50 protein-coding genes, 4 tRNA genes, 3 rRNA genes and 1 riboswitch (1 of these 58 only partly in view) are annotated in these 55,986 nt (G+C 45.5%); of the genes, 9 read left to right on the plus strand and 48 right to left on the minus strand.

What is annotated here, in order from left to right:
* The 4 genes from betA to choV form a co-directional block, all read left to right on the plus strand.
* Window positions 1-59 carry the 3' portion of a choline dehydrogenase gene (betA, locus tag MKS89_RS15375; RefSeq protein WP_072959264.1) on the plus strand. 1,645 nt of this gene lie to the left of the window's left edge, so the window shows 59 of its 1,704 coding nt (coding positions 1,646-1,704); its start codon lies beyond the left edge, outside the window; it ends in the stop codon at window positions 57-59.
* A gap of 24 nt (window positions 60-83) precedes the next feature.
* Window positions 84-1,037, plus strand: coding sequence for a choline ABC transporter substrate-binding protein (locus tag MKS89_RS15380; RefSeq protein ID WP_072959262.1), 954 nt, complete (start codon window positions 84-86; stop codon window positions 1,035-1,037).
* A 114-nt stretch (window positions 1,038-1,151) separates the two neighbouring features.
* Window positions 1,152-1,952, plus strand: coding sequence for a choline ABC transporter permease subunit (choW, locus tag MKS89_RS15385; protein ID WP_373636456.1), 801 nt, complete (start codon window positions 1,152-1,154; stop codon window positions 1,950-1,952).
* A gap of 4 nt (window positions 1,953-1,956) precedes the next feature.
* Window positions 1,957-3,171, plus strand: coding sequence for a choline ABC transporter ATP-binding protein (gene choV, locus MKS89_RS15390; RefSeq protein ID WP_072959257.1), 1,215 nt, complete (start codon window positions 1,957-1,959; stop codon window positions 3,169-3,171).
* A 303-nt stretch (window positions 3,172-3,474) separates the two neighbouring features.
* Here the strand turns inward: choV and thiH are convergent, their stop codons facing one another.
* The 9 genes from thiH to MKS89_RS15435 form a co-directional block, all read right to left on the minus strand.
* Window positions 3,475-4,587 (minus strand): 2-iminoacetate synthase ThiH, encoded by a 1,113-nt coding sequence (thiH, locus tag MKS89_RS15395; RefSeq protein WP_072959254.1) that lies wholly within the window; start codon window positions 4,585-4,587, stop codon window positions 3,475-3,477.
* 1 nt (window position 4,588) lies between these two features.
* Window positions 4,589-5,365: a thiazole synthase gene (locus MKS89_RS15400; protein WP_072959561.1), complete on the minus strand. Its 777-nt coding sequence runs from the start codon at window positions 5,363-5,365 to the stop codon at window positions 4,589-4,591.
* 46 nt (window positions 5,366-5,411) lie between these two features.
* Window positions 5,412-5,618, minus strand: coding sequence for a sulfur carrier protein ThiS (gene thiS, locus MKS89_RS15405; RefSeq protein WP_021021261.1), 207 nt, complete (start codon window positions 5,616-5,618; stop codon window positions 5,412-5,414).
* Window position 5,619: 1 nt separating this feature from the next.
* Entirely contained in the window at window positions 5,620-6,429 is an 810-nt protein-coding gene (locus MKS89_RS15410; protein ID WP_072959251.1) for a HesA/MoeB/ThiF family protein, read from the minus strand.
* On the minus strand, window positions 6,413-7,969 hold the full coding sequence (thiE, locus tag MKS89_RS15415; protein ID WP_072959249.1) for a thiamine phosphate synthase: 1,557 nt from the start codon (window positions 7,967-7,969) through the stop codon (window positions 6,413-6,415). The genes MKS89_RS15410 and thiE overlap by 17 nt, the downstream gene beginning before the upstream one ends.
* Before the next feature lies 1 nt (window position 7,970).
* Window positions 7,971-9,947 (minus strand): phosphomethylpyrimidine synthase ThiC, encoded by a 1,977-nt coding sequence (gene thiC / locus MKS89_RS15420; RefSeq protein WP_072959247.1) that lies wholly within the window; start codon window positions 9,945-9,947, stop codon window positions 7,971-7,973.
* A gap of 158 nt (window positions 9,948-10,105) precedes the next feature.
* Window positions 10,106-10,204: riboswitch (TPP riboswitch) on the minus strand.
* 44 nt (window positions 10,205-10,248) lie between these two features.
* Window positions 10,249-10,632, minus strand: a complete 384-nt coding sequence (gene crcB / locus MKS89_RS15425; RefSeq protein ID WP_021021265.1) for a fluoride efflux transporter CrcB — start codon at window positions 10,630-10,632, stop codon at window positions 10,249-10,251.
* 463 nt (window positions 10,633-11,095) lie between these two features.
* Window positions 11,096-12,037, minus strand: coding sequence for a glycoside hydrolase family 43 protein (locus tag MKS89_RS15430; RefSeq protein ID WP_072959244.1), 942 nt, complete (start codon window positions 12,035-12,037; stop codon window positions 11,096-11,098).
* A gap of 9 nt (window positions 12,038-12,046) precedes the next feature.
* Window positions 12,047-13,447 (minus strand): MFS transporter, encoded by a 1,401-nt coding sequence (locus MKS89_RS15435; protein WP_072959241.1) that lies wholly within the window; start codon window positions 13,445-13,447, stop codon window positions 12,047-12,049.
* A 494-nt stretch (window positions 13,448-13,941) separates the two neighbouring features.
* On the opposite strand from MKS89_RS15435, the gene MKS89_RS15440 reads away from it, so the two are divergent.
* Window positions 13,942-14,968 (plus strand): IS630 family transposase gene (locus tag MKS89_RS15440; RefSeq protein WP_252518332.1). Its coding sequence is split into 2 segments (ribosomal slippage): window positions 13,942-14,391 and window positions 14,393-14,968, totalling 1,026 coding nucleotides; the frame shifts between segments, so codons are not numbered across the junction.
* Between the two features lie 216 nt (window positions 14,969-15,184).
* On the opposite strand, the gene MKS89_RS15445 is transcribed toward MKS89_RS15440, so the two are convergent.
* From MKS89_RS15445 to MKS89_RS15490, 10 genes are all read right to left on the minus strand, one after another.
* A tRNA-Asp gene (locus MKS89_RS15445) sits at window positions 15,185-15,261 on the minus strand.
* Between the two features lie 163 nt (window positions 15,262-15,424).
* Window positions 15,425-15,540 (minus strand): 5S ribosomal RNA (gene rrf / locus MKS89_RS15450).
* A gap of 80 nt (window positions 15,541-15,620) precedes the next feature.
* Window positions 15,621-18,510 (minus strand): 23S ribosomal RNA (locus MKS89_RS15455).
* A gap of 358 nt (window positions 18,511-18,868) precedes the next feature.
* A tRNA-Val gene (locus MKS89_RS15460) sits at window positions 18,869-18,944 on the minus strand.
* Between the two features lie 32 nt (window positions 18,945-18,976).
* A tRNA-Lys gene (locus MKS89_RS15465) sits at window positions 18,977-19,052 on the minus strand.
* A 17-nt stretch (window positions 19,053-19,069) separates the two neighbouring features.
* Window positions 19,070-19,145 (minus strand) — tRNA-Glu (locus MKS89_RS15470).
* A 182-nt stretch (window positions 19,146-19,327) separates the two neighbouring features.
* Window positions 19,328-20,869 (minus strand): 16S ribosomal RNA (locus MKS89_RS15475).
* The 16S, 23S and 5S rRNA genes sit together here with 4 tRNA genes alongside, the layout of an rRNA operon.
* A 493-nt stretch (window positions 20,870-21,362) precedes the next feature.
* A complete protein-coding gene (gene hemG, locus MKS89_RS15480; RefSeq protein WP_072963147.1) occupies window positions 21,363-21,890 on the minus strand; it encodes a menaquinone-dependent protoporphyrinogen IX dehydrogenase in 528 nt (175 codons plus the stop codon).
* An 11-nt stretch (window positions 21,891-21,901) separates the two neighbouring features.
* Complete coding sequence (locus MKS89_RS15485; protein ID WP_072963145.1) at window positions 21,902-23,359, minus strand: TrkH family potassium uptake protein; 1,458 nt, start codon at window positions 23,357-23,359, stop codon at window positions 21,902-21,904.
* Between the two features lie 22 nt (window positions 23,360-23,381).
* Window positions 23,382-24,011 carry a YigZ family protein gene (locus MKS89_RS15490; protein WP_072963142.1) on the minus strand — a complete coding sequence of 210 codons (630 nt, stop codon included), beginning with the start codon at window positions 24,009-24,011 and terminating at the stop codon, window positions 23,382-23,384.
* 197 nt (window positions 24,012-24,208) lie between these two features.
* Here MKS89_RS15490 and fadB point away from each other — a divergent pair, with 197 nt between their 5' ends.
* The gene (gene fadB, locus MKS89_RS15495) at window positions 24,209-26,392 is read left to right on the plus strand and encodes a fatty acid oxidation complex subunit alpha FadB (protein ID WP_072963140.1); all 2,184 of its coding nucleotides are present in this window, start codon (window positions 24,209-24,211) and stop codon (window positions 26,390-26,392) included.
* Window positions 26,393-26,396: 4 nt separating this feature from the next.
* Window positions 26,397-27,566, plus strand: coding sequence for an acetyl-CoA C-acyltransferase FadA (gene fadA, locus MKS89_RS15500; protein ID WP_072963152.1), 1,170 nt, complete (start codon window positions 26,397-26,399; stop codon window positions 27,564-27,566).
* Between the two features lie 130 nt (window positions 27,567-27,696).
* On the opposite strand, the gene glmU is transcribed toward fadA, so the two are convergent.
* From glmU to MKS89_RS15595, 19 genes are all read right to left on the minus strand, one after another.
* Window positions 27,697-29,061: a bifunctional UDP-N-acetylglucosamine diphosphorylase/glucosamine-1-phosphate N-acetyltransferase GlmU gene (gene glmU, locus MKS89_RS15505; protein WP_072963138.1), complete on the minus strand. Its 1,365-nt coding sequence runs from the start codon at window positions 29,059-29,061 to the stop codon at window positions 27,697-27,699.
* A gap of 138 nt (window positions 29,062-29,199) precedes the next feature.
* A complete protein-coding gene (locus tag MKS89_RS15510) occupies window positions 29,200-29,622 on the minus strand; it encodes a F0F1 ATP synthase subunit epsilon (RefSeq protein ID WP_072963137.1) in 423 nt (140 codons plus the stop codon).
* An 18-nt stretch (window positions 29,623-29,640) separates the two neighbouring features.
* Entirely contained in the window at window positions 29,641-31,044 is a 1,404-nt protein-coding gene (gene atpD, locus MKS89_RS15515) for a F0F1 ATP synthase subunit beta (RefSeq protein ID WP_072963135.1), read from the minus strand.
* A 34-nt stretch (window positions 31,045-31,078) separates the two neighbouring features.
* Window positions 31,079-31,945 (minus strand): F0F1 ATP synthase subunit gamma, encoded by an 867-nt coding sequence (gene atpG, locus MKS89_RS15520; protein WP_072963132.1) that lies wholly within the window; start codon window positions 31,943-31,945, stop codon window positions 31,079-31,081.
* 44 nt (window positions 31,946-31,989) lie between these two features.
* Window positions 31,990-33,531: a F0F1 ATP synthase subunit alpha gene (gene atpA, locus MKS89_RS15525; protein ID WP_072963130.1), complete on the minus strand. Its 1,542-nt coding sequence runs from the start codon at window positions 33,529-33,531 to the stop codon at window positions 31,990-31,992.
* A gap of 13 nt (window positions 33,532-33,544) precedes the next feature.
* Window positions 33,545-34,078, minus strand: a complete 534-nt coding sequence (gene atpH / locus MKS89_RS15530) for a F0F1 ATP synthase subunit delta (protein WP_072963127.1) — start codon at window positions 34,076-34,078, stop codon at window positions 33,545-33,547.
* 14 nt (window positions 34,079-34,092) lie between these two features.
* Window positions 34,093-34,563: a F0F1 ATP synthase subunit B gene (atpF, locus tag MKS89_RS15535; RefSeq protein ID WP_021021405.1), complete on the minus strand. Its 471-nt coding sequence runs from the start codon at window positions 34,561-34,563 to the stop codon at window positions 34,093-34,095.
* 74 nt (window positions 34,564-34,637) lie between these two features.
* Window positions 34,638-34,880 (minus strand): F0F1 ATP synthase subunit C, encoded by a 243-nt coding sequence (gene atpE, locus MKS89_RS15540; protein ID WP_038180493.1) that lies wholly within the window; start codon window positions 34,878-34,880, stop codon window positions 34,638-34,640.
* 50 nt (window positions 34,881-34,930) lie between these two features.
* Window positions 34,931-35,713 (minus strand): F0F1 ATP synthase subunit A, encoded by a 783-nt coding sequence (atpB, locus tag MKS89_RS15545; RefSeq protein ID WP_072963124.1) that lies wholly within the window; start codon window positions 35,711-35,713, stop codon window positions 34,931-34,933.
* A 12-nt stretch (window positions 35,714-35,725) separates the two neighbouring features.
* The gene (locus tag MKS89_RS15550; RefSeq protein ID WP_072963122.1) at window positions 35,726-36,094 is read right to left on the minus strand and encodes an ATP synthase subunit I; all 369 of its coding nucleotides are present in this window, start codon (window positions 36,092-36,094) and stop codon (window positions 35,726-35,728) included.
* Window positions 36,095-36,242: 148 nt separating this feature from the next.
* Window positions 36,243-37,136, minus strand: a complete 894-nt coding sequence (locus MKS89_RS15555; RefSeq protein WP_072963120.1) for a ParB/RepB/Spo0J family partition protein — start codon at window positions 37,134-37,136, stop codon at window positions 36,243-36,245.
* Between the two features lie 20 nt (window positions 37,137-37,156).
* Entirely contained in the window at window positions 37,157-37,930 is a 774-nt protein-coding gene (locus MKS89_RS15560) for a ParA family protein (RefSeq protein ID WP_072963117.1), read from the minus strand.
* Between the two features lie 15 nt (window positions 37,931-37,945).
* Window positions 37,946-38,578 (minus strand): 16S rRNA (guanine(527)-N(7))-methyltransferase RsmG, encoded by a 633-nt coding sequence (gene rsmG, locus MKS89_RS15565; protein ID WP_072963114.1) that lies wholly within the window; start codon window positions 38,576-38,578, stop codon window positions 37,946-37,948.
* Between the two features lies 1 nt (window position 38,579).
* Window positions 38,580-40,475: a tRNA uridine-5-carboxymethylaminomethyl(34) synthesis enzyme MnmG gene (gene mnmG / locus MKS89_RS15570; RefSeq protein WP_072963112.1), complete on the minus strand. Its 1,896-nt coding sequence runs from the start codon at window positions 40,473-40,475 to the stop codon at window positions 38,580-38,582.
* Window positions 40,476-41,240: 765 nt separating this feature from the next.
* Window positions 41,241-41,681: an FMN-binding protein MioC gene (gene mioC, locus MKS89_RS15575; RefSeq protein WP_072963109.1), complete on the minus strand. Its 441-nt coding sequence runs from the start codon at window positions 41,679-41,681 to the stop codon at window positions 41,241-41,243.
* Between the two features lie 48 nt (window positions 41,682-41,729).
* The gene (gene rhuM / locus MKS89_RS15580; protein ID WP_235862530.1) at window positions 41,730-42,341 is read right to left on the minus strand and encodes a RhuM family protein; all 612 of its coding nucleotides are present in this window, start codon (window positions 42,339-42,341) and stop codon (window positions 41,730-41,732) included.
* A 57-nt stretch (window positions 42,342-42,398) separates the two neighbouring features.
* A complete protein-coding gene (locus MKS89_RS15585) occupies window positions 42,399-43,649 on the minus strand; it encodes a restriction endonuclease subunit S (protein ID WP_072963106.1) in 1,251 nt (416 codons plus the stop codon).
* Window positions 43,639-45,204: a type I restriction-modification system subunit M gene (locus MKS89_RS15590; protein ID WP_072963103.1), complete on the minus strand. Its 1,566-nt coding sequence runs from the start codon at window positions 45,202-45,204 to the stop codon at window positions 43,639-43,641. Before MKS89_RS15590 ends, MKS89_RS15585 begins: the two co-directional genes overlap by 11 nt.
* A 1-nt stretch (window position 45,205) precedes the next feature.
* The gene (locus MKS89_RS15595) at window positions 45,206-45,550 is read right to left on the minus strand and encodes a restriction endonuclease subunit S (protein WP_072963102.1); all 345 of its coding nucleotides are present in this window, start codon (window positions 45,548-45,550) and stop codon (window positions 45,206-45,208) included.
* A gap of 570 nt (window positions 45,551-46,120) precedes the next feature.
* On the opposite strand from MKS89_RS15595, the gene MKS89_RS15600 reads away from it, so the two are divergent.
* Window positions 46,121-46,297: a hypothetical protein gene (locus MKS89_RS15600; RefSeq protein ID WP_159439558.1), complete on the plus strand. Its 177-nt coding sequence runs from the start codon at window positions 46,121-46,123 to the stop codon at window positions 46,295-46,297.
* A 111-nt stretch (window positions 46,298-46,408) separates the two neighbouring features.
* Here the strand turns inward: MKS89_RS15600 and MKS89_RS15605 are convergent, their stop codons facing one another.
* Window positions 46,409-47,326 carry a LysR family transcriptional regulator gene (locus MKS89_RS15605; RefSeq protein WP_072963100.1) on the minus strand — a complete coding sequence of 306 codons (918 nt, stop codon included), beginning with the start codon at window positions 47,324-47,326 and terminating at the stop codon, window positions 46,409-46,411.
* Window positions 47,327-47,419: 93 nt separating this feature from the next.
* Between MKS89_RS15605 and MKS89_RS15610 the strand changes: the two genes are divergently transcribed.
* Window positions 47,420-47,695, plus strand: a complete 276-nt coding sequence (locus MKS89_RS15610) for a DUF1330 domain-containing protein (protein WP_072963097.1) — start codon at window positions 47,420-47,422, stop codon at window positions 47,693-47,695.
* A gap of 261 nt (window positions 47,696-47,956) precedes the next feature.
* Here MKS89_RS15610 and MKS89_RS15615 read toward each other — a convergent pair whose 3' ends face one another.
* From MKS89_RS15615 to MKS89_RS15655, 9 genes are all read right to left on the minus strand, one after another.
* Window positions 47,957-48,991, minus strand: a complete 1,035-nt coding sequence (locus tag MKS89_RS15615; protein WP_072963091.1) for a virulence RhuM family protein — start codon at window positions 48,989-48,991, stop codon at window positions 47,957-47,959.
* A 118-nt stretch (window positions 48,992-49,109) separates the two neighbouring features.
* Window positions 49,110-50,471, minus strand: a complete 1,362-nt coding sequence (gene mnmE, locus MKS89_RS15620) for a tRNA uridine-5-carboxymethylaminomethyl(34) synthesis GTPase MnmE (protein WP_072963088.1) — start codon at window positions 50,469-50,471, stop codon at window positions 49,110-49,112.
* A 135-nt stretch (window positions 50,472-50,606) separates the two neighbouring features.
* Window positions 50,607-52,241 (minus strand): membrane protein insertase YidC, encoded by a 1,635-nt coding sequence (gene yidC / locus MKS89_RS15625; protein ID WP_072963085.1) that lies wholly within the window; start codon window positions 52,239-52,241, stop codon window positions 50,607-50,609.
* 2 nt (window positions 52,242-52,243) lie between these two features.
* Window positions 52,244-52,501 (minus strand): membrane protein insertion efficiency factor YidD, encoded by a 258-nt coding sequence (gene yidD / locus MKS89_RS15630; protein WP_072963083.1) that lies wholly within the window; start codon window positions 52,499-52,501, stop codon window positions 52,244-52,246.
* On the minus strand, window positions 52,468-52,824 hold the full coding sequence (gene rnpA / locus MKS89_RS15635; RefSeq protein ID WP_072963080.1) for a ribonuclease P protein component: 357 nt from the start codon (window positions 52,822-52,824) through the stop codon (window positions 52,468-52,470). Before rnpA ends, yidD begins: the two co-directional genes overlap by 34 nt.
* Window positions 52,825-52,837: 13 nt before the next feature.
* Window positions 52,838-52,972: a 50S ribosomal protein L34 gene (rpmH, locus tag MKS89_RS15640; protein WP_005378825.1), complete on the minus strand. Its 135-nt coding sequence runs from the start codon at window positions 52,970-52,972 to the stop codon at window positions 52,838-52,840.
* 297 nt (window positions 52,973-53,269) lie between these two features.
* Entirely contained in the window at window positions 53,270-54,007 is a 738-nt protein-coding gene (locus MKS89_RS15645; protein ID WP_072963077.1) for an amino acid ABC transporter ATP-binding protein, read from the minus strand.
* Entirely contained in the window at window positions 54,004-54,675 is a 672-nt protein-coding gene (locus MKS89_RS15650) for an amino acid ABC transporter permease (RefSeq protein ID WP_072963075.1), read from the minus strand. The genes MKS89_RS15645 and MKS89_RS15650 overlap by 4 nt, the downstream gene beginning before the upstream one ends.
* A gap of 167 nt (window positions 54,676-54,842) precedes the next feature.
* The gene (locus tag MKS89_RS15655; RefSeq protein WP_072963072.1) at window positions 54,843-55,592 is read right to left on the minus strand and encodes an amino acid ABC transporter substrate-binding protein; all 750 of its coding nucleotides are present in this window, start codon (window positions 55,590-55,592) and stop codon (window positions 54,843-54,845) included.
* Window positions 55,593-55,986: the final 394 nt, after the last annotated feature.

Genomic DNA, 55,986 nt, shown 5'->3' on the forward strand with positions numbered 1-55,986 from the left:
GGCAGACAGAACAACGGACGACTCAGCCTCAACTCACTTCTGTATCCGTACAGAAATGAAATGATGAATAGGAAGGAAAGACTATGAATTTCAGAAAATGGCCTCTTATTACGAAAATTGCAGCTTTCAGCCTCAGTCTATGCTGCGCTGCGCAAAGCTATGCTGCGGACAGTTGCGAAATGGTCCATTTTTCCGATGTGGGATGGACAGATATCACATCAACAACCGCAGTCACAACGGAGATATTGCACGGCCTGGGTTATCAAACCAAGACCGATTTGCTTTCGGTTCCTGTGACGTATTCCTCAATGGCCAATGGCGACGTCGATGTCTTTCTGGGGAACTGGATGCCAACAATGGAAGGTGATATCAAAAAATATCTTGATAGCGGCCGTGTCGAGCAGGTTCGGGCAAACTTAACCGGCGCGAAATATACCCTTGCTATCCCTCAGTATATCTATGATGCTGGCGTGCATAACTTTGCCGATTTAGCGAAATTTTCCAGTAAATTTCACAATCGAATCTACGGTATTGAGCCCGGAAATGATGGGAATCGACTGATTCAAAAGATGATCGATACCAATGCGTTTCAGTTGAAAGATTTTAATCTGATTGAATCGAGTGAAGCCGGCATGGTGTCACAAGTTGCCCGCGCCATTCGTCGTCATCAGTGGATTGTTTTTCTCGGCTGGGCGCCTCATCCCATGAATAACAATTTTAAAATCGCTTACCTTGCTGGCGGAGATGACTATTTTGGCCCGAACTATGGCGGTGCAACAGTTTATACCAACGTTCGTAAGGGCTATACCTCACAATGTCCGAATGTGGGTCAATTGCTTAAAAATCTGCAGTTCAGCCTCACAATGGAGAACCAGATCATGGACGATATCCTCAACAAAAAAATGCCCCCGCAACATGCTGCAAAAGCTTGGTTAAAATCCAATTTAAACATTTTAGAACAATGGCTTGATGGTGTTACAACACTGGATGGCAAGCCTGGCAAAGCCGCATTACTTCAATATTTACACGCCAGTTAATCATATATCTATTGAATACCATCATTAACAACCGGTGTAGTTCAATCGGCACCGGTGAGGGACCTTATTGTGAATAACTTCATTACAGAGTATAAAATTCCGCTCGGTCAGTGGATGGCGTCATTCGTCGATTGGTTAACCATCCATGCGGCTGTTTTTTTTGACACAATTTCATACACCCTTGAGACAGTGATTATGTTTCTGGTTGGTATTTTCCAATCGATGCCGCCTGCAATTCCGATTTTGATCACTGCCGCATTAGCTTGGTGGCTTCACCGTCGGATATCTTTAGTCATCTTTATCGTGGCCTCTCTATTGCTGATTCTTAACCTCGGCTACTGGCAAGAAATGCTGGAAACTTTCGTGCTGGTATTCTCTGCAACAACCATTTCAGTATTGATCGGCGTCCCCATTGGCATCATGGCAGCTCATCGGCCCTGGTTGTATACCGCGATTCGGCCAATTTTGGATCTGATGCAAACCGTACCGACTTTCGTTTACTTAATCCCGACGCTGGTGTTATTCGGTCTTGGTGTCGTACCCGGATTAATTTCGACAATTATCTTTGCTATTGCATCACCCATTCGTCTCACTTATCTGGGGATTGTTCGTGTGCCGGAAGAATTAATCGAAGCAGGGAAAGCATTTGGTGCCAGCCATATGAAGCTGTTATTTAAAGTCGAACTTCCGGCAGCAATGCCCAGCATTATGGCGGGTGTAACGCAGTGCATTATGTTGTCTCTGTCGATGGTTGTAATTGCAGCATTGGTCGGAGCCGACGGTTTAGGTAAACCTGTAGTTCGAGCATTGAATACCGTTAATATTTCACAAGGATTTGAAGCCGGGCTCGCCATTGTATTGGTTGCCATCATCCTTGATCGACTGTGTAAAACACCAAATCAGACCAAGGAGTAATCAGATGAATCAACATGTAAATCATGCCGCAGCGGACGCCATTACGATTGAAAATCTGGATGTTGTTTTTGGTCGACATGCAGAAAAAGCGACAGTACTGCTCGATCAAGGTAAAACTCGCCAAGAGATTATTGATGAAACAGGATTAGTGGTTGGAGTAAACAATGTCAGTCTGACCGTGAAAGAAGGTGAAATCTGTGTTCTGATGGGATTATCGGGCTCTGGTAAATCAAGTCTGCTCCGTGCCGTCAATGGACTCAACCCTATCACCCGAGGCTCGCTAAAAGTCAAACACGGCCAAGATTCCGTTGATGTTGCAAACTGTAGTGCAGAGACATTACGCACGCTCAGAACGCAACGCGTGTCGATGGTGTTTCAAACGTTTGCGCTCATGCCTTGGTTATCGGTCCTCGACAATGTGGCTTTTGGCCTTGAAATGCAAGGAATGGCCAAGAAAGAGCGACGGCAACATGCTCACAGTCAGCTCGAAATGGTCGGCTTGGCCGACTGGGAAAATAAATATCCGCATGAACTTTCCGGAGGAATGCAGCAGCGCGTGGGGCTCGCACGAGCTTTTGCCATGGACAGTGATATTTTATTAATGGATGAGCCCTTCTCTGCCCTTGACCCACTCATTCGAGCCCAACTGCAAGATGAACTACTCGCCTTACAGAAAAAATTAAACAAAACGATTTTATTTGTTAGCCATGATTTAGATGAAGCTTTAAAGATTGGTAATCGCATCGCCATTATGGAGTCAGGTCGCCTGATCCAACATAGCCGACCTGAAGAGATCGTTCTGCAACCCAAAACTGACTATGTCCGAGAATTCGTTGCTCATACCAACCCCCTGAATGTACTCAAGGGGCGTTCACTGATGAAACCGATTGATGAACTGCCCCGTCAGGAAGGACGCTGGCAAGTTTCTCAATATCATGATTTATGGTTAGAAAATCAAAATGGCGAGTTAGTGATTCAAGGCGCGGAGTCACTCAGAACCGTTGACTGGGATCAGCATTATGACATCACAACCCTGGACAGGCATTGCATTATTCTGGCGTCACCAGACATAGAAATGCGTGATGCGATTGAAATTCGCTATCTGACAGGACACCCGGTGGTATTAGTTGAGGATAGCCAGTTTGTTGGCATTCTCAGTGATGATAATTTCTATCATGCACTGCTTGGTAAATATAATCAGACCGCCAAAGTGGCATAGCCATGTCGAGTTCTGACGAAAGACCACGTGCTGATCGAAGGTCGTGTGCTGACTGGAAAAATAGCGCATGATAGATCAGAGAAAGATAAGGGAAATAAAGGGAGAAGGCTTCCATCTGTTTATGTTCACAACCACCTGAACACGATAACAAGCCTTCTCTTCTGCTTACCTCATACTTACTTCACTCTTGATCCTTCTAACTTGCTGACAAATATTCAAACGAGCCGGTATTCACAACAGATGAGAACTTGGCTTCATGTTTCACGTGAAACATTGAAAGAACCAAGTCCACCGCTCTTAATCTTAGCCTGAAAATACAGCGTGCCAGTCATGCCATACCGGCTCCAGTCCTTGATGGATAATCGCTTGCACCACCTCTTCGACGGAACGATCATCACCAACACTAAACTGCTCTAATGCTGAGGATTGATCGGCATATCCTCCCGGCTGGGTTTTAGAGCCGGCAGAAATAGCAGTAATACCAAGAGGAACAACATTATCTCTGAAACTTGGAGATTCCCGGGTTGAGATCGACAGTTCAACTTCTGGATCAAATAAGCGAAATGCACAGATCGTTTGTACCAGCTGTCTATCCGTCATGATAGAAACAGGTTCAACACCACCAGCACACGGCCGCAAACGTGGAAAAGAGATCGAATAGCGAGACTTCCAGTAGGTTTTTTCCAAATAGGCCAGATGTAAAGCAACATGAAAAATATCAGTTCGCCAGTCATCTAACCCGATCAATGCGCCCAAGCCAATTTTATCAATGCCCGCTTTGCCAAGTCGATCGGGCGTGAGTAAACGATATTCAAAATCGGTCTTGTTACCACGCAAGTGATGCTGAGCATAAGTCGCAGGATGATATGTTTCCTGATAAACCATCACCCCATCCAAACCTAATGTTTTCAGCTGAATATATGCCTCGGTATCAAGCGGCTGAACTTCCATCGCCAGATAGTTAAAATGCTGTTTAACCTGAGGAACAACTTGCTCGAAATACGATAAGCCAACTTTCGTTTCATGCTCACCCGTCACCAGTAAAACGCTATCATATTTCATCTGTTTAATCGCCGCGATTTCAGCGTCGATATCCTGATGACTCAATATTTTGCGTTTCAGCCGATTCTCCATTGAAAAACCGCAATAGGTACATGAGTTGGAACACAGGTTAGAGAGGTATAGCGGGATATAAAATCCCACCGTGTTACCAAATCGTTTCCTGGTCAGAGCCATTGATTGTTGGGCCATTTGCTCAAGAAAAGGCTCAGCAGCCGGCGAAATGAGCGCTTTAAAATCTTCTAACGATCGTTTAGTTTTACTCAAGGCACGCTCCACATCCGCAGATGTTTTGCTATAGAGTGAAAGTCGCACATCATCCCAGTTAAATTGATGGAAAACGTCGAGAAAACTCATCTCACACCTCCCCTAAAAACTGAGTCAGCGGACTCGTCGCCACAGCATAAGAAGATGCAGCACCGATACCAGACTCATAAGCCATTCGTCCGGATTCGACCGCCAGTCTGAAGGCTCTCGCCATCATCAATGGATCGGCTGCACTGGCAATCGCAGTGTTGATCAACACCGCATCCGCGCCCATTTCCATCGCCTGAGCCGCATGAGATGGCAGACCAATACCGGCATCAACCACAACCGGTACATTGGCCTGCTCGATAATGATTTCCAGAAAAGCTTTGGTCGCTAATCCCTGATTGGAACCAATCGGAGCCCCAAGCGGCATCACAGCGGCACACCCCACATCTTCAAGTCGTTTGCATAATACCGGATCTGCATGGCAGTAAGGCAGAACGACAAAACCATCATTGACCAACTGTTCCGCGGCACGAAGCGTCTCAATGGGGTCTGGCAGCAGATACTTGGGATCCGGATGAATTTCGAGTTTTATCCAGTTTGTTTGCAGTGCTTCTCGTGTTAAGTGTGCAGCAAAGATTGCCTCTTTGGCTGTTTTCGCACCTGATGTATTGGGGAGAAAATGCAGGTTCAACGTTTTCAAGGGCGCCAGAATATTATCATTTGAATGTTGTAGATCGAGCCGTTTCAAAGCCATGGTTGTCATTTCTGACCCTGATGCTTGAATCGCTTCAACCATTATTTCAGCACTGGCAAATTTGCCGGTTCCGGTAAATAGACGCGAACCAAATGTCCGGTCTGCAATATTGAGCGGTGTATTCATGTCGAGCGATGCTCCGTGATTGAACTGTGTTTTGCTTGTCATTGACTTAACCTCCGGCGATGACCTGAAAGAGCGAAATCTGATCACCATCATTGAGCATCACCTGTGACCATCGACTTTTGGTCATCACTTGCTCATTCAGTGCAAAAACGCATCCCTGTTCAGGTAAATGAAGTTGGCTGATCACTTGTGCTAATGTGATACCAGCAGGAAATGTATAAACTGCCTCATTAAGCATTATCTGTATGTTCATCTCATCTTCCCTTGTCATCGCGATCATCATGACCACAGACGGGACAAGCGATATCTTTTCCATAGCGCAAAGATTTCAGCTGCATTCGTCGTCCATCAAAATGAATGAATTCTGACAGTTCGTTGCTTGCTTTATCTGGTGTGAAAGGCGAGTTCTGATGAATATCCTGCAATAGTTGTTGAATCACCTGAATTGCCTGAAGCGCAGCAATCGCCCCGACAACCGGGCCTAACACACCAGACTCATGGCATCGTTTCGGAGAATAATTCGCGGTGTCACCAACTAAGCAGCGATAACAGGGTGTATTACTTAAGAAACGGTGAACGGATAACTGCCCGTCCCAGCCAATCGCAGATGCGGAGACAAGGGTTGTCTTTTGTTGATAACAGATACGATTGATTTGATGACGCGTCGGAAAGTTGTCACTGCAATCGATCACAACATCGGCCAACATCACCTCAAGCTGAAGCTGTTCATCATCCAGTTTTTTATCGATAGTCCGAATCCGGCATCCATGATTGAGACTTCGCAATTGACCGGCAAGCGCACTCACTTTTCTGGCGCCGATATCACTTTCCCGGTAAGCAATTTGTCGATGCAAATTACTGAGCTCAACTGCATCATGATCCACTAAAACCATCGAACCGATGCCGGCACCGACAAGATACAATGAAACATGGGCTCCGAGTCCACCGCATCCAATCATCAAAACATGCTTTTTGTTCAGCTCACATTGGCCGGTTTCGCCAATTTCCGGCAAAGCAATTTGTCTCTGATAGCGAAGAAATGCATGATCATCGAGTAATGCCATTGTCTCTCCTCCCTGACTGAAATGGTGCTCTCCTCAACAGCCCCCCTTCCGGCGACAAAAATAACCGCTGAAAGGCATCCACAACACTCACGGTATTTGCCGCCTGTGTGACGGCACGAACGACAGCTAAACTGGAAACGCCCTGTGCTAAAACTGTTGCGGCGTTCTCTAAATCGATCCCGCCAATTGCAACGGTTGGAATCGCCCGATGATGAGCCTCGGCAATCGAATCGACGAGCTGTTGATAAAGCCGTAACCGGGCAAGACCTTGAGGCTGAGACGGCATCTGTTTCGTCGTGGTCGGGAAAATATGCCCGAGTGCGATATAACTTGGTCGCAGTTGTTGTGCCTTGAGAATTTCCCAGTAGCCATGCGTTGAAATTCCTAATCGAATCCCTGCATGGCGCAGCGCCTGAATATCTGCGGTGGGTAAATCGCCTTGTCCCAGATGCACACCAAATGCCTGATATTGAATCGCCAATTGCCAGTAGTCATTAATGAAAACTTGTGCTTGATATGTTTTCCCCAGCAAAACGGCCTGTTTAATCTGCTGCTCAAGGTCGGTTTGATGCGGATTTTTAATCCGTAGTTGGATAGTCTTCACGCCTAAGCGGAGTAATTTCTCCACCCAAATCACGTCATCAACGACAGGATACAATGACAAGTCGGCAGCATTGACCGCGTTAAAGTAGTGCCAATTGTCATTTGTATCGGAAATCGCTGTCTCTGAAATGGGTAACTCGACGACAGTTGATGACTTTTCTCCGGATGTATTTTCTATATCGCCATCTATATCTAAATTTTCATCTGTAACTGCGGCAATCACAGGGAAATCATGCGCACTTCGTGGCCATGTTTCACGTGAAACATTCAGTGATGCCCGAGCAATGATTAAAGCATCTTCAAGTGGAAAATCTAAAATCAATCCCCCGATAAACCAAGCTAAATGCTTTGAGACAAATGAATGTTGTGAGAATGTGTATTGCAATATAGAGATGAGGTTTGATGCATCAGCCTGGGCAACTGGAGAAAGTGAACACACTTCATCCCCCACCAGCCATCGTTCAGAGAGCGGCGCATCCGGCTGTGGTGAACTCGCGATCATCACATGATTAGCAGCAAGATTGACAACACCGCCATCCTCCGGATTTATCTTGGAAAGCGGTTTGGTTTTCCACACCCTTGGCTGATCATTCCGTCCATCCGTCAGCAGTTGATCCTTGATTTGCTCACAGTAGGTCACATGATAGTGCTGCTGAATATTTTGTTGCGGCAGCTCCTCTGCGGTCAGCATGACGCTTTGTTTACCCACCACGACACCATGATATTTGTCCGGCTTTCTCAGATCGATTGACCCGAGACAGATGAACCAACCATCATCGCTATTCTCATCAACGTTATTCTCATCAAAAAAGAGACTCGTATCCGCTGCTGCTAACCCTTCTGTTTGTGCAACCGTCAAGAAATGGTGAAGCTCTTCCTTCAGCAAGACACTCATTTCCGCTGTCAGAAGCGCTTTAGAAATGCGTAGCCCAATCATTCTACGCCTCCTGATCAGTATCCTGAGCTAAACGATATAATGCCGAACCTTGCGCTTTAAACTCTTGAGATTTTTGCTTCATGCCTGCCAGCCGCTCATGATCTGAACGCTCATCATCTGAAGAAGTGTCTAGCATTTGGATTTTCACGGCATGATCATGTTCTGAATGACTATCCAGCTGTGCTTTCGCGTACTCACGAACTTCCTGAGAGATCTTCATTGAACAGAATTTAGGGCCACACATAGAACAAAAGTGAGCGACTTTTCCCGACTCTTGAGGCAGGGTTTGATCATGGTAGGCGCGAGCGGTAACCGGATCTAAAGACAGATTAAATTGGTCTTCCCAGCGGAATTCAAACCGCGCTTTTGATAAAGCATTATCTCTGACTTGCGCACCGGGGTGCCCTTTTGCTAAATCCGCAGCATGGGCTGCAAGCTTGTAGGTGATTAATCCTGTTTTCACATCGTCTTTATTTGGCAGCCCAAGATGCTCTTTGGGTGTGACATAACAGAGCATCGCACAGCCGTACCAACCAATCATGGCCGCACCAATTCCAGACGTAATGTGATCATATCCGGGGGCAATATCAGTCGTCAGTGGGCCTAATGTATAGAACGGTGCTTCCGAACAATGGCGCAGCTGTTCTTCCATATTCGCTTTGACGAGATGCATTGGCACATGTCCGGGCCCTTCAATCATGACCTGAACATCATATTCCCATGCAATTTTGGTCAGTTCTCCAAGTGTTCTGAGTTCAGAAAACTGGGCTTCATCATTTGCATCAGCGACAGAACCGGGCCGGAGTCCATCGCCCAGAGAGAGTGAGACATCATATTGTGCACAGATTTCACAGATATCTCGGAAGCGGGTATAAAGAAAGTTTTCTTCATGATGGGCCAGACACCACTTCGCGATGATAGAACCGCCCCGGGAAACTATCCCTGTAACTCGCTTTGCAGTCATCGGAACATACCGCAACAATACGCCGGCATGAATCGTGAAGTAATCGACGCCTTGCTCCGCTTGCTCAATCAATGTGTCGCGCATCACTTCCCAAGTCAGGTTTTCGGCAACACCATTTACTTTTTCCAAAGCTTGATACATCGGAACCGTCCCGATAGGCACAGGACTATTGCGTAAAATCCACTCTCTCGTCTCATGTATATTGCGCCCAGTGGAGAGATCCATCACCGTATCAGCGCCCCAGCGCGTTGACCAGACGAGCTTCTCAACTTCCTCTTCGATCGAGGATGTGACTGATGAATTGCCAATATTGGCATTCACTTTGACCAGAAAGTTACGCCCGATAATCATGGGTTCGGATTCAGGATGGTTGATATTTGCCGGAATGATCGCTCGCCCTTCCGCCACTTCACGGCGGACAAATTCAGCGGTGATCGCTTCCGGTATATGCGCACCGAAACTTTCTCCCCGATGCTGTAAGTTCAATTGCTCATCGCGATACTGCTGACGCTGCATGTTCTCACGAATCGCAATAAACTCCATTTCAGGGGTGATAATCCCCCGCCGGGCATAATGGAGTTGGGTGACACAATGACCGGGCAGCGCTTTGCGGATAAGCGGCAAATGACTGTATCGCAAATCATCTAGTGTGCTATCAGCAAGGCGCTCTTGCGCATAATCAGAGGTCATTTGGTCGAGCCTTTCCGTATCAGAGCGCCCTTCTATCCATGCTTGTCTCAAAGCCGGTAAGCCTCGATAAACATCGATTGTATATTGCGGATCGGTATACACCCCTGAAGTGTCGTAGACACAAATCGATTCGTTCGGCTCGTAGATAGGAGCATCCTTCGCATGACCGACTAAACTATCGGCAAGTTGAATGGATCGCATCGGTACCCGGATATCTTCCCGAGACCCTTGCACATAAATTTTGGTTGAATTGGGATAAGGTGTTGACTGGATATTCTCGATAAACTGCTTTGCTTCCAGTCTGGATTGTTTACGGCTCGACATGCATTTTTCTCCAGTAAATGGTTAAGAAATAAATGCTTGACGGAAGGACGTATAGACAAGAGGTAAAAATCAATTATCGCATTGTAAGGAAAACAATATAACGATATACGGACAGATTTTCGGACAATAGAGAGGCTGTGATGAAATGTAATATAGCCTGAATATTCTCTCTTGTTCCCTTCGCAGGTATTAACCTGATCAGGTTCAACGGATCCCGAATGAACGGTCTCAGCCTTTTGGCACTCCGACAAGTAGAAACATTATAGAGAACGGGTGTGATTAAACAAAGTAAAAAAATAGTTTAGCTTTTGGTAATCAGTTGAAAACCAACCCACGCAGCAGAAATACTCAAAATAACATTCAACAAAATATTCAGACCAAACTTGATGAATGCCCCTTGCTGCATCAGTAAAACATTATCCATGGAGAACGTAGAAAAAGTCGTCAAAGCGCCTAAGAAGCCCAATCCGATGACTTGACGCCATGGCTCAACGGAAATCAGTTCCCCTTGAAGCGCAGCAATTAACAGCCCCATCATAAATGAGCCTAAAATATTCACGGTCAAGGTTCCATAAGGAAAACCTTTACCGAATAAGAAGACACAAAGTTCCGAAATCAAATATCGAGAGCAAGCACCAAATGCTCCCCCAAAGGCAATGAAGCCAAGAACAGAGAACTGATTCATCATCATTTCCTCAAAAAATTCCCAAGTACAACCTTTTTTCGTCATGAAAAATACGTGTAATCAAGGTCATAAAAATTCACAGAATAAAAAAGTTACAGGAGTCACTTTATATCGTAATCCTTCACTTACCCAACGCTTAATTATTCACCAAGTATCATATTATGAATTGATACCGAATATCGGCACTAAATTCATATAGGTATTGATGTGCCATTGTGAAATATATCATTCACCACAATATCGATGATTCAAAGGAATATCGATTGTTCAAAGGAGATGAATAAGATTGATGGTACTGTGTGACATGAAGAAGATCAAAAATATAAATTTTTTCTCACGTCTCAAAATGCAACATGGGTGGGCAATCAGTTTGCTGTGCACAGCTAACGCAGCACATTTGATTCCTCACCCATAGCGGTAGGTTAGCGTTGATGTTCTTTCTCAGGGCTGAACTTCAGACATGTTATTCAGCCTGTCCAAGCACTAGTTGCTCACCATCCCAGAGAACCTGTTTCATTCGGGTATGGCGGTTAGGGTCCCATAACGGATCCCCTTCAATCTCTGTATAATCACGAGCGTGATACACCAAAATATCATTACCCTGCTCATCTTGGGTAAAGCAGCTGTGTCCGGGACCAAAAACATGGTCGCTGACATTGGTCACGAAAACCGGATGTGGCGATTTGTACCAATTTTCAGGGTTAAGTAAATCCGCATCCTCATCCGCTTGTAAGAGCCCCATACAGTAACGTTCGTCGGTCGCACTGGCAGAATATGTCAGCCAGACTTTTCCGTGACGAATCAGGACATACGGGCCTTCATTCACCATGAAACCTTGTGTTTCCCAGTCAAACTCAGGTATCGATAACCGAGTGCCTGGTAGTTTTAATGTTGTCGGTGACAGCATTTCTGCAATGTATAAATTGGAATTACCGGCTATCTCTTGCTCTTTCTGTGCCCAGACATAATACCGGGTTCCCCGATGCTCAAATGTCGTGGCATCGAGACAGAATGCATCGATCCCAGAATCGACCTGCCCACAAAATGTCCACGGTTCCGCCAGCGGGTTCTCTCCATCGCAACGAATGACATACATCCGATGCTGAAACAGACCATCCTTAATTTCTCGACTTGGCGCGGCCGCAAAGTAGATATACCAGCTCCCGTCAATGGCGTGGATCTCCGGCGCCCAGATTAAATCAGAATAAGGACCATGATCCGGCTTGTGCCAAACCGTCACAATTTCATCGGTTGCGGCCAATCCAGCAAGTGTTTTTGCCCTTCTGAGTTCAATGCGATCATATTCAGGAACCGATGCAGTGAAATAATAATACCCATCATGATGAAGATAGACATGTGGGTCCGCTCGCTGCTCAATGACTGGATTTTTTATTTTAAATACCATGGAATAACCTCATTTTACTGGGACAGATAACGGTGTCTTATTATTTATATCATCGATACCATCACTCATATCTTGACTGGTGCTTCCCTGATGAATCATTTCGTTATAATAGCTGTCTGTCACTTTATATCTGAACATCAAAAGCCCCATGAGCAGATGGAATATACCGGGAATCAGGGTGAGCATTAAAGCAATCCCTGTGAGTGTAAAACTGGACTGTGCCTGATTTGGCGCATAATCAAAAAAGGTCAGTAACCACCCGACAATCGCACCGGCAATCCCCATTCCAAATTTTTGACAGAATGAAATACCGCCAAACGATAAGCCAGAGACTCGCTGACCTAATTTAAATTCACCATAATCGACGGCTTCTGCAATTGCAGACCAGAATATCGGAGCGTGCAAATCAACAATAAAGGACAGCAGAAAATAGAGAATAAAAGCGAGAGCAAAGTCAGATGGCCCGACAGAAAAATAGAGAATAGCACTCAAGATCATCACAGCGATCTGACTGTAGCGGAATAGTTTAACCTTACAGTAATATTTGGTTATCCAAGTGGATGCCACCATCGCCAGAATCGCAGCGACAACCCCTGTCGCGAGGAATGCCGATATCGTCACGGCATCCCCCCCTAAATAATATTTGGCATAATACGCGGCAACAGAGCCTCGTACGGTGTAGCCGACCGTACCGGTGACACAAACCATACATAAGATGACCCACTGATCATTGCTGATAAGGGATTTCAGTTGTTGGGTAAATGGTTTGCTTTCTATGACATAGTCGATACGTTCTGTGGTCGTAAAGTAGCAAAATAAGAACAGTAGTGTCCCCATCAAAGCCATCAATCCCATAGCATACTGATAACCCAATTGAATATTTTCACTACCCCACTTTTCAGAGAGTAAGGGAACGATAATGGTCACCAGAAATGCAGCAATCTTGGCAAAGAATAGCCGATATCCGTTAGCCGATAGTTTTTCTTTCGGATCATCGGTAAGCACACTAATTAAAGAAATATATGGAATCGTGACGGCGGTAAACATCACCGTCACAAAAATATAGGTCGCATAGGCATATGCTAATTTTCCGTTGTAATCCAAATCTGGCGTACTAAAGGTTAAGAACACCGAAATACCAAAGGGAATCGATAAAAACAGCATATAAGGGCGATAGCGCCCCCAACGGGTATTCACTTTATCTGTAATCATCCCCATGATTGGGTCAGTCACAGCATCAATCAAACGAACGACAATGAATAACATCGCCAGATCACTGGCTTTTATGCCAAAGATATCGGTATAAAAAAATGTGATGATAAGCATCATTGATGATATCACCACATTAACAGCCATATCTCCTGAGCCAAATCCAACTTTCTCAAGAACTGAGAGTTTGAACTTATACATAGTAATAGACCTCGTTCAGATAGAAATAAAAATCAGGTATCTTCGTAATTTCGACCTGAATTATTATCTGAACAATGAATACCATCAGTTGCATAATATGCAAATTATATAAATCAGCTAATATGTCCATCGATATAGCTATTCTTACTAAAACGATTGTTTTTATATCATTATTGTTATTGAGACCTTGTTCACACCCGCAATAATAACGGCCCTTTAACGCAAACCAGCTACCTTTTTAATCGTCAACTAGAACGATTAAACTCTTCTTTCTCAACGTAAAAAGCCCCAGTCTTCCGACTGAGGCTCAATATTGGGGCATCACAATATGATCTTGAAAACCAACCGACCAAAACTCGTCACTCAGTCGTTGGGAAAACAATAGGAATGGGTCTTTACATCAAACAAAAAAAACCTGACATGGCTATCAGGGTTTCAAATAATACCAATCGCACTAATTTTATGATCTAATGTCAACTTCAATAGGAGCTGATATGATGACCTCTGACTTCCCAAAACTTATTCGTGAAACATCTGATGCTAGGATGCGTACGAGACTTCTTGCTATATCTCATTTCGTGGATGGAAAAAGCCGCACTCAGATCGCCAAATATTTAAAAGTCAGTCGTACCAGTGTCAATAACTGGGTGGTGACTTATTTGAAGAACGGTGTTGAAGGCTTAGTAGAAAAGCAGCATACAGGCCGTCCTCCACGACTGACTGAAGACCAGCTATCTCAGTTAAAGCTGTACATAACTTCCAATGCGATTAAGCCTGAAGGTGGAAGACTACAGGGAACAGATATTATTGAATTCATACATGAGGAATTTGGCCTATCGTACAGCTTATCAGGTATCTATAAAATATTGAGAAAGCTTGATTTAGTTTGGATAACAACGCGTTCAAAGCACCCAAAGCAATCTGTAGAAGCGCAAGAAGCTTTTAAAAAAATTCCAAATCGAAACGATCCTTAAGATCCCAGGACATGTGGCTTTAAAAGATGTTCAAATCTGGTTTCAAGATGAAGCCAGATTTGGCCAGCGCAACACAACCACCCGAATATGGGCAGAAAAAGGGACTCGCCCCAGAGCGGTACAACAACAGCAATTTGAGTATGCGTACCTCTTTGGAGCGGTGTGCGTTAATACCGGAGAAACTGAAGCTATTGTTGTGCCGATGAGCAACATGGAAGCAATGAAAGAGCAACTCAGGCTCATTTCTCAATCAACACCCACGGACAAACATGCTGTCGTCATCATGGATCAAGCCAGTTGGCATCAAAGTTATCTTGCCGATTCATTCAAGAACGTGACTATCATTCATATACCGTCCTATTCACCGGAACTGAATCCAATAGAGCAGGTATGGAGTTGGTTACGTCAGAACGAAATAGCCAATAGGTGTTTTGAATGTTATGACGATATTGTCGACAAGCTGTGTAGTGCTTGGAATCGTTTTTGTGCAGACAAAAGCAGGGTCATTTCACTCTGCTTTAGAGATTGGACCATGTTGACCAATTAATTAGTGCGATTGGTATAAGTGGCCTTCTCTTTACGGATAAGCGGACAGGACTCGAACCCGCGATTGCCTCACGGCAGCGTGACAGGCCACTGTTTTTAAAAAGAAGGCTAACCCACTGAACGACCGCACTACTCGGACTATCGATGAAACAATAGGAATCGGTCTTTACGCCAAATACAAAAAAACCTTGGTATCACTACCAAGGTTTCAAATAAGTGGCGGAGCGGACGGGACTCGAACCCGCGACCCCCGGCGTGACAGGCCGGTATTCTAACCAACTGAACTACCGCTCCACAAATAACTGCCTCTCAATAAAGTCTTACAATCTCATTGCTTTATTGAGACGCTTGTCGCTGTGCGCTGAGGATTTTGAAGTGAGACGCGCAGTGTGCAAGTGCACATGAGCATCGCAGCTATCAAAAGCATCAAGCTTCAGTAGACAAACGATAAATTAAAGCCTGGCGATGTCCTACTCTCACATGGGGAGACCCCACACTACCATCGGCGCTGTTTCGTTTCACGACTGAGTTCGGCATGGAGTCAGGTGGGTCCAAAACGCTATCGTCGCCAAGCAAATTCTTTCAATTCGAAAAGCTGATTCTCTCTACACAATCAAGTCTCTTACTGAGCCCTAAAACCCCTTCGGTGTTGTATGGTTAAGTCTCACGGGCAATTAGTACAGGTTAGCTCAACGCCTCACAGCGCTTACACACCCTGCCTATCAACGTTCTAGTCTCGAACAACCCTTCAGGACGCTTTAAGCGCCAGGGAGAACTCATCTCAAGGCTCGCTTCCCGCTTAGATGCTTTCAGCGGTTATCGATTCCGAACTTAGCTACCGGGCAATGCGATTGGCATCACAACCCGAACACCAGAGGTTCGTCCACTCCGGTCCTCTCGTACTAGGAGCAGCCCCTTTCAATTCTCCAACGCCCACGGCAGATAGGGACCGAACTGTCTCACGACGTTCTAAACCCAGCTCGCGTACCACTTTAAATGGCGAACAGCCATACCCTTGGGACCGACTTCAGCCCCAGGATGTGATGAGCCGACATCGAGGTGCCAAACACCGCCGTCGATATGAACTCTTGGGCGGTATCAGCCTGTTATCCCCGGAGTACCTTTTATCCGTTGAGCGATGGCCCTTCCATTCAGAACCACCGGATCACTATGACCTGCTTTCGCACCTGCTCGAGCCGTCACTCTCGCAGTTAAGCGGGCTTATGCCATTGCACTAACCTCACGATGTCCAACCGTGATTAGCCCACCTTCGTGCTCCTCCGTTACTCTTTGGGAGGAGACCGCCCCAGTCAAACTACCCACCAGGCACTGTCCTCACCCCAGATAATGGGGCCAAGTTAGAACATCAAACATACAAGGGTGGTATTTCAAGGTCGGCTCCACAATCACTAGCGTGACTGCTTCAAAGCCTCCCACCTATCCTACACATGTAGGCTCAATGTTCAGTGCCAAGCTGTAGTAAAGGTTCACGGGGTCTTTCCGTCTAGCCGCGGGTACACTGCATCTTCACAGCGATTTCAATTTCACTGAGTCTCGGGTGGAGACAGCGTGGCCATCATTACGCCATTCGTGCAGGTCGGAACTTACCCGACAAGGAATTTCGCTACCTTAGGACCGTTATAGTTACGGCCGCCGTTTACCGGGGCTTCGATCAAGAGCTTCGACCGTAGTCTAACCCCATCAATTAACCTTCCGGCACCGGGCAGGCGTCACACCGTATACGTCATCTTACGATTTTGCACAGTGCTGTGTTTTTAATAAACAGTTGCAGCCACCTGGTATCTGCGACTCTCATCAGCTCCATCCGCAAGGGACTTCACCGTCAAGAGCGTACCTTCTCCCGAAGTTACGGTACCATTTTGCCTAGTTCCTTCACCCGAGTTCTCTCAAGCGCCTTGGTATTCTCTACCCGACCACCTGTGTCGGTTTGGGGTACGATTTCTTGTGAACTGAAGCTTAGAGGCTTTTCCCGGAAGCATGGCATCAATGACTTCACATCCGTAGATGCTCGACATCGTGTCTCAGCCTATTGTAGAGCCGGATTTGCCTAACTCTACAGCCTACGCACTTGAACCTGGACGACCGTCGCCAGGCCCACCTAGCCTTCTCCGTCCCCCCATCGCATTCACAACAAGTACGGGAATATTAACCCGTTTCCCATCGACTACGCTTTTCAGCCTCGCCTTAGGGGTCGACTTACCCTGCCCCGATTAACGTTGGACAGGAACCCTTGGTCTTCCGGCGGGGAGGTTTTTCACCCCCCTTGTCGTTACTCATGTCAGCATTCGCACTTCTGATACCTCCAGCATGCTTTACAACACACCTTCAACGGCTTACAGAACGCTCCCCTACCCAATGCGATAAATCGCATTGCCGCAGCTTCGGTTTACAGCTTAGCCCCGTTACATCTTCCGCGCAGGCCGACTCGACTAGTGAGCTATTACGCTTTCTTTAAATGATGGCTGCTTCTAAGCCAACATCCTAGCTGTCTGAGCCTTCCCACATCGTTTCCCACTTAGCTGTAATTTGGGACCTTAGCTGGCGGTCTGGGTTGTTTCCCTCTCCACGACGGACGTTAGCACCCGCCGTGTGTCTCCCGGATAGTACTTACTGGTATTCGGAGTTTGCAAAGGGTTGGTAAGTCGGGATGACCCCCTAGCCTTAACAGTGCTCTACCCCCAGTAGTATTCGTCCGAGGCGCTACCTAAATAGCTTTCGGGGAGAACCAGCTATCTCCGAGTTTGATTGGCCTTTCACCCCTAGCCACAAGTCATCCGCTAATTTTTCAACATTAGTCGGTTCGGTCCTCCAGTTGATGTTACTCAACCTTCAACCTGCCCATGGCTAGATCACTCGGTTTCGGGTCTATATCCAGAGACTAAACGCGCAGTTAACACTCGCTTTCGCTACGGCTCCCCTAATCGGTTAACCTTGCCACTGAATATAAGTCGCTGACCCATTATACAAAAGGTACGCAGTCACACCACGAAGGTGCTCCTACTGCTTGTACGTACACGGTTTCAGGTTCTATTTCACTCCCCTCACAGGGGTTCTTTTCGCCTTTCCCTCACGGTACTGGTTCACTATCGGTCAGTCAGGAGTATTTAGCCTTGGAGGATGGTCCCCCCATCTTCAGACAGGATATCACGTGTCCCGCCTTACTCGTTTTCACTTAAACAACGCCGTCGGTTACGGGGCTATCACCCTCTATCGCGTGCCTTTCCAGACACTTCACCTAACGCTGTAAAAGCTTAAGGGCTACTCCGATTTCGCTCGCCGCTACTGTCGGAATCTCGGTTGATTTCTTTTCCTCGGGGTACTTAGATGTTTCAGTTCTCCCGGTTCGCCTCATCAGGCTATGTATTCACCTGATGATACATGCTGCTGCATGTGGGTTTCCCCATTCGGAAATCGTAGATTCAAGTGGCTCTTACTGCCTCATCTACGCTTATCGCAAGTTAGTACGTCCTTCATCGCCTCTGACTGCCAAGGCATCCACCGTGTACGCTTAGTCACTTAACCATACAACCCGAAGAAGTTTCGAGCTGCATTATCAGTAACCTAGGTGTCTCTCATTATTTTACATGAGCGAGAGACTGGTTTTGCCGGACTCAATTGAATAGACACTAAATTGTGTCATTCCAAGAACACTTGATTGTGTTGGTCTTTCTCTTTCGAGAAAGTATTGAGAACTTTTACAAATAATCGTCTGTTTCCAAAGAAACACACATTATTTTGTCAGCTTTCCAAATTGTTAAAGAGCAAAGTGCAATACTTGTTACTTCAAGCAACACTTTCTAATGACTTTCAGCGCCACAAAATCGAACCACATCGGTTAAAACCGCTGGTTTGAGTCGTCGAGCCAAAAATAGTTAGAAAGTGGTGGGCGATACCGGGTTCGAACCAGTGACCCCCTGCTTGTAAGGCAGGTGCTCTCCCAACTGAGCTAATCGCCCACTTTCAGGCGTTTCCCCAAACAGAAGGAAAATGGTGGGTCGTACAGGATTCGAACCTGTGACCAATTGGTTAAAAGCCAACTGCTCTACCAGCTGAGCTAACGACCCAGACTTCACTAGGGAAGTGGTATCCCGTAGGGGAGTCGAACCCCTGTTACCGCCGTGAAAGGGCGGTGTCCTAGGCCTCTAGACGAACGGGACAATTTCTTGCTTCATGCTTTCTCTTATTTCCGTGTCAGACGGCTTATCCTCAGTCAGTTGTTTACAACAGTAAACGCCTTCCTTCGTCAATTGCCTTCCTCGAACTAAGAAAAATCATATTGCAATGCACTCTACATAAACCAAATCAATCTGTGTGGACACTCATCTCAAATATCTTTTCGTAAGGAGGTGATCCAGCGCCAGGTTCCCCTAGCGCTACCTTGTTACGACTTCACCCCAGTCATGAACCACAAAGTGGCAAGCGTCCTCCCGAAGGTTAAACTACCTGCTTCTTTTGCAGCCCACTCCCATGGTGTGACGGGCGGTGTGTACAAGGCCCGGGAACGTATTCACCGTGGCATTCTGATCCACGATTACTAGCGATTCCGACTTCATGGAGTCGAGTTGCAGACTCCAATCCGGACTACGACGTACTTTTTGGGATTCGCTCACTTTCGCAAGTTGGCAACCCTCTGTATACGCCATTGTAGCACGTGTGTAGCCCTACTCGTAAGGGCCATGATGACTTGACGTCGTCCCCACCTTCCTCCGGTTTATCACCGGCAGTCTCCCTGAAGTTCCCACCCGAAGTGCTGGCAATCAAGGATAAGGGTTGCGCTCGTTGCGGGACTTAACCCAACATTTCACAACACGAGCTGACGACAGCCATGCAGCACCTGTCTCTCAGTTCCCGAAGGCACAAGACTGTCTCCAGTCTCTTCTGAGGATGTCAAGAGTAGGTAAGGTTCTTCGCGTTGCATCGAATTAAACCACATGCTCCACCGCTTGTGCGGGCCCCCGTCAATTCATTTGAGTTTTAATCTTGCGACCGTACTCCCCAGGCGGTCTACTTAACGCGTTAGCTCCGAAAGCCACGGCTCAAGGCCACAACCTCCAAGTAGACATCGTTTACGGCGTGGACTACCAGGGTATCTAATCCTGTTTGCTCCCCACGCTTTCGCATCTGAGTGTCAGTATCTGTCCAGGGGGCCGCCTTCGCCACCGGTATTCCTTCAGATCTCTACGCATTTCACCGCTACACCTGAAATTCTACCCCCCTCTACAGTACTCTAGCCTCCCAGTTTCAAATGCAACTCCGGGGTTAAGCCCCGGGCTTTCACATCTGACTTAAAAAACCACCTGCATGCGCTTTACGCCCAGTAATTCCGATTAACGCTCGCACCCTCCGTATTACCGCGGCTGCTGGCACGGAGTTAGCCGGTGCTTCTTCTGCAGCTAACGTCAAAATATAACTCTATTAAAGCTATATCCTTCCTCACTGCTGAAAGTACTTTACAACCCGAAGGCCTTCTTCATACACGCGGCATGGCTGCATCAGGCTTGCGCCCATTGTGCAATATTCCCCACTGCTGCCTCCCGTAGGAGTCTGGACCGTGTCTCAGTTCCAGTGTGGCTGATCATCCTCTCAGACCAGCTAGAGATCGTCGCCTTGGTGAGCCTTTACCTCACCAACTAGCTAATCCCACCTGGGCATATCCCGACGCGAGAGGCCCGAAGGTCCCCCTCTTTGGTCCGTAGACGTTATGCGGTATTAGCCATCGTTTCCAATGGTTATCCCCCACATCAGGGCAATTTCCCAGGCTTTACTCACCCGTCCGCCGCTCGTCAGCAAAGAAGCAAGCTTCTTTCTGTTACCGCTCAACTTGCATGTGTTAGGCCTGCCGCCAGCGTTCAATCTGAGCCATGATCAAACTCTTCAATTAAAGTTTTTGTGACACCGAAGTGTCGGCTCAATGAATACTGCTTTTCGTCTCCGCTTTTAAAAAAACAGAAGCAAAAAGTGACATTACATAAGTAATGTTGAATTGACTGTGCTCTTGTCAGATAACAGTAAACTGCTTTCCAACTTGATATTGGTCACTCGATTCATTGATAAAATCTTATTGGATATTTATCGACGAGTGCCCACACAGATTGATTGGTCTATATTGTTAAAGAGCGATTCTTCAAAACGTTCTCCGTTCGAAGAGGCGGCCATTCTAACGAGATAAATCTTGGTGTCAAACACTTTTTTCAGATTTATTTTTCGGTGAAGACCGGGCTGACACAGATGGGGATTTCTCTCCGCTATCCCGTGTCAGCGAGGGGCATTATAGGCATCGCCTTTCGATTGGCAAGCCTTTTTTGCAAGTTTTTTTAAAACAACGATGAACACACCTGTTTGTGGGTATATTTCATTCAATCAGCTTGTTTTATCTACAAATTTTTAAATGCTTGTGCAAAAATTTCAACTTTATTCCAGTTTGTATATTCGACTTCTTTTGATGTATCGGTTTCACCACCAGTCATCTTCATAATGAATCGAATCATGAACCGATCAAAAAAACGATATCTTGGATAACGTAATGCCCCCGCAAAAACACCGATCATTTGAGGTTGCCAGAGAGATTTACGTAAAAAAGTCTGAATGTAAGCACTCCCTTCCGGTGTATCTTTTTTCTGTTCTTCTTTTCGCGCGGTCAAGTTGACACAAATAAAAGCAGCTTCTGATTCATCTAACTGTTGATGATGTTGATCGATAAATTGATAAAGTGCTTTGTTCAATCGACCATAGCGAATCGAAGCACCGACTAATACTTTATCGTAAAGCGCCAAATTGAGTTTTGGGTTCAGATGTAAATCAACATACTCACACTGATAGTTTTCAAGCTGCGCGATAATATGTTCAACAATTTTTTTGGTCTGTCCTTCTCGGGTTGAATACAGACAGAGAACTTTCTTCACAAGTATTCCTCTTAATTACGCCAAAATGCAGGAGTGAATAGAACAAGCAATGTAAAGATTTCTAATCGCCCAAATAACATCGAAATAATCAGAATCCACTTTGCTTTATCATTAATATCACCAAAGTGGACAGCAACTTCTCCCAGCCCCGGACCAAGGTTATTGAGTGTCGCTGCAACAGCCGAAAATGCACTTAACTCTTCCATCCCTGTCGCGATTAAAGCCAACATACATAAAACGAAAACCAGCGTATAGGTGGAAAAGAACCCCCATACGGCATCAATAACTCGTGGAGACAAAGCTTTATCTCCGAGCTTAATTGGATAAATGGCCCGAGGATGAACAAGACGTTTCATCTCTCGCCCACCTTGCAAGGTCAATAGCAGAATCCGAATCACTTTCAATCCACCGCCCGTAGACCCGGCACACCCGCCAATAAATGAAGAGAAGAGCAACAATACCGGTAAAAAAAGTGGCCAGTCAGAAAACCCCGTGGTCGTGAATCCGGCCGTGGTTGAAACGGAGACACTCTGAAATAGTGCTTTATCAAACACTTCAGCGACTGAACCGGATTGCTGATGAAGCAGTAAAACAGAAAAACAAGTGACAAACAGGATCGCCTGAATAAACAAAAACGTTCTGAATTCATAATCTTTCCAGTAAAGCTTGGGATGGATACCGCCGGAAGCAAAGGCCGCATAATGTAACGTAAAATTACAAGAAGAGATCAGCAGGAAAACAACCGTTATCAGGTTAATGGCCTGACTATTGAAATACCCCATACTGGCATCATGCGTAGAAAACCCACCGATCGCAATCGTAGAGAAACTATGGCATATCGCATCAAAGAAAGTCATCCCCGCAAGCCAATACAGAAAAGCACAGATGAGCGTGATTCCTAGATAGATATACCAAAGCGCTTTCGCGGTTTCTGCAATTCGTGGCGTGACTTTGGTATCTTTCACAGGACCGGGGATTTCAGCCCGATAGAGCTGCATCCCACCGATCCCAAGAACAGGAAGAATCGCAACGGCTAGGACAATAATCCCCATCCCACCGAACCACTGTAGAAACTGCCGATAGAACAAAATGGCTTTAGGAAGCTCATCTAAGCCGACGATAACGGTCGCTCCGGTGGTTGTCAGAGCTGAAAAAGATTCAAAAAAAGAATCCGTCAAAGAAATATTCGGATTATCCGAAATAAAAAATGGAATCGCCCCGGCACTCCCAATTACGGTCCAGAATAAAACGACAATCAAAAAACCATCACGAGATTTCAATTCATGTTTATGATTACGATTCGGAAACCAGATAACAGCACCGCAAAGGAGCAAAACGAAAAAAGTCGTCACAAACGAAACGCCGGCACCATCACGATAGATCAAAGCCACCAGCGCAGGCGCCAGCATAGAAACACTGAATAAGGCAAGGAGTAATCCGACGATACGGATAATAGAACGAAATTGCATGATGGTATGGCTGATTCTAACCTTAGTTGATTAGTTCATCATCTGAACTTACGAGAACTCTTGCACTACTTTTATTGGTTATCACTTGTATAAACTCATCAATATATCGAATTTCAATCTCAATCGTGATAACAACCCGCTGAAGGTACTGTGCTTCTAGCGCCTGAGCACCAAATTGCTGAATAACGGATTGAGCCAAAGGAATCAACCCATAGTCTAGCGCCAAGTTTAATCTCTTGGTGATTTTTTTTTCGATAGTTTGAAGTTGCTTAAGCGCTTGCTGAACACCGCCACCATAAGCTTTAACTAGACCACCGGTTCCCAGCTTAACACCACCATAGTAGCGAACCACTACCGCGGTAATTTCTCCGACGTGTGCCCCCGACAACTGCGCTAAAATCGGCTTCCCTGCCGTTCCGGATGGTTCGCCATCATCACTAAATCCCCATTTCATTGAATCCTCCGGTCGTCCGGCGACAAAAGCCCAACAATGATGTCTGGCATCAGGGTACTGATGTTTAATCTGCTCAATAAAGCTCTTGGATGATTCAATCCCCGGCGTATGCTGAAGAAAAGTCATAAACAGACTTTTCTTGATCTCTTCGTCATAACGGACCGGAATTGCCGGAACTGCATAAGGCTGATCATTCATTCAATATTCAGAATCACATCAAATCAGAGAATTGCCACAGTCTAGCACGACCATAAAGAAAAGTGCTGCGGATCTAAAAAAACGGAATTTATCTTTCCATTTATTGCAGTTATCTCAACTTATGACCACACTTTTCGAATACTAACAAAGTCATCGTACCAGTTGGCTTAGGACAAATGCATGTCAGGAGATAATTCATGATCTTTCAATCAAAGACATTGCAGGTAAAGGAAATAGAAGGTGGTATCCTTGAGCTGCAGTTTTGCACACCTCTGTCGGTCAATACCCTTGATACGGCGACGCTGGGCTATCTGGATAAAGCATTGGATGCAATCCAAGGCTTTCCGGGACTCAAAGGCTTAGTACTGACATCCGATAAAGAAAGTTTCATTGTCGGAGCCGATATCAATGAGTTTTTAAGCTTGTTCCAATATCCAAGTGATGAGTTGGAGCAATGGCTTCACTATGCCAACCAAATATTCTGTAAACTTGAGGATTTGCCGGTACCGACAGTCTCAGCACTACGCGGATATGCCCTTGGAGGCGGATGTGAGTGTGTACTCGCAACTGATTTTCGGGTTGCCGCCCGATCAACAAAAATAGGCTTACCCGAAACAAGACTCGGGATAATGCCCGGATTTGGCGGCTGTGTTCGTCTGCCAAGATTAGTCGGTGCAGATAACGCCTTAGAAGCGATTGTTCAGGCCAAAATATTCAATGCTGAACACGCCCTCTCTATCGGATTGGTCGATGCAATCACAACTGAAGAAGCACTCCTCGAAACGGCAAAAAGAACGCTGGATGATGCGATTCACTGTCGGATTGACTGGAAAAAAATACGTCAGGAAAAATGTGCACCGCTTTCTTTATCACCCGTCGAAAGTTTGATGGTTTTCTCTACAGCCAAAGGAATGACTCACCAAAAAGTAAGCCATCACTACATGGCACCTTTCCTGGCGATTGAGACCATTGAATCTTCAGCCACACTACACAGAGATGAAGCGCTTAATATTGAACGGAAGAACTTTGTCACACTCGCGAAATCAGATCAGGCAACCGCTCTGGTCAGTATTTATCTCAATGACCAGTATATTAAAGGTCTCGCCAAAAAAGCCAAACAGTCACTCTCCCATGCAACCAATCATAGTGCTGTGATTGGTGCTGGTGTCATGGGAGGCGGTATTGCTTATCAATCCGCAATAAAAGGGATTCCGGCCATTTTAAAAGATATCGTTCCTGACTCTCTGAAATTGGGAATGGATCATACCACCCAACTTTTGGAGCAAGGCGTTAGGAGAGGCAAACTGTCTCCGAGAGATATGGCCAACACGCTTGCATCGATCCGCCCGACACTCAACTATGCCGGTATAGAAGAGGTCGATATCGTGGTTGAAGCCGTGGTCGAAAACCCTAAAATCAAATCGTCAGTCCTGAAAGAGCTGGAAGAAAAAGTCTCGCCAAATACCATTCTGACGTCAAATACCTCAACGATTCCGATTACTCAATTAGCTACCGAACTCTCAAGACCTGAAAAGTTCTGTGGGATGCATTTTTTCAATCCGGTGCATAAAATGCCGCTGGTTGAAATTATTCGCGGTAAAGAAACCAGTGAAGAAACGATTTCGGCAGTGGTTGCTTTTGCAGCCCAGATGGGAAAATCGCCCATTGTCGTTAACGATTGTCCCGGATTTTTTGTCAACCGCGTTCTGTTTCCTTATTTTCTGGCCTTTTGTCAGTTGCTTGATGAAGGATATGACTTCGTCCAGATTGATAAAATCATGGAAAAGGATTTTGGTTGGCCAATGGGACCGGCCTATTTACTCGATGTCGTCGGTATCGATATCGCATATCACGCTCAACAAGTGATTTGCCAAGCTTATCCCGAAAGGATGAAAGCATCCTCGAATAACATCATTACCCAACTTTATAAGGCGAAGAAATTCGGTCAGAAAACCGGTGAAGGCTTCTATCAGTACCATACGGATAAACGCGGCAAGAGCCAGAAAGTGTTATCACCGGACATTTATCCGCTTGTCTACGCATCGGGAGAGCCACAGCCTGTGACGGATCAGCAAATGATTATGGATCGGATGATGATTCCGATGATGAATGAAGTCATTCTCTGTATGGAAGAAAAGATTATTTTCTCACCCGCAGAAGCTGATATCGCCCTCGTATATGGACTTGGTTTCCCACTATTCAGAGGCGGTGTTTGTCGCTATCTGGATACCATCGGTATTGCACAATATATTCAAACGACTCAGTCATACCAACGTTTAGGAGAACTCTATCAGGTACCGAAATCTCTCGAAGTCATGGTTCGTGAGGCCAGGGATTTCTATCCTATCCACCATGAAAAATCAGCATCAGAGAGAGGGTAAGTGTATGAGTAAGCAAGCAGTGATCGTTGATTGTATCCGCACACCAATGGGCCGTTCAAAAGAAGGCGTGTTCCGCCATACTCGTGCAGAAACACTGTCCGCACATTTGATGCAATCACTGATTCAACGTAACCCACAAATCCCGGTTACAGAAATCGAAGACATTTATTGGGGATGTGTTCAACAAACGCTAGAACAGGGAATGAATATTGCGCGCAATGCCGCTGTTTTAGCCGGACTGCCATTTGAAATAGGCGCAGTCACGGTGAATCGCCTGTGTGGTTCGTCGATGCAGGCTCTACACGATGCCGCGAGATCTGTTTCTGCCGGAGACGCTGATATTTGTCTCATCGGTGGGGTGGAACATATGGGTCATGTCCCGATGACGCATGGGATTGATATGCATCCCGGCCTTAGTAAACATGCGGCGAAAGCTGCCGGGATGATGGGTTTGACCGCAGAAATGTTGGCCAAACAAAACCACATCAGTCGAGAGGCTCAAGATCAATTTGCTTTACGCTCTCATCAAAGAGCGGCACAGGCAACCGAGAAAAAGTTATTTCAACGGGAAATCGTACCAACGCAAGGCCACGATGAACAAGGTGCGCTGATTGCGCTGCAAGAGGACGAAGTCATTCGTCGTGATGCCTCGCTCGATTCCCTTGCATCGCTCAAACCTGTTTTCGACCCAGCAAACGGAACCGTAACCGCCGGAAGTTCTTCTGCCTTATCAGACGGAGCGTCAGCAATGGTTGTCATGACAGAAGAAAAAGCACAGCAACTCGGATTACCCATTCGCGCAAAGATTCGGGCAATGGCGGTCGCAGGATGTGAACCTTCAGTGATGGGAATAGGCCCCGTCCCTGCAACCCGAAAAGCACTGAACAGAGCCGGATTATCTTTGCACGATATTGACATCATCGAACTGAATGAAGCCTTTGCAGCACAAGCTCTTTCTTGTATCCAGCACTTTGAACTGACGGATAGCTTTGATGATAAAGTGAATTTATGGGGCGGTGCGATTGCATTGGGTCACCCGCTGGGATGTTCAGGTGCCAGAATATCGACAACACTATTACATGTGATGGAACATCAGGATGCCCAGTTTGGGTTGGCAACTATGTGTATCGGGATGGGCCAGGGAATCGCAACTATTTTTGAACGCGTCCGCTAATCAAATTGATACCCTGACGAAAAAGGCTCCTTTCAGGAGCCTTTTCTTTTATTCATGTCTGGCGAGCACTGATTTCTAGCTATGGTTGGTTTCTAACTACGATTAGTTTCTAAACAGTATCTCTTGTGAATTAGGATTTGTTTTTCTCGGGTCTTTGCCAACCTTCAACCCGACGTTCTTTCGCTCGGGTAATCACTAATTCTCCCTGAGCCACATTTCGGGTTAATGTCGTCCCTGCTCCAATAGTCGCACCATCTCCAACCGTGACCGGTGCCACCAGCTGACTGTCAGACCCGACAAATACATCGTCACCAATCACTGTTTTATGTTTATTGGCACCATCATAATTACAAGTAATCACACCCGCACCAACGTTTACGCGATCACCGATTTCAGCATCACCCAGATAAGTGAGATGATTAGCTTTCGAGCCTTGGCCTAACCGTGCATTTTTAACTTCGACAAAATTACCGACATGCGCATCATCTTTTAACTCAGCACCCGGTCTCAACCGAGTAAACGGCCCGACGGTACACATTTCTCCGACCGTCGCCCCCTCAATAACGCTGTACGGACGAATAATGGTGTTGTCATCAATCTCACAATCTTTCAATACCGAACCGGCACCGATAATCACATTGTTTCCCAGCGAAACACTGCCTTCGATAACAACATTGACATCAATTTCGACATCATAACCACACTGTAACTGTCCCCGGAGATCAAACCGAGCCGGATCCCGAAGCATAACCCCTTGCGTTAAGAGTTTATTCGCCAACGAATTCTGATAAGCTCTTTCCAACCGAGACAACTGAACACGATCATTCACGCCTTCCACTTCCATTGAATCAATCGGATGAACGGCTTGAATCGCTCTTCCTTCCGCATGGGCTGCCGCAATAACATCCGTTAGATAATATTCACCTTGAACATTATTATTTTCTAAACCTGATAGCCAGCGTTTGAGATCTTTTCCTGAAGCCACCAACACACCGGTATTCACTTCTTGGATCGCCAGTTCAGCTTCTGAGGCATCTTTCTGCTCAACAATGGCAGTCACAGCATCGTTTTGACGGATAATTCGTCCATATCCTGTAGGATTGTCTAATACGACGGTTAATAACCCGATCCCACCTTGTGGCTGTGAAGAGAGCAAATTGTCGATCGTCTCTTCCGAAATCAACGGCACATCACCATACAAAACAATGATCTGCTCATCGTCCTGAAAATACGGAGCCGCCTGATCAACCGCATGTCCTGTTCCCAATTGCTGCGACTGCAGTACCCAATTGACGGATTCAGTTGAAAGTTGTTGTTGCATCAACTCCCCACCATGGCCATAAACAAGGTGAATTTGCTGAACACCAATCCCCTGACATGTATCAATCACATGTTTTACCATCGGTTTGCCTGCCAACGTATGGAGAACCTTGGGTAACTGAGAATACATCCGGGTTCCTTTTCCCGCGGCCAAAATCACGGCACTGAATTTCATGGACTACCTTTATATTTAATCGGAAGGAGACTTCTGATTTTATATGGGAAACCCCCAATAGTTAAATCATCAGCAATAATTTTTGAAGGGAAACAAAAAAGGCGACCTGAAGTCGCCTTTTTGAACGTCATAAATGGTTTAACGACGTTTTTTAACCAGCTCGATTACTCGTAGCTTAGCAATGGCTTTAGCCAGTTCACTGGCCGCCTGCGCGAAGTCCATACCGCCTTGCTGATTCTGAATATTTTCTTCAGCATGACGCTTGGCTTCTTCCGCCTTTGCTGCGTCTAGATCTTCACCACGAATGGCTGTATCAGCCAGTACCGTAGAGGTACTTGCCTGAACTTCCACTATACCACCAGAAACATAAATGATTTCTTCGTGGCCGTGCTGCTTCACAATACGCACCATACCAGGCTTTATAGCGGTCAGAAGCGGTGCGTGACCATGGTAAATACCAAGTTCACCTTCGCTACCGGTCACCTGAAATGTTTCAACCATGCCAGAGAAAATTTTCTTCTCAGCACTGACCACATCCAGATGAAAGGGTATTGATGCCATATCGCCTCCTAGTCAGCCTTATAGCTTCTTCGCATTCTCAACAGCGTCATCAATTGCACCGCAGTACATAAACGCTTGTTCAGGAACGTCATCATATTCACCGGAAAGGAGACCTTTGAAACCACGTAGGGTTTCTTTCAGAGGGACGTAAATCCCTGGGTCACCAGTAAATACTTCAGCAACGTGGTAAGGCTGAGTCAGGAAACGCTCGATCTTACGTGCACGAGCAACAACCAGCTTATCATCTTCAGAAAGCTCATCCATACCCAGAATCGCAATGATATCTTTCAACTCTTTATAGCGTTGAAGTGTTGACTGAACACCACGAGCAACGTCGTAATGTTCTTGACCAACAACGAGTGGATCAAGCTGACGAGACGTTGAATCTAGCGGGTCAATCGCTGGATACAAACCCATTGCCGCGATGTTACGGTTCAATACAACCGTCGCATCCAAGTGAGCAAATGTTGTCGCCGGAGATGGGTCAGTCAAGTCATCCGCAGGTACATATACCGCCTGTACAGACGTGATAGAACCTGTTTTGGTTGACGTGATACGTTCTTGTAGCACACCCATTTCTTCTGCCAGTGTCGGCTGATAACCTACCGCGGAAGGCATCCGACCCAATAGGGCTGAAACTTCTGTTCCCGCCAATGTATAACGGTAAATGTTATCGATAAACAGAAGTACATCACGACCTTCGTCACGGAACTTCTCGGCCATTGTCAAACCAGTCAGGGCAACACGCAGACGGTTACCTGGTGGTTCATTCATCTGACCATAAACCATCGCTACCTTAGATTCTTCAGGGTTTTCGATGTTTACAACACCTGCTTCCTGCATCTCGAAGTAGAAATCGTTCCCTTCACGAGTACGCTCACCAACCCCTGCGAATACAGACAAACCTGAGTGTTGCAGTGCGATGTTATTGATCAGCTCCATCATGTTGACGGTCTTACCAACACCAGCACCACCGAACAGACCGATTTTACCCCCTTTTGCAAACGGGCAAATCAAGTCAATAACCTTAACACCTGTTTCTAAAAGCTCAGTCGAATTTGACTGTTCTTCGTAGCTTGGCGCTTCACGGTGAATTGAGTACATGACTTCTGCACCGATATCACCACGTTCGTCAATCGCATCACCTAAAACGTTCATGATACGACCTAACGTTTTAGTACCGACAGGTACTGAGATTGGAGCGCCAGTATTTTCTACTGTCATTCCACGACGTAAACCATCCGAGCTACCCATAACGATGGCGCGAATCACGCCACCGCCTAGTTGTTGTTGTACTTCAAGAACCAAACGTTCTTTAGCATCGACAACATTCAGAGCATCGTAAACACTAGGTACATCACTCTGTGGGAACTCTACGTCGACTACTGCACCAATGATCTGTACGATCTTACCTGTAGCCATCGTTAATCCTCTAAACTATTTATTTGACCTTCACTTAAACCGCAGCTGCGCCGCCCACGATTTCCGACAGTTCTTGTGTAATCGCAGCTTGACGCGCTTTGTTATACACAAGTTCCAGATCTTCAATCAGGTTACCCGCATTATCAGTTGCAGCTTTCATAGCAACCATTCGAGCCGCTTGCTCACAAGCAAGATTCTCCACTACCCCTTGATAAACCTGAGACTCTATATAACGTTGCAACAACATATCAAGTAGAGGTTTTGGTTCAGGTTCATAGAGGTAATCCCATGAATGCTCACGCTTTACTTCTTTACTGTCTGATTTAGGCAAAGGTAGCAATTGATCGATCGTTGGTTCTTGCACCATGGTGTTTACAAAACGGTTAAACACAACATAGAGGCGATCCAACTCACCTTCATCATATTTTTTCAGCATCACATTAACAGAGCCGATCAAGTCTTCCAGAGATGGAGCATCTCCTAATCCAGAAGTCTGAGCCGCAACTTTTGCGCCGCTGTTATTGAAAAATGTTGTCGCTTTTGAACCGATCACAGCCAAATCAACGTCAACATTCTTCTCTGACCAGGATGTCATATCCAGTAGGGCTTTTTTAAACAAGTTAATGTTCAAACCACCACACAATCCACGATCAGTAGAAATGATGATATAACCAACACGTTTGGCTTCACGCTCTTCCAGATACGGATGACGATATTCCAGATTTGCGTTTGCCACATGACCGATCACTTTACGCATTGTTTCCGCGTATGGACGGGAAGACTCCATTGCATCTTGACTACGACGCATTTTAGAAGCCGCTACCATTTCCATCGCTTTCGTAATCTTCTGGGTGCTTTTCACACTCCCGATTTTACTACGTATCTCTTTTGCGCCGGCCATCGTCACTCTCCATTAGTTGGTGGCAATCAAGCCACCGACTTTGATTACCAAGTTTGAGTTGCTTTAAACTCATCGACCAGCTTCTTCAGCTGTGCTTCGATGTCATCGTTATAAGCACCTGTCTTGTTGATCTCAGCTGCTAAATCAGCATATTGATTACGAGCGAACGACAGTAATGAGGCTTCAAAATCAAGGAGTCGATTTAACTCGATATCTCCAAGATAACCACGTTCCGCAGCAAAGATAACCAGTGCCTGTTCAAAGACGGACATTGGTGAGTATTGCTTCTGTTTCATCAGTTCAGTAACTTTCTGACCATGATCCAGCTGTCTCTTCGTCGTATCATCCAGATCAGAAGAGAACTGAGCAAACGCAGCCAACTCACGATACTGTGCAAGCGCGGTACGAATACCACCGGAGAGTTTCTTGATAATTTTCGTCTGAGCAGAACCGCCCACACGAGATACCGAGATACCTGGGTCAACAGCAGGACGAACCCCCGCGTTAAACAATTCTGTCTGCAGGAAGATCTGACCATCTGTAATCGAGATTACGTTTGTCGGTACGAATGCAGAAACGTCACCGGCTTGAGTTTCAATGATAGGCAATGCAGTTAAAGAACCCGTTTTACCTTTCACTTCACCATTGGTGAATTTTTCTACATATCCTTCACTGACACGTGATGCACGCTCAAGTAAACGAGAGTGTAAGTAGAATACATCCCCTGGGAATGCTTCACGGCCTGGTGGGCGCTTCAATAGTAGAGAAATCTGACGATAAGCAACCGCTTGCTTTGACAGATCATCATAAACAATCAGTGCATCTTCACCACGATCACGGAAGTATTCACCCATTGCACATCCAGCATAAGGCGCCAGATATTGCAGTGCTGCAGATTCAGAAGCAGAAGCAACAACAACGACTGTATTCGATAATGCGCCATGCTCTTCAAGCTTGCGCACAACGTTTGCAATCGTGGAAGCTTTCTGTCCAATCGCAACATAAATAGAATAAATACCAGAATCTTTCTGGTTGATAATCGAGTCAATCGCCATTGCTGTTTTACCAGTCTGACGGTCACCGATAATCAACTCACGCTGACCACGACCGATCGGAATCATTGAGTCAACAGATTTGTAACCAGTTTGAACAGGCTGATCAACCGATTTACGCTCGATAACCCCAGGTGCAATCACTTCTACTGGAGAAGTTAATTTCGCTTCAATTGGACCTTTACCATCAATTGGCTCACCCAGCGTGTTGACCACACGACCAAGCATTTCAGGGCCAACTGGTACTTCAAGAATCCGACCTGTACCTGTAACTTTAGTGCCTTCCTTAAGGTCAGCATACGGGCCCATTACAACCGCACCAACCGAGTCACGCTCAAGGTTGAGTGCTAAGGCATAACGGCCACCCGGTAATTCGATCATTTCACCTTGCATCACGTCCTTCAGGCCGTGGATGCGGATAATACCATCGCTTACCGAGACGATAGTACCTTCATTGCGAGCTTCACTAACAACATTGAATTGTTCAATACGCTGTTTAATTAGATCGCTAATTTCCGTGGAATTAAGTTGCATTCTCCAATCCCCATCAAGACTGTAATACATCGCTCAGACGGCTCAAACGGCCATGTACTGAGTTATCGATGATTAAGTCTCCGGCTCGAATAATTACCCCACCGAGTAGGGCCTCATCTACACTGCAATTCAGCTGAACTTTGCGCTCGAGGCGCTGCTCCAGTTTGCTGCTGATCTCTGCTTTTTGTTCTGCGGAAAGCTCCGTTGCCGAAACAACTTCAACTTCCACCTGTTTTTCATGTTCTTTCTTCAACACAAAAAACAGTTCACAAACATCAGGGAGCGCTCTTAAGCGCCCATTTTCAGCCATCACCCGAATCAGGTTCTGACCGTATTCATCAAACTGTTCACCACAAATAGCAACAAAAATGTCTGCCAATTTACCGGCAGCCATAGAACTACTCAGTAGTTCATGGATCTGTTCGTTCTTCGTGATTTCAGCAGCAAAAGTAAGCATCTCACCCCATTCGTTGAGTTGCCCCTTTTCTACCGCAAAGTCAAATGCTGCTTTAGCATAGGGGCGTGCTATTGTTGTCAAATCAGACATTTGCGCCCCCCTAATTAAAGTTTCGCAGTAATGCTATCGAGAATATCTTTATGCGCATCTTTATCAATAGAACGCTCAAGAATCTTCTCAGCTCCAGCCACAGCAAGAGTAGCAACCTGTTTACGCAAGTCATCTCTGGCACGAATACGCAAAGACTCAATTTCAGCTTCAGCCTGAGCAATCAAATGATTACGCTCAACAAGGGCTTCATCTCTCGCTTCATCAAGAATTTGTGATTTTCGTTTATTCGCCTGTTCAATGACTTCAGCCGCTGCTTGCTTGGCTTCTTTGATACGTTCAGAAGCATTCGCTTTAGCTAGATCGAGGTCTTTTTCAGCACGCTCAGCAGCTGATAGACCGTCAGCAATCTTTTTCTGACGTTCTTCAATTGCTGCCATCAATGGTGGCCATACATATTTCATGCAAAACCAAACAAAGATAGCGAAGGCAATAGCCTGACCTAGCAGAGTTGCGTTTATATTCACCGCAGACTCCTTCTATGTTTGCAAATAATTAAAAACACCAGCCAATTCTATAGACACAAACCTACTGTGCTAACTTAGCCGGCAACCGCAAACATGACGTACAAACCTAGACCGACAGAGATCATAGGAATCGCGTCCACAAGACCCATCACGATAAAGAACTGAGTACGGATAAGTGGGATAAGATCTGGCTGGCGAGCAGCACCTTCAAGATACTTACCCCCCAGCATACCGATGCCAATTGCTGCACCAATCGCTGCCAAGCCCATCATGATTGCCGCTGAAAGATACAGCAGATCCATGTTCAAGTTTTCCATTATTGACTCCAAGTTTTATACTAATTGAGTTTCTGATTGATTAAGTTGAATTAGTGATCTTCAGAAGCTTGAGACAGATAAACTATCGTCAATACCATGAAGATAAATGCTTGTAATGTGATGATCAGTATATGGAAAATAGCCCAAGGCACTGACAACACCCACTGTGACCACCATGGTAACAATCCGGCAATCAATATAAAGATCAATTCACCCGCATACATGTTACCGAACAAACGAAGACCCAGTGATACCGGCTTCGAAATCAAAGTCACCCCTTCCAAAATCAAATTGATTGGAATGAATGCCCAATGATTGAATGGCTGCAGTGTTAGCTCTTTTGCAAACCCGATTGGTCCTTTAATTTTGAAGCTGTAGTACAGAATCAAAACAAAGACACCTAACGCCATCGATAGCGTAATATTGACATCGGCAGAAGGAACGACACGAAGATGATTAATTCCAACTAAGCTTGCTGCATGAGGAAGAAAATCTACCGGGATCAAGTCCATTAAGTTCATCAGGAACACCCATCCGAAAATGGTTATCGCCAATGGAGCAATTAACGCACTTTTTCCGCTGAATACATCTCTGACAGTCCCGTCTACGAATTCAACGAGCATCTCGATGAAACATTGTAGTTTTCCGGGTACACCACTTGTCGCATTTTTTCCGACTCGAAAAAACAGCCAAAGCATGCCAGCCCCTAAAAGGACAGAGATAACCATCGAGTCTATATTCAGACTCCAAAAGCCATCGCCTGAACTTAAAAAGGTCAGGTGGTGAGAGATATATTCTTGAGAGGTTAGAGTGGTTTCACCTGAACCAGACATTGAATATCCTATCTATTCACGGTTGATTAAAAAAAATGACGTTACGAACTGCACCACACTTGCTAGGCAATAAAACACAATAAGAACCCCGGCATTTATGTCGATTTCCCTAAAAATAAACACTAAAACGCCAGCGGTCATCATTAATTTGTATAGATTGCCCATATATGCACGACCAACATCCAGACCCGCATTGTCTTCGCGGCTCAACTTTCTATGCATATATATATTTGCCAATAGTGAAGGTACGATATACGTAAGTCCCCCAAGAAAAGCGGAAATACCACTTTTCTCATCCAGCACATAGCCGACAATGGTAGCGAATACTATAAAAAAGGCTAACTGCCACAAAAATGACAGAATAAACCATTTATTTAACATAAGTTACCACCCGTTAACTATAGGCCGATTATACATCCGCCTTTACCTTTTACAATAAAGTCGGACCTACAATTCCTCTAGATACATCACAAAAACCCATAAAACGTAAATCAATGATTGCAAAAATAAACACATCTATTCTATGGGGTTATGACTCTAGTTTTGCAGTTAATGATTGCAATATTTCTTCCAAAGCTTGGCTGTCAGCAACACTGATGGTGATTTTCCCCTGCCCTTTATCAGAAAGGTTCACAGAAACCTTAGCCTGCAGCATTTCACCCAATCTATCAGATAAATTCAATGCCTGATTCGTTACAATAGGTTTCTGTATTTCAGGTTTCGGTGACAGTGTTTTTTTGACCAGTTGCTCTGTCTGACGAACGGTTAACTGCTTTTTCGCGACCTGACTGGCAATCTCAGCCTGAGCCTCTCCCTCTAACATCAACAACGCCCGCGCATGACCCATTTCTATTTTTTTCTCAGCAACCAAAGATTTGACAACCTCATCGAGCTGATTCAGGCGCAATAAATTTGTCACCGTTGTTCGGGATTTACCAATCGCATCCGCAACTTGCTGATGCGTCAGTTTAAACTCGTCTTGCAATCGCTCCAGCGCTTGAGCTTCTTCAATCGCGTTCAGATCTTCCCGCTGAATATTCTCAATCAGGGCCATGGCAATTGCAGCACGATCTTCCACATGTTTGACTAAACAAGGGACTTGCTTGAGACCTGCGTGTCTGGCAGCTCGCCACCGCCGTTCTCCGGCAATAATTTCATAATTTCCGTTATCAATCGGCCGCACTACGATCGGTTGGATAATTCCCTGCGCCTGAATCGAAGCCGATAGCTCCTCCAAGGTTTCAGGAGAGACATCTTTCCGGGGTTGGTATACACCGGGTCTCAAGTGGGTAATAGAAATTTCAGCCAATTCGCCGTCAGATGACATAGTTTGACTCTGGGTCGCTACTTGTTGCTTTTCTCTTGCCATAGAACTTGTCGAAAGCAACGCATCCAAGCCCTTTCCTAAACCACGTTTAGACATGTAAGCGGATTCCTTTTTGATTATGCAATGACTTCATCTCGGCGCAACATCTCTCCGGCTAATGCAAGGTAAGCCTTGGCACCAACAGAATATTTATCGTAATACATTGCTGGTTTACCATGACTTGGCGCTTCGGCAAGACGAACATTACGTGGGATAACGGTACGATACACTTTATCACCAAAGTGCTGTTTTAATTGATCGGATACCTCATTGGAGAGTCGATTACGAGGATCGTACATCGTTCTCAGTAACCCTTCGATTTTCAGATTACTATTCACAACAGCTGCCAACTTACTAATGGTATCCATCAGGGCCGTTAATCCCTCAAGCGCGAAATACTCACATTGCATTGGTACTAAAACAGAATCCGCAGCAGCCATCGCATTGATTGTAAGGAGGTTAAGAGAGGGAGGACAATCAATAAAGATGAAATCATAGTTATCACGAACCGAAGAGAGTACGTTTTTCAGCCGGACTTCACGGGCAAAAACTTCCATCAGCTTTATTTCCGCAGCCGTCACATCACCGTTTGCAGCAATCAGATGATAACGGCCAGTTGTCTTTTGACAGACCACTTCCTGAAACGGAACTTCCTCAACTAATAAATCGTAAGCGGTATAATCGATCTGATACTTATCAATACCGCTTGCCATTGTTGCGTTGCCTTGCGGGTCAAGATCAATCACTAATATCTTACGCTTCGTTGCCGCCATGGAGGCGGCAAGATTGACACAAGTCGTTGTTTTACCAACACCGCCTTTTTGGTTGGCGATTGCTACTATTTTTCCCACGGCATGCCTCGTTGTCTATTCCTTGCGCGATAAGATTACAAGATGACGCTCACCTTCGAGTTCAGGAACGGCTAAAGATTGGATATCCGTCACAAAACACCATTCAGGAAGCGAATCTATCTCATCATGCGGTAATTGTCCTTTCAATGCCAAAAAAACACCTCCATCCGCTTTGGGGAGATGATGACACCAATTTACCATATCTACCATGGAAGCAAATGCTCTGCTGAGCACACCATCAAATTTATCTTCTGGTTGGAAATCTTCAACTCGGCTTTGAACCGGTGTCACGTTATGAATATTCAATTCATAAATCACCTGTTTAATAAACCGAATCCGTTTTCCTAAACTATCCAGCAGAGTAAAGCACTTATCAGGGTTCATAATCGCAAGTGGAATACCGGGCAAACCTGGCCCTGTTCCGACATCGATAAAGTGATTACCGGGTAAGTGAGGACTTACAACGATACTATCCATGATATGTTTCACCAACATGTCTTCCGGATCACGAACCGACGTCAAATTATAAGCTTTATTCCACTTATTCAAGCGCTCGACATATCCGAGCAAAAGCGTCATCTGATGTTCACTTACCGTGAGATCTGTCTGTGCAATCAATTGCGTCAGACGTGCTGCCAGCGTCCCCATGTTATGCCGCCTCTCCCTTCTTAAGCATGCCATTTTTCTTGAGATACACCAGCAAAATAGAAATAGCTGCCGGCGTAACACCCGAAATACGTGATGCGATACCAACCGTTTCCGGTTTTGCCGCATTCAGTTTTAGCACCACTTCATTCGATAACCCTTTGACAAGGCTATAGTCGAGATCAATCGGTAGTTTGGTATTTTCATGACGCAGTGATTTTTCGATTTCATCTTTCTGCCGCTGAATATACCCCTCATACTTGACCTGAATTTCAACCTGCTCAGCGGCCTGATGATCATCTAATGCCGGGGAATACTGCGGTAAGCTTGTCAGTAAATCATAGGTCATTTCCGGGCGACGTAATAAATCTTCGCCGCTGGCTTCTCTGGAAATCGGTGTTTTGAGCATCTCATTCAGAGATTCAACCCCTGTAGATTCGGGGTTGACCCAGATATCCTTCAAGCGTTGACGCTCAAGAGCCATATTTTCGATTTTTTGGTTGAAACGAGCCCAACGTTCATCATCAACCAAACCAAGTTCGCGACCTTTTTCAGTCAAACGCAAGTCAGCATTATCTTCTCGGAGTAACAGACGATATTCAGCGCGCGAGGTAAACATTCGGTAAGGTTCGCTGGTACCGAGTGTTGATAGATCATCGATCAGTACGCCCATGTAGGCTTGATCACGACGCGGACTCCAGCCTTCTTTCTCTTGAGCATACAAACTCGCATTCAAACCTGCCATCAAACCTTGTGCAGCCGCTTCTTCGTAACCCGTTGTCCCGTTGATCTGTCCGGCAAAAAACAGCCCTTGAATAAATTTGGTTTCATAGGTCTGTTTTAAATCACGCGGATCAAAGAAATCATATTCAATGGCATATCCCGGACGAACAATATGCGCGTTTTCAAAACCTTGCATCGAACGCACGATCTGCACCTGAACATCAAACGGTAAGCTGGTGGAGATCCCGTTTGGATATAATTCGGTTGTTGTTAAGCCTTCCGGTTCAATAAAGATCTGATGACTATTTTTGTCAGCAAACCGCATCACCTTATCTTCGATTGACGGACAGTAACGTGGACCAATCCCTTCAATCACACCGGCATACATCGGACTACGATCCAAATTATTGCGGATCACATCGTGAGTTTTCTCATTGGTATAAGTGATATAGCACGGGATCTGATGCGGATGCTGATCACGGCGACCTAAAAATGAAAAGATCGGCGTTGGATCATCACCATGTTGTACCGCTAACTGCGAAAAATCGACAGTACGAGCATCGATCCGAGGTGGGGTTCCTGTTTTTAAACGATCAACCCGGAATGGTAGTTCACGTAAACGCTGAGCCAGTGCGATCGATGGTGGATCACCTGCGCGGCCACCAGAATAATTTTCCATCCCGATATGGATCTTGCCACCCAGAAATGTGCCCACAGTGAGTACTACCGCTTTCGCGTGGAATTTGAGCCCCATTTGGGTTACTACGCCGATCACGCGATCCTGTTCGACGATCAGATCATCGGCTGCTTGCTGGAACAACATCAGATTCGGGGTATTTTCTAATGCATGACGTACATACGCTTTGTATAACGCTCGATCTGCCTGAGCTCTTGTTGCTCGAACAGCCGGACCTTTTGAAGCGTTCAGCGTTCTGAACTGAATACCTGCATGATCGATCGCTTGAGCCATAAGCCCACCTAAAGCATCAACCTCTTTAACCAGATGACCTTTCCCGATCCCACCAATGGCTGGATTGCATGACATTTGTCCTAATGTGTCAATATTATGTGTTAGGAGTAATGTTTTTTGTCCTGTGCGTGCAGATGAGAGAGCGGCTTCCGTTCCAGCGTGACCGCCACCAACCACAATGACGTCAAAATTTTCGTGATAAAGCATGAACCGACCTCAGATATTCAGATCTGTGTAAGAAATAAAAGAGCCGCATTCTACCTTTTTTATCGCCGTTAGAAAATTGATTTTGTGCTTTTACACATGATCCTTGAGCCTTATAAATATATAAGATCTTTATATAGATCTTTTTATTAGATCTACTATTAAGGGAGCGGATCTTTGTGGATAAAGCCAAAATGATCAACATGATCATCAGCTTCAGGACGATCACTTACTGTGATCAAGCATTGATCAGATCGAGGATTAGCTGGGATCAAAAATAGTACTTATACACAACCCCTCGGGGAGTGCAAAGTTATTATTGGGATAACTATAGCTTCTTCACTGGATCTTTCTGTATTTATCCACAGATAATTTGAACCTAAAAATGGCAAGGAGTGAGTGATCAACGTTTCAATCCGAAAGTGCTGCTTATGCAGTTGATCTGAATAGATGGGCTCTCCTGCTCCCTTTTGGGGGAAGATCTTAACGTGGTTTCACGTCATTTAACGTCTGGCAAAATATTCTTGTTTCATATTCACTGATGAATGAATGATTATTTAAATGAATAAAATCAATTGGTTATTTTAATTAAAGCATGATATTCATTACGATAGCACAAAGAGGATTGTCAGTAATTTTAACGCAATCGGTTGTGATTCATCGTGTGGAAAAGCTTGGGAGTTATTTCACAGGGCAGCTTTACTACCCTGTGGGTAACTACTTATACACCGTTGGCTCTATGTATGGTTTATTTTATGTGCCACTGGATTATGTATTGAACTGTTCAATATGCTGGGTGAGCCACTCCCCGGCGGCATCTTCCGGAACCGGATGCTCAATAATATCAATCGTACAACAGTCAGTCAGAGGCGTCGCACCGATATCAAGCATTAGTTCGTAAGCATGTTTTCCTGCGGCGCAGAATGTGTCATAGCTGGAATCGCCAATCGCGATGACAGCAAATGATAATTGGTCCGTTCTGGGCGGTGTATCCTGAAGTGCCTGAATAAACGGCTGAATATTATCAGGATATTCCCCGGCTCCGTGTGTTGATGTAATGATCAGCCAGATGCCTTCTGCCGGGATATCCGCTAAATCCGGCTGGTTATGGATCTCGGTTTCATGTCCTTGCTGTTGGAGTAGCTCATCAAGATGATCACCGACATATTCAGCGCCGCCTAGCGTGCTTCCCGTAATGATATGGATCATATTCATCCTCTTCACAATGGCATTCACCAATGGAATGCTTTGATTACTTTAGATAAAACGTATTGACACCGAAATCTCATCAGAAACATGTGTCGGGATACAAATTGTCAGCATAAGAGTAATCAAACCGAAGCGGGAAAGGAAGATGCAAACTGTATATAGTGTGGATAGGATGAGACTAACCCGTGTATGAAGGTGATAATCGATCATGATCATCACTTGTATACTTATGTGGGTTTGGTGTGGGTAACAATTAACGATCACTCTCAGATCATTCTCAGTGAAGTAAAATGATATTGGCCATTTCATCTCATCGAAATAGTCCCATCGAGGATCTTTAAGACGTTCGTCATCCATGGCAAAGCCTTTTGTCAGGTATTCCCCAAGGGTACGGGGGGGCCATTGTCTAAACTGGGTGCCACGAGTAGAACGTACGCGGTAGCCGACTGTGATGATCATAGGTAGTGCATAAAGCTGAGTTAGGTATTCTTTACCATCAGCAGCAGTTGTAAACTTTGAGTTGACAACTGCCCCTTCAACCAGCTCCCCGTCTGACAAAACACTTTTAACATGCTTGCTGATATTCTGCTTGCTGGTTTGGTACAACTCCGCTATCTCTAACTGAGTAAGCCATACTTGGCCACCTAGTTCGCGCAGCACCAATTGCGATTGACCATCATCGGTTGTATAGAATAGAGGATTAGATTGTTATCCATATCAGGCTACCTCCTCGACTTTTACTCGCCGCTTACCCGTCAACAACTGCTGCATCAGCGCTTTTTTCTCTTGTTTTAAGGCATCGAGCTTTTGTTGCAGGATAGTTATTTCCTGATCGGCAGTGGAGAGTACGGCGGCGATTTTTTGTTGCTCTTCTAGCGCTGGAAGTGGCACATGTATCAAGCTGAACTCTTTCCAACGTAGACTTCCCCTACGATCAACAGATGCATTAGTAGCTGCACCAAATATCTGTCGGTAGTGATCAGTCTTTAAAACTGCATAAAGATAGGTGTTGTCTACCTCTTTCGTTTTTGCTCTAAAAACGACATAAATAGGGCTGACGATGCCAGTATCGTAGAGGTTCTGTAGCCCAATAGAGCCCTCTTCAACGTGGTTAGATGGAAAGCCAAAGCAACCACGATGAATTAGCCTATAGTCAGAGGTATCATCACTGTAAACTTTCTTTTTGAAGTACTTGAGCGAGTCAACAAATCCATCGTACTTAGAGCATGATAGGACTGGATAGTCAGCAGCTTCTGTATTTTTCTCAGTCACCTGAGTGCAAACATCCTTTATCGCTGGATATTCCCAATCTTTAGGAATAATCCCGTATCGAGTTTTCTTAAAATCGTAACTATTAGCAGGCATACCTAGGCGCTTCTTGCCTGTGAGCAGTTGTTGCATCAGGGCTTTTTTCTGCTGTTGGCTGTTGGCGAGCAGTTGTTCGGTAGTGCTGATGGCCTTATCCCAAGTAGAGAGGATTTGGGCGATTTTCTTTTGTTCAGTAAGAGGAGGAACGGGAACTCTAATTGCTTTTACCAGTGTGCCACTCAAGTTACTTTGCCCGGCAGAATTACTCATTGCTCGGATATTTTCATACTGGCTTAAGAGAAAGTTAAAGTGAAAAGTAGGCTCCTGATCATTTTTGAATATGATTGCAGAACAATTCTGATTTGTTGTTGCCTCAAATTTCAGTAATGCGACTTGTCCTCTTGTTTTTCCTTGCCCAATCATTGCCAATAAGACTGTTCCAGCAGGTACAATCTTGGCTGAAGAATTCTTTAAACCTAATTCGCTAATGTACTCCTGAGTATCTTCAGGGGTTAAAACGCAATTTTGGACTTCAGTGGTTCTTATCCATGGCACTGTTCCGTTCAGCCAGTATTCTGGTTTTTTACGACTAGGAGTCCCCCCAAATGTTACCTGGGCGATATCGGCTAGGGGCTTTACATCCCATCCACTAGGCACCATATCCTAGTTCCTCCAGATAGTTGGCCATCTCAGCTTCAAGTTCAGCAAGTTGGGCTTTGAGCTGATCGCGTTCAGCACGCACCGCCATCAGGTCGATCTCTTCCTCTTCTTCGAAAGTATCGACATAACGCGGAATATTGAGGTTATAGTCGTTATCCTGGATCTCTTTCAGGCTGGCCAAATAAGCATATTTATCGACGTTTTCGCCCGCTTTGTAGGTGGCGACGATTTTGGCGATATTATCTTCACTGAGCTGGTTCTGATTTTTACCGGATTTAAACTCGCGTGAGGCATCGATAAACAACACGTTGTCATCGATCTTCTCTTTTTTGAAAATCAGAATCGCGGCAGGGATACCAGTCCCGTAAAACAACTTCTCTGGCAGGCCGATTACCGCATCGAGTAAATTCTCTTCAATCAGCTGTTTACGGATTTTAACTTCTGCGGCACCGCGAAACAGCACGCCGTGGGGAACAACGACACCCATGCGACCCGTCTTCGGTTTAAGTGTCTCAATCATATGCAGAATGAAGGCATAGTCACCTTTGGTTTTCGGCGGTATACCACGGCGAAAGCGGCTGAACTTGTCTTTTTCCGCGTCTTCATGGCCCCATTTATCCAAAGAAAACGGCGGGTTGGCAGTCACGATATCAAACAGCATTAAATCACCGTTTTTATCCAGCAATTTAGGATTACGAATGGTGTCGCCCCATTCGATTTTGTGGTTGTTTTCACCGTGCAGGAACATATTCATCTTGGCCAGTGACCAAGTTGAACCAATCGCCTCCTGTCCGTAGAGGGCGTAGTTTTTACTCTCAAAGTTGGTGCGTACTTTACTGCCACACTTCATCAACAGTGATGCAGAACCACAAGCCGGATCGCAGATGCTGTCACCGGGCTGCGGCTCAAGCAACTGAGTAATCAAGTCGCTGACTTCTGGCGGCGTATAAAACTCACCTGCTTTTTGACCACCACTGGCGGCAAAGTTTTTAATTAAGTACTCGTAGGCGTTACCAATGACATCCAGTGTCCCGACGCGACTGGGTTTGAGGTTGAGTTCCGGTTTGGCGAAGTCTTCCAGCAGATAACGCAGAATATTGTTTTTCTGTTTCTCTTCACCTAAGCGGTCGGTGTTGAAAGAGATATCCTGGAACACGCTTTTCCCGGCATCTTTGAGTTTGGTGCCATTGGTCTCTTCAATGGCATGCAATGCTTGGTCAATGCGTTCACCATTGCCAGGTTCATGACGACGTTCATACAAGGCATAAAAGTTTGCTCTGAATGCTTCCTTCAAATTACCTTTATTGTCTCTGGTTACTACATCAGGGATGACAAAACGCTCATTTTTCATCATCTCTTCAATGAGCTCTGGTTCATCACCGTACTGTGTTTTGTAACCATCGTAATGGTCTTGCCATACATCAGATATGTACTTCAGAAACAACATGGTCAGGATGAAGTCTTTGTAAGTGTCTGCACTGATGGTACCGCGGAAAGTGTCGCAAGCGGCCCACAATGCTTTGTTAATACTGTCTTGGTTGATTTTTGCGTTCATTTTACGACTGATTTCCTGATTGAATCTGTGTACATAGCTGGTCAAAATAGATATCTCCGTTTGCGATTAAACGCTGGTGGGTTTCTTTTTGTGCCAGCCAGTTTTTGTGAATTGTTTCGATTTGATGCTGTTGTTCCAATGGCGGTAAATCTATCGGCATGACAGAGAGCGTTTTCGCTGTCACTTTATTAATATTGGTTCCTTCACTCATACCATTAAAGTAATGTTGCCCCAACGATGAGTTGAGATACCACTGTAAATAATAAGGTGAAACAAGGCTGTGATTACAACGAATCACTGCTGTTTGATTGGTGGTTATGGTGGGGAGATCTAGTCGCCAACTCATTGTCTCCCCTGCACCTTTCACTATAATAGGTTTCTCCTATCTATAACGATTAAAGATAGACTAGTTGAATTGCGATGCCATTTTAAGTAGGAGAACGCTACTATTTTTATTCGTTCACCAGATACTGACCAACAAGTCTTGTTTCCTCCCTTCTCCTGACTGATCCATCGCAGCTTTGATACAGCCACTCAATACCGCCAAAACCGTGAAGTCACTCGTAAGATTCGGTAACAAACCAGTTATGAAAGAATGGTTTGCTTCGATTCAATTCGGATTTTTTGTTGCTGTGACTCGTGGTAAAGGCTGGTGTCATTTAGTCTGCACGGGTGCCGGTGATTTCCGGCGTCGGGATTCGAACCCCGCATTCAAGCTTAAGGAGTATAGACGTCCGTCTTTACGGACTTTACTATACACAGTCTTTCCATATCTGAATTATGGTGGACTGGATGAGGCTGGCTCCGGTCAGGCCGTTTCCTTGAGTGCGGCAGTTCGAACCCGTTCAGTTCACCACCTCCCGAGATTCGAACCTCTACCTGTGGTGAAGTTATTCATGAACTCGAGGAAAAGCATATGTCCGATTTGAATCAATTTAAATCCTATCTGCCGCTGGTTGCCCGTGGTTATCTGATCGATCTGCTTGGCTTGTGTACCGATGCACAGACCAATCAACATGAGCTGCGCGAAGTGCTGTTGTATCTCAATAATCTGATTACCTATGATGAAATGCAGTTGCAGCAAGAGGACTAATATCGGTGGGCAAATCAAAGGAGAGCGAGCTCTCCTTTGTTTATATAGCAGTGAAAAATACTGAACCGTGGCGGTTAAATCTGCCTCATCAAGATTTCCGAGTTAGGTCATTCAATCGCTAATAGCTGATGAACTCGCCTTCAAAAAATAATGGCGGTAAAGCTGATAGAAACGAGCAATATGGAGAGGCTTCTCACCTTTATACTGATGTAAAAAGTAGAAATGCCACTCCCGGCCTTTGATGTCAGGTAGCACTCGGAGTAACCCATGATCAATAAAGTGAGTTCGCACGAGAAATTCAGGTAATAGCGCGATTCCCATATCATGCAGCACCGCTTCAAGCCCTGTGGTTAGGGTATTTACTTTGACACAATGTTTAACTGCGATGAGTTTTTTGTTTGTGCCTTGATTGTCGAAAATTTCTAATTTTTTCCGGTGCCAAGCTGTCGCAATAAATTGATGTGCCGAAAGATCCTCGACTCGTTTCGGGGAACCATATTGTGCAATGTAGCGGGGCGAAGCGCAGAATATTTCGGATACTTTTCCGACGGATAGGGCTCGGTAGTCGCAGTTTTTAATATCCCCGCCAAAAATAGCAGCATCCAGCTTATGCTCAATCAGATCATGCCACTTCTCTGTCACGACGACTTCCGGTACCAGCTGTGGAAACTCCAAACACAGCTGCTTGATTGCTGGCATGACGATCTCTTTTTCAGAAAAAGGCGGTACGGACACTTTAAAGTGGCCACTAGGCTGATCTTTTTTACTGTTGATTTCGGTAAATGCCATATTCAATTGTTCACTCAACAGCTCGCTACGGATCAGCAAGGCCTCGCCGACTGCGGTGAGCACGACACCTCTGGTATTACGGATGAGCAGTTGCTGACCAATGGCTTCCTCTAACCGTTTTATTTGCTGGCTAGCAGCAGACTTGCTGATCCCCAGCTTTTTGGCCGCTGCGGTATAGGAACGTTTACCGGCCACCTCGGCAAAAATGAGCAGCAAAGGAGCTAGCTTTACATTGTTCATATATATAAACACTTCGTTAAATTATTGGGTATTGTTTGATATTCGGCATAAAACTAAGCTAAGTCAATCCATTCACCGTAGGAGATAAACACCATGACAAGTTTAGTGATTGTCGATTTAACCGTTATAGATAAAACAAAACTCGCGGAGTACAGCGCACTCGCAGGGGAAACATTAGCCCCGTTCAATGGGCGATTTATTGCCAAGGGAGAAGCTGAAACATTGCATGGTGAGCCTGAACATGTGATGAAAGCGATTATCGAATTCCCCGATAAAGAGAGTGCCAAGAACTGGTATTTTAGCGCCGCTTATCAAGCATTGATTCCACTGCGTGAGCAAGGTATTCGCAGCTGTTTTCAACTGGTATAGGGAGCTTCAGGGGAAGCTTGAAGGAAAACAGTAGCTTCATCGGAAGGGACTGTTCCAAAAGCGCCAACAGGAATGAGTGATGAAAAAACAACGACAAATAAAACCAGTTGGTTATTTGTCGTTGTTTGTTGCGATTTATTCACTTTATTTACTGATATAGCAAGTGATGTTTTCCATAGTAGCAGGTCTCGCGGGATGTTTTGGGGACCAAATTGTAATTTATGGCCAACCATAGAAGGGGAGGACTATTCTTTATTGCTGCTATTGGTCTTTTTTAAGTATTGCCTTGAGTGCAGTGATGTTGGCTTGTTCTCCCTCTGCTTCTTTTAAGCGCCGACGTTGTTCTGCAAAGTTATCAAACACCTGTTTGGCTTTATCATCTGCCGCTTTTCTGGATATTTTTCCAGCGCCATTCAGAACATCCCGATCATTGAAACTCAAGAACTGATCAAGCTTATCGGCCCAGTCTTGCAAGAACACTTGTTTGCGGCGTAGCGCTTGGTCCTCAGCAAAGTCGAGCCACATGTTGACGATGCGATTAAGCTCTTTGATTTCGTCTTCACGTAGATAGTTTTTCGCGATAGTGACATCGGTCTTACGTACTTCATCGCCTTTAAAGCTGGTTAATCCCATGTCCGGCTTATTGGCATCCACACGGCTCGCGATAAGCTCAGCGGCGGTCATGTGCGTACAGGCATAATGCAGCTTGTTCTGAATGGTTTGAAAGAAGCGGTTAGTTTCTTGGTTGGATGGTTTGTAATCGGCAGCCATGGTAAAGATTTCTTTGACTCGCAGATAAACACGACGCTCACTGGCTCGGATATCGCGAATGCGTTCCAGCATATCATCAAAGTAGTCTGGCACCGCAGAATGACCAACGGGCGGGGTTTTCAAGCGCTCGTCGTCCATTACAAAGCCTTTGATCAAATACTCTTGTAACAATCGAGTTGCCCATTGGCGAAACTGAGTACCACGTGTCGAGCGAACTCGGTATCCTACAGCAAGAATCACCGGGAGACTGTAGTGACGAATGTTGCGCTTTACTTCTCTACTGCCCTCCAGTTGAACTTGTAAGTAATCCTTACAAGTTGAAATTTGCTCAAGCTCCCCTTCAGAATAGATAGTCTTGATGTGCTGGGTTATTGCTTGAGAGCTCACTTGGTACAGCTCTGCCATCGAAGCTTGCGAAAGCCACAAAGTGTCAGATTCAAAACGACACTCAACACGAGTTTGACCGTCAGCCGTGGTGAAGAGAACGAACTCACCTTGAGGGGCTTGGGGAATATTATCTGTCATTCAATCCACCTATCTTCGTTATCGGATACGTTATTCAATATTAACGTTGATAAAGTTAGAGACAACATAAATAATAAATGAATAAAACCAGTTGGTTATTTGTCGTTATTTGCCTCTTTTACTTCCCAATACAGAAACTCGAAAAGATTCGTCCGAGTAAATCATCGGAACTGAATTCACCGGTGATCTCGTTGAGGTGCTGCTGGGTGATGCGTAGTTCTTCAGCGAGAATCTCTCCGGCCATGTAGCCTTCAAGTTGCTGTTGGCCAATGGCTAGGTGTTCGGCGGCTTTGTCCAAAGCATCTAAGTGGCGGCGGCGAGCCATAAAGCTGCCTTCCTGGCTACCGGTGAATCCCATGCAGTCTTTGAGGTGGCTTCTCAGTGCCTCGACCCCGTCACCGGTTTTGGCTGAGAGCCGGATCAGTGTGGGGACATTGACGTGACAGATCCCCATCTCTTCATTGGTTTGATCGGCTTTATTGCGGATCACGGTCATGCCGATATTGTCCGGGATACGATCAACGAAATCCGGCCAGATTTCTTTCGGATCGGTGGCATCGGTTGTGGTGCCATCGACCATAAACAGAACGCGATCGGCTTGTTTGATTTCATCCCAGGCGCGCTCAATCCCGATGCGTTCGACTTCATCAGAGGCTTCTCGTAGCCCTGCAGTGTCGATAATATGCAGCGGCATACCATCAATGTGAATGTGCTCTCTCAGGACGTCGCGGGTGGTTCCTGCGATGTCGGTGACAATCGCGGACTCTTTGCCGGAGAGTGCATTGAGTAGGCTCGATTTGCCTGCATTCGGCCGACCGGCGATGACGACTTTCATCCCTTCACGCATGATTGCGCCTTGGCTGGCTTCGCGCCGAACTTTGTCCAGGTTATTAATAATTGTTTGCAGATCACCGGCAACTTTACCGTCAGCCAGAAAGTCGATCTCTTCTTCGGGGAAGTCTATTGCAGCTTCGACATAGATCCGCAGATGAATCAGTGACTCAACCAAGGTATGAATGCGGGTTGAAAATTGCCCTTGCAGGGATTGCAGAGCTGATTTAGCTGCTTGTTCGGAACTGGCATCGATCAAATCAGCAATCGCTTCGGCCTGTGCTAAATCCAGTTTGTCATTGAGAAATGCCCGCTCTGAAAACTCACCGGGACGTGCGGCCCGAACTCCGGGAATAGTCAGAATCCGTCGGATGAGCATATCCATCACGACGGGGCCACCGTGTCCTTGTAACTCAAGAACGTCTTCACCGGTAAACGAATGCGGGTTGGGGAAAAACAGGGCGATGCCTTGATCCAATTGGGTGCCGTCTTCATCCTGAAAAGGCAGATATTCTGCATATCGGGCGCGGAGGGTTTTTCCCGTTACGGCTTTGGCAACCTCAGTTGCTTTCGGGCCGGATACACGAATAATGCCGACACCACCACGGCCTGTCGGTGTTGCTTGTGCAACGATTGTGTCTGTAGTCATAGTGATTTTGTCTGTTCAGTCAAAAAAGGCAGTATCTATCATGGATTGTCATGATAGATAGTATGATGGGCATTGTAATCAGCCGCTAATAAAAAGGCGACCCTTTGGCCGCCTCTTTTCACATTGCTCAGGTTTCTACTTCTTCGAGTGTAAACCTTTCTTCTCCAGCGACTTGTAGATCACCATTTGCTGGATCAGGGTTACGATGTTTGATACCAACCAGTACAGTACCAGACCTGATGGGAAGAACAGGAAGAAGACCGTAAATGCGACTGGCATAAATGTCATAATCTTCTGTTGCATCGGATCGGTAACGGTTGTTGGGCTCATCTTCTGCAACATGAACATACTTGCACCCATCAACAGTGGCAGGATGTAGTACGGGTCTTGTGCAGACAAATCGTGGATCCAACCAAAGAACGGCTGGTGGCGGAGCTCAACAGATTCCATCAGCGCCCAGTAGAGCGAGATGAAAATTGGCATTTGCAGAATAATTGGGAAACAGCCACCCAGTGGGTTCACTTTTTCTTCTTTATATAGCGCCATCATTTCCTGGCTCATGCGTTGGCGATCATCGCCAATGCGTTCACGCATGGCTTGCAACTTCGGTTGCAGCATCCGCATTTTTGCCATGGAAGTGTACTGAGCTTTGGTCAGTGGGTACATGACACCACGGACGATAAAGGTCAGACAGATAATTGCAATGCCCCAGTTTGAGACGATGCCCTGAATAAAGGAAAGCAGGCTATGCAGTGGTTTGGCGATAAACCATAACCAGCCGTAATCGACCACGAGATCCAGATTTGGCGCTGTTGCTGCCATTTGGTTTTGCAATTTTGGGCCAACCCATAGGGTTGCATCGAAGTCTGTACTTTCGCCTGTTGCGATAGTTCGGTTTGGCTCTCTAATCCCGATGTCACCAAGATTACGGTTGGTCATCACCCGCGAAAAGAGCTTGGTATCCGGTGCCTGACGTGGAATCCATGCCGCTGCAAAATAGTGCTGAATCATCGCTGCCCAGCCTTGACCATTATTCAATGTTTCATTGAGGGCATGATCTTTCATGTCACTGAAGCTGAATTTTTTGTAGCGGGTATCTTCCGTTGAGTAAGCACCACCATGGTATGTTGACATGGCAAAGCTACTTCCGGATGCTTCCAGAGTCTGACGAAGATGCGCATACATGCCGACAGTCGCATTTTGACCCGATTGGTTATTGACGTTGAAATCAACATCAATCGCATAGCTGTTACGTTTCAGGATAAATGTTTTCGTGTAGGTGATGCCGTTCGCCTGATAAGACAATGGGACGCGAATTTCATCTTGACCATCTGCCAGTTGATAATGGCTTTGGGCAACTTGGTAAGTCGGGCGGCCGTCTCTTTTATCGATGCCTTGCGGACCAATCAGACCACTCTGAGCGATAAACTGAAAATTACTGTTCTTTTTCAGCAGCGCGAAAGGCTGATCCGAATTCAGTTCTTTGGAGTATTGATTCAGTTCAGCAGAAATGACGTCACCGCCCACAGTATTGATGGAAAGCGTGAGAACGTCCGTTTTCACGGTCACTATCTTTCCTGCAACATCCTGAGTCGATACCGGTTCAAACTCATCAGAATCAGAGCTTTGAGGAGCAGCAGGAACTGAACTACTTGATTGTGTCTGCTCAACCGCGGTTGGTGCAGGATTCTGTGCTACTTGCCATTTCTGGAACAGTAAGAAAGAAACCAGCGCCAAAGCGATTAACAGGATATTACGTTGAGAATCCATCGTTATTTATCTCTGTCTTGTCTTGGGTTAGGTGGAACGGGGTCATAGCCCCCTTCATTCAGAGGGTGGCATTTTAATAGACGTTTGGCTGATAACCAACATCCTTTTACAAAACCGTGAGCTTTCAATGCTTCTATCGCATATCGAGAGCAGGTCGGCGTAAATCGACAACGTGGTCCTAACAGAGGGCTAATCAGCCATCTGTATAGATAAATCAGTCCGATGACTAACCACGATAAGGGCGAGACAGGCGTTGCCATAGTTTATCAAACAGCTTCGTTATTTCGTCATTGCTGAGTTCCTGAGCGCTTTTTTTCGCAATCACGACAAAGTCTTTGTGCGGTAATTCGTGCTGCTTCAGGCGAAAACTTTCTCGGGCAAGCCGTTTAAAACGATTGCGCCCAACGGCAGTTTTAATCTGTTTTTTCGGAACGGCTAATCCCAATCTAGGATGAGATAAAGCGTTTTTACGGGCAATGATGGTAAAATGAGGAGAGCCAGCACTACGAGCTTGCTGGAATACATATCGGTAGTGTTCGGGAGTTAACAAACGTAACTCCCGACGAAAAGCGTACTTGTTCAAAATAATTCAGACATTATTTTGACAGGCGTGCACGGCCTTTCGCACGACGTGCGTTAATTACTTTACGACCGTTCTTAGTTGCCATACGAGCACGGAAACCGTGAGTACGTTTGCGCTTCAGAACTGTAGGTTGAAAAGTGCGTTTCATTGTTTTTACCTTACTGATCAGTAGTTTCTAGGTTCTTGTTAAACCCGGCGTTGGGCTTTATTTGCCTCTTTTTCAAGAGAGTAAAATCCGACGCCTTGCAACAAAGAGGCGGAATTGTAATCACTGCCACCGATGGTGTCAATAATTGGGGAAACGAAGCGTCTGAATCTCTGGCTTATAAACTGCTTCTATCTCGGTTTTGTGGACCGACGAATAAAAGCAAATCGGCAGGATACCGCGCTTCATTTCAATTTAGTCGGGCGATTATACGTTGTACGGATAAAATCTCAAGGATCCTTATTCGATCCCGACTTGATTTAAGAATTTTTTCAAGCGGATATCCTGTGGATTATCGAATATATCCTGTGGAGATCCTTGTTCAACAATGTTGCCTTCGGCCATAAAGATCACGCGATCCGCGACTTCTTTGGCAAATTGCATCTCATGGGTGACCACCAGCATGGTTTGATGAACCCGGGCCAGTTTCTTCATTAAACTCAGTACTTCGCCCACCCACTCTGGATCGAGCGCCGATGTCGGTTCATCGAATAGCAGGAGTTCCGGCTCCTGAGCCATTGCTCGGCCAATGCCTACGCGCTGTTGCTGACCACCGGAAAGTGATGCCGGATACTGTTCGCTTTTATCCCCAAGCCCGATGTCATTGAGAATTTGCTGAGCACGTTCATACGCCTGATCTTTTTTCCAGCCCCGGACAGTGATCAATCCTTCTGCGATGTTCTGTTTTGCTGTCAGGTGCGCAAAAAGTGCATAGTTTTGAAATACGAATCCGGTTTTACGTCTGAGTGCCAGTACATCATTTTTCTTCGGATTGGTGCTATCGACGCTTACATCACCGATGGTAATTGCGCCTTGGTCGGCCCTTTCAAGAAAATTCACACAGCGCAGTAGTGTCGATTTTCCGGTGCCACTCGATCCGATGATGACAATGATTTCACCTTGATTGATTTCAAGATCAATCCCTTTGAGAACTTCACTCTCTCCGAAACGTTTATGAATATTGGTTAACTTGATCATCTCATATACGCCTTATTGAGTTTGTGTTCTGCCCAGCTTTGAACTCGGGTCAGGATAATGGTGATTCCCCAGTAAATGAAAGAGACGGCGAGGAAAGCTTCAAAATAATGAAAGCTGGAAGAGGCTTCCATTTGTGCTTTTGCCATGATTTCAGCAACCCCGAGCGTAAATGCCAGTGAGGTTGATTTGATCATATCGATGAAATAGTTCATCAGCGAAGGTAAAGCGATCCGTGTGGCTTGCGGCAGGATAATACGACGCATCGATTGAGCGGTAGTCATGCCGATAGACAGGCTTGCTTCCATCTGGCTTCTGTCCACGCCAATAATTGCCGCACGAATGGTTTCCGCCATATAAGCTGCAAAGTGGAGCGCTAAACCGAGAATCGCAGCACTATAAGCATCCATTCCGGTCATGATCGGGAAAACTTGCGGTAATCCATAATAAAAGAGGAACAACTGGACGAGCAGTGGGGTGCCCCGAAAATAGCTAATATAAAGTTGGCAAATCTGATCGAGTACAGGGATACGGAAGACTCGGATATTCGCAATGATGACCGATAAAATGATGGAAAGTATCATGCCCCAACAGGCTAACTCTATTGTAATGCCGAGATACTTAAGCAGAATTGGCATCAGCTCCAGCATATATTGAAAATCAAAACCCATAATGTGTGTCTTCTTTTTTATCGGGGAATCTGCAACTGACGGCGGTCAGTGATTCCTGAATATTGGTGTTAATGCATTTATGTATGTTTAAAAAGAAACCCACTGTGCTGGTTCAGACAGTGGGTTTATATGGTGTCATGATTCATCAGAATCATGCTGATGGTTCATTATTTTTTTGTGATATCTGTATTGAACCATTTTTCTGAAATCTGGCTCAGTGTTCCGTCAGCGCGCATATCTGCGAGTGCTTTGTTGACTTCACCCTGAAGCTGCTTACCTCTTTTATTATTGAGGAAAGGCCAGGCATTCTCAATCGTTTCGAATGGTTTTCCTGCCAATTGAAGTGGTAGGCCTGATTTTTGAATGACTTCCAGAATAGAAAGACGATCCATAACAAAAGCATCGATTCGACCCAGAGCAACATCTTGTTCAAAGCTTGAATCATAAGTTTTGATGTTAATTTGATGATCTTTATCGTGCTCACGTAACAGTTGTTCAAAGTTAGAACCTAAGTTGACGGCAACGGTTTTGCCTTTCAGATCATCCAGACTGTGAATGGTATTATTACCTTTACGTACAGCGATCTGAGCACCATCAATCACATATGGGTCTGAAAAGAGATATTTTTGTTTGCGGGCATCAGTGATGGTGATCTGGTTTGAGATCGTATCGACTCGCCCCGTTTCCAACAGGCCAAACAGACCCGAGAAGCTTGCAGTCACAAATTTCACTTGATAGTCATTGCGTTTGCCTATTTCTTTCCATAGATCAACTTCAAATCCTTGTAGCTTATCTTTTTTGACAAACGTGAACGGGAAGTAGCGGCCAGACATGCCGACTTTTACCTCTGTTGCTGCATGGACATTGATAGTTGTCAATGTGAGAGCCGCAATTGCAGCAATAAACCATTTTTTCATGTTGAGCTCCAAAATCTTTCGAGCGCTTATTTTAATGACATATAGCACAACAAAAGAAATAACCATAAGTTATGGTTCATAACCTATAATGGTTATATGGGTTCATATTCATATAACCGTTCATTGTAACGATCTTTCTTGAGGGCGACAACGGCTATATTTTACAAAATGTGATTATACTTATTTTGGGGATAACTTTGTAAGATCGACATTTTTGTGTATGAACATGTGGGTAAAGTAGGGACATTTAGGGTTGATCCAAGAATAAATTGGCCAAAAAGTGTGAATAACTTGGATCTAGTTTACAGGATTGACGATCAATCACTGGCGATCTTGAAGATCAACAGGTAGAATTGCCAGTCTTTATCGATCATCTAATCGGAGTGAGGGAACA

The organism is Vibrio gazogenes, from assembly GCF_023920225.1.
GTDB classification, from domain to species: domain Bacteria; phylum Pseudomonadota; class Gammaproteobacteria; order Enterobacterales; family Vibrionaceae; genus Vibrio; species Vibrio gazogenes.

What these genes read in the sequence shown, in the direction of transcription:
- MKS89_RS15380 (WP_072959262.1), top strand. Translation starts at nt 84, where the DNA reads ATGAATTTCAGAAAATGGCCTCTTATTACGAAAATTGCAGCTTTCAGC.
- choW (WP_373636456.1), top strand. Translation starts at nt 1,152, where the DNA reads ATGGCGTCATTCGTCGATTGGTTAACCATCCATGCGGCTGTTTTTTTT.
- choV (WP_072959257.1), top strand. Translation starts at nt 1,957, where the DNA reads ATGAATCAACATGTAAATCATGCCGCAGCGGACGCCATTACGATTGAA.
- thiH (WP_072959254.1), bottom strand. Translation starts at nt 4,587, where the DNA reads ATGAGTTTTCTCGACGTTTTCCATCAATTTAACTGGGATGATGTGCGA.
- MKS89_RS15400 (WP_072959561.1), bottom strand. Translation starts at nt 5,365, where the DNA reads ATGAATACACCGCTCAATATTGCAGACCGGACATTTGGTTCGCGTCTA.
- thiS (WP_021021261.1), bottom strand. Translation starts at nt 5,618, where the DNA reads ATGAACATACAGATAATGCTTAATGAGGCAGTTTATACATTTCCTGCT.
- MKS89_RS15410 (WP_072959251.1), bottom strand. Translation starts at nt 6,429, where the DNA reads ATGGCATTACTCGATGATCATGCATTTCTTCGCTATCAGAGACAAATT.
- thiE (WP_072959249.1), bottom strand. Translation starts at nt 7,969, where the DNA reads ATGATTGGGCTACGCATTTCTAAAGCGCTTCTGACAGCGGAAATGAGT.
- thiC (WP_072959247.1), bottom strand. Translation starts at nt 9,947, where the DNA reads ATGTCGAGCCGTAAACAATCCAGACTGGAAGCAAAGCAGTTTATCGAG.
- crcB (WP_021021265.1), bottom strand. Translation starts at nt 10,632, where the DNA reads ATGAATCAGTTCTCTGTTCTTGGCTTCATTGCCTTTGGGGGAGCATTT.
- MKS89_RS15430 (WP_072959244.1), bottom strand. Translation starts at nt 12,037, where the DNA reads ATGGTATTTAAAATAAAAAATCCAGTCATTGAGCAGCGAGCGGACCCA.
- MKS89_RS15435 (WP_072959241.1), bottom strand. Translation starts at nt 13,447, where the DNA reads ATGTATAAGTTCAAACTCTCAGTTCTTGAGAAAGTTGGATTTGGCTCA.
- MKS89_RS15485 (WP_072963145.1), bottom strand. Translation starts at nt 23,359, where the DNA reads ATGCAATTTCGTTCTATTATCCGTATCGTCGGATTACTCCTTGCCTTA.
- MKS89_RS15490 (WP_072963142.1), bottom strand. Translation starts at nt 24,011, where the DNA reads ATGAATGATCAGCCTTATGCAGTTCCGGCAATTCCGGTCCGTTATGAC.
- fadB (WP_072963140.1), top strand. Translation starts at nt 24,209, where the DNA reads ATGATCTTTCAATCAAAGACATTGCAGGTAAAGGAAATAGAAGGTGGT.
- fadA (WP_072963152.1), top strand. Translation starts at nt 26,397, where the DNA reads ATGAGTAAGCAAGCAGTGATCGTTGATTGTATCCGCACACCAATGGGC.
- glmU (WP_072963138.1), bottom strand. Translation starts at nt 29,061, where the DNA reads ATGAAATTCAGTGCCGTGATTTTGGCCGCGGGAAAAGGAACCCGGATG.
- MKS89_RS15510 (WP_072963137.1), bottom strand. Translation starts at nt 29,622, where the DNA reads ATGGCATCAATACCCTTTCATCTGGATGTGGTCAGTGCTGAGAAGAAA.
- atpD (WP_072963135.1), bottom strand. Translation starts at nt 31,044, where the DNA reads ATGGCTACAGGTAAGATCGTACAGATCATTGGTGCAGTAGTCGACGTA.
- atpG (WP_072963132.1), bottom strand. Translation starts at nt 31,945, where the DNA reads ATGGCCGGCGCAAAAGAGATACGTAGTAAAATCGGGAGTGTGAAAAGC.
- atpA (WP_072963130.1), bottom strand. Translation starts at nt 33,531, where the DNA reads ATGCAACTTAATTCCACGGAAATTAGCGATCTAATTAAACAGCGTATT.
- atpH (WP_072963127.1), bottom strand. Translation starts at nt 34,078, where the DNA reads ATGTCTGATTTGACAACAATAGCACGCCCCTATGCTAAAGCAGCATTT.
- atpE (WP_038180493.1), bottom strand. Translation starts at nt 34,880, where the DNA reads ATGGAAAACTTGAACATGGATCTGCTGTATCTTTCAGCGGCAATCATG.
- atpB (WP_072963124.1), bottom strand. Translation starts at nt 35,713, where the DNA reads ATGTCTGGTTCAGGTGAAACCACTCTAACCTCTCAAGAATATATCTCT.
- MKS89_RS15550 (WP_072963122.1), bottom strand. Translation starts at nt 36,094, where the DNA reads ATGTTAAATAAATGGTTTATTCTGTCATTTTTGTGGCAGTTAGCCTTT.
- MKS89_RS15555 (WP_072963120.1), bottom strand. Translation starts at nt 37,136, where the DNA reads ATGTCTAAACGTGGTTTAGGAAAGGGCTTGGATGCGTTGCTTTCGACA.
- rsmG (WP_072963114.1), bottom strand. Translation starts at nt 38,578, where the DNA reads ATGGGGACGCTGGCAGCACGTCTGACGCAATTGATTGCACAGACAGAT.
- mnmG (WP_072963112.1), bottom strand. Translation starts at nt 40,475, where the DNA reads ATGCTTTATCACGAAAATTTTGACGTCATTGTGGTTGGTGGCGGTCAC.
- mioC (WP_072963109.1), bottom strand. Translation starts at nt 41,681, where the DNA reads ATGATCCATATCATTACGGGAAGCACGCTAGGCGGCGCTGAATATGTC.
- MKS89_RS15585 (WP_072963106.1), bottom strand. Translation starts at nt 43,649, where the DNA reads ATGGTGCCTAGTGGATGGGATGTAAAGCCCCTAGCCGATATCGCCCAG.
- MKS89_RS15590 (WP_072963103.1), bottom strand. Translation starts at nt 45,204, where the DNA reads ATGAACGCAAAAATCAACCAAGACAGTATTAACAAAGCATTGTGGGCC.
- MKS89_RS15595 (WP_072963102.1), bottom strand. Translation starts at nt 45,550, where the DNA reads ATGAGTTGGCGACTAGATCTCCCCACCATAACCACCAATCAAACAGCA.
- MKS89_RS15600 (WP_159439558.1), top strand. Translation starts at nt 46,121, where the DNA reads ATGTCCGATTTGAATCAATTTAAATCCTATCTGCCGCTGGTTGCCCGT.
- MKS89_RS15605 (WP_072963100.1), bottom strand. Translation starts at nt 47,326, where the DNA reads ATGAACAATGTAAAGCTAGCTCCTTTGCTGCTCATTTTTGCCGAGGTG.
- MKS89_RS15610 (WP_072963097.1), top strand. Translation starts at nt 47,420, where the DNA reads ATGACAAGTTTAGTGATTGTCGATTTAACCGTTATAGATAAAACAAAA.
- MKS89_RS15615 (WP_072963091.1), bottom strand. Translation starts at nt 48,991, where the DNA reads ATGACAGATAATATTCCCCAAGCCCCTCAAGGTGAGTTCGTTCTCTTC.
- mnmE (WP_072963088.1), bottom strand. Translation starts at nt 50,471, where the DNA reads ATGACTACAGACACAATCGTTGCACAAGCAACACCGACAGGCCGTGGT.
- yidC (WP_072963085.1), bottom strand. Translation starts at nt 52,241, where the DNA reads ATGGATTCTCAACGTAATATCCTGTTAATCGCTTTGGCGCTGGTTTCT.
- yidD (WP_072963083.1), bottom strand. Translation starts at nt 52,501, where the DNA reads ATGGCAACGCCTGTCTCGCCCTTATCGTGGTTAGTCATCGGACTGATT.
- rpmH (WP_005378825.1), bottom strand. Translation starts at nt 52,972, where the DNA reads ATGAAACGCACTTTTCAACCTACAGTTCTGAAGCGCAAACGTACTCAC.
- MKS89_RS15645 (WP_072963077.1), bottom strand. Translation starts at nt 54,007, where the DNA reads ATGATCAAGTTAACCAATATTCATAAACGTTTCGGAGAGAGTGAAGTT.
- MKS89_RS15650 (WP_072963075.1), bottom strand. Translation starts at nt 54,675, where the DNA reads ATGGGTTTTGATTTTCAATATATGCTGGAGCTGATGCCAATTCTGCTT.
- MKS89_RS15655 (WP_072963072.1), bottom strand. Translation starts at nt 55,592, where the DNA reads ATGAAAAAATGGTTTATTGCTGCAATTGCGGCTCTCACATTGACAACT.